Source organism: Bacillus sp. FJAT-42315 (assembly GCF_002797375.1).
Lineage (GTDB): Bacteria > Bacillota > Bacilli > Bacillales > Domibacillaceae > Bacillus_CE.
This window is the reverse complement of record NZ_KZ454941.1, coordinates 355,135-398,505: the sequence shown is the minus strand read 5'-3', so window position 1 is coordinate 398,505 and position 43,371 is coordinate 355,135. Positions and strand designations below refer to the sequence as shown.

Below are 43,371 nucleotides of genomic sequence, written 5' to 3'. Positions count from 1 at the left end.
CAATGACAATACAATTTGAGATACGACCTGTTAAAATTCCAAGATTTTTATGAGCAAAGCTAATTCGTTGACCATTTTCGTTAGTTATACCGAATTGAATTTCTTGTTCTGTCAAAGGTTGTAAGTGAAAAAGGCTTGTCCATCCTTTTAAAATTGGACGTTTCCCTGTGAGAGGCATGACAGTAAAGCCTCTGCGATGGTAAGCAAGTGCATGTTGAATCGTCTCATCGTGCATGCTAATTACGCTCCTTTTTTAACTTAACTTGTTCAATGGCTTGCATGATGCGCTGTTCGTCTTCTTTAGAAAGAGGTTTTCTAAGTAGTCTATATAAGGTGTTTTCGTGAACTTTCATCTGATCAGACACTTCATACGTAAATATATTTGCATCTTTAATCAGTTGACGAAGTTTTGTATTATTCATTTATTCACCTCCTTTAGGTTCACACAACTTCGTTGACTTTGTTGTGTGAACAAAATCAACAACCACTATTACATCATACATGATTTTTTTTTGTTCATCAACTATCTAATAAAGTGAGGCGTATTTTTTTTGCAAAGGTATCATGAAATTCTAAAGAAATACATTAGAGAAAGTGGCTTGAGTTTAGATGAAATATCCAAAAGATTAGAGCATAGCGGCTTTTCAACCAAAAAAGCTTACTTAAGCCGACTTCAAAACGGGAAAATTCCCCCTGCTGGGGATGAACTAAATAGGGCATTAGCTTCTATTTTAGATAGAGATGAATATGAGCTAATACTAACTAGTTATCTGGAAAAGGCTCCTCCTGAATTTAAAAAGTTAATAAACGAAAACGAAAATTTAGAAACCTCTCTCGAAAATACCTTAAATACACTATTTCAAAATGCACCTCCACACCTATGGCTATCTGAAGAGGATACTAACGCTTTAATCGAAGAAGGATTTAACCCTTACGATAAAGACACCTTCATGAAGCAAATAAAAAGTGACTTAGGTTTACTGGACAAATGGAATTTATATACAAAAACAACCAAATATGCGAAAGTATACCAGGAAATTACCGACGATGAATCAATAAACCTTCTTGTAGATTTGCCAAATTCACTGGAATCTACCCGAAATTCTTCTAAGGCTAACAGCAAAATTAATGATTTCTTTGAAAACATTAAATGTAAAGAAAAAAAGGTTGTTAACATTCCTTATTTAAAAAACATTTATGCTAGCCATACCTACGTTGAAGAAGATGTTTTAGGGTTTGAAACTATCCCAAAAGATATATTGCCTAATAACAAAGGATTTATATTATCTGTACCTGATGAAAGTATGAATGTTGATGGCATAAACATCGGTGACAAAGTTTTAATTAACTTTGAAAGTGAGGCACCTTCCACTGATATTGTAATAATCGCCGTGGAGGATCAACCAGCAATTATCAGTAGAGTCCACTTTCACGACGATATTTGTATTATTCGTCCTAGTAATCCTTCTGTTCCTTTAACGGTTGTCAATTCAAATAAAGTTAGTATATTAGGAAAAGTAATCGAAGTATGGAAACGAATAATAATAAGATAAACTAATCGAAACTTTGGATTTAATGTATTTATTTTATATGACATATTTGCGTTAAACTTTGGTGCCTTATACTATTCTAAAGTGTCATTTTCTATAAAATCCGGTGACACTTCATCTTCTCAAAAACTTTGATTTAACGCACTTTGTGACACCTGTGACGATTGTGACGCTATTTGTCGCCTACTCTTTATATATACATATATATGTATATATTGTTAACAATAAAGATGTCATATTGTCACAAAACTTGCAATACCAACGTTTCTTTGGAAATCAATCGTCACATATACTGTCATTAGTCGTCACAACTGTCACAAACTCTTTAATTCTTTACAAGTTCAATGCTCTATCGTATACTAGCGTTAGATTTACTTACTTTTTTCTTTTTTTAACCAAACTAACAACACCAACAAGCCCCTCGGGTGATTTGAAACAACGCTTTGTTTTGCGTTGCTTAAAAAATCCATTCGAGGGGCTTTTTTGTGTTCATTAACAATCCAATATGCGAAAGGTCAGGACAGAACGTACAAAAGCTGAGTACACTGTCCTTTTTCATGTCAGCTTTTATATATAGTGTTTTCTCCACCTGAGTACCATACAGGAGAAACGAGTCGGAAATGCTGTTGCACGCCGACTGAAAAGAACCAGAATGCAGGCTGCTGAAAAAAGCCGATCGCCAGGGCCAGCGGTTTAGAAATAGCTCAAGTGTAAACTATGACAATTGGAAAATCGGTTTAATTGTTGAAGCTAGAAGCAGAGAGGGAAGTAGTGCGCCCCTCTGCAAAAGGATTTGTACGCACGGCGCCGTATAAGCGGCATCAGTAAAACTGATACGTGTTCGCTGAAGCGCTAAATACGCTACCCAAATTGGGAATCAGCTACTATTTCTTAACGAATCATTTATTCTATCTTCTCCCTTGGAAGAGTGAGACACTTCACTTTATCCTTAGTACTATCAGCTTGGAGAAGAGTTTATATAGTGTAATAGGTGTGAAACCATACTTAGTGCTATTGGGCGAACTATGTCCACTTCACTTATACGCTTGAAAGGAGGTGAAAGATCATTGACGAAACGAAGAGACTGGATACTGACTGAAAAAGAGGAGAAAGTGTACGAGAACCTAAAAAAACAAGCAGAACGATTGCTCCATTTTAAGAAACACCATCAATCTAAAAGAGGAACGGCGAGGTACCGTGCGGGGATTTACGAATTCTGTAAACATTTAGCGATTCATTATAAATCTCAAAATTTCCGTAACATATCAGACAAGCATCTTGAATCTTTTGTGATAGAATCCGTGAAAACAGGAATATCAAGTGCTGCGATTAAAACTGACCTAGCCGCTATTCGCAAACTGCACTCACTTGTATCAAACAGCCGTTACATGCTGACTAGTGATAATTCTAAATTCAACCTTAAAAAAAGAAAAACACGAGGAGTTGATCGAGCATGGACATCTGAAGAAATAGCTAGAGCCAAGCAGCTAGCTAAAGAAATGGACCGAGTCCATATCCTTTGGTCCATTACCATTACCGAATTTTTAGGAACACGAATTGAAGAAGTGACAGCACTGCGCCGTAGCCAACTGAAAAAAGCTGTAAACACCGAGTCACTCCATCTTGTAAACACAAAAGGCGGTATACCAAGGGATGTTCTACTAAATGATGGCGCACGATCCGTTTTCCAAACGATTTTAGCCACTCCATCAATAACCGATACAATCTTTTTTGGTTGGCATGGTCGAACACATGATCAAGCGATGAAATCGATTCAAAACTGGATTGCAAACCATCGAAACAGCTTTATGGAGAACGTTTTAACAAACGATAAGCCCTATCAACAATCATTTGACATTGATGAAATACGACCACGGATTACATTCCATGGCTTGCGTCATACCTTTGCTAGAAGAGAATACGAAAAGCGAATCAAACAAGGGCTTTCATCCCAGACCGCTCGCTTACAAACAGCCGCATTACTTGGACATGGTCGTGATGAAATAACTACAATCTATCTTGGAAAAAAGGAGGACCACTCATGAACGTTTGGCAAGATACACTCGAAGCACTGAAAGCAGAAAACAACATTTTGAACACAGAACTACAAGAATTGAAAGAACAGCTTCTTCTAGCCGAAGAGGACAAAAAACGCCTTCGTGAAGCTGTTGGTGCCTGGCGAAGAAAAGCTCTCGGTAAACATCCAATTAAAAAAATTCGAATGAACGAACGTCACTTCAATGGTCTACACACATTTGAGCTACGACTTAGCCATCTGCCGCGAGACCTCAGCATGGCAGAAGTCATGACCGAACTGAAAGAGCATTATCTAGCTGGTGTCTATCCCTATCAATACTATGGACTATATTTCCACCATAAAGAAGGTTGGATCGTCCGCCTATGCAGCCCACTACACATCGATCTATCTGTTAGACTTGATACAAAAGAAGAAGAATTCCTAAAAATAGAGTCTTATAACGCACAGTATCGACATTTACTTCCCATTGTTAGATGAGGTTGCCGGCTTTATGCCGGCAACTATAGCAAGTTTTAATAAATCTCCTTCAAAGATGAAGCACCTACCGATATAAAAGATGTGCATATTTCTTCCGTAACTCTTCCAAGGTTTTTTCAATTTCTTTTTGTTTATTTTCGACGAGAATAGCTTGTGGAAGTGATGGTTGAACATCACCAGATTTCGATTTACGAACTTGAGAACGAGCATTGGCAATTAATTTTAATCGGAAGTCTTGTTCAAAAGTAGACATGTAAAAATCCCATCCTTTCTCAACATAAATAAGCTCATTTCTGCTTAAACCAACTCAATATTTTCGCCTTTGTCGGATCTTTCGGTCGCTTTCTCAAAGTCCTCAATCTGCTTCTCATACTTTTTCATATTCCTTTTTACACGCTCTTCAATCTCCTGCAAACGAACCGTCACCATCGCGAAATCGATCCAATCGCTCACACATCCTTTTCTATCCTAAGCCATTTCCCTATCTTCTTTCTTCCATCTGGATATTCCTTCACCATATTCCCTTGCTTATCTTGATAGACAATATATGTTCCGTGCTTCCTTGCCTCTTTCATCGCTTCCTCACCTGTCCGCTTCACTAACTCCCGTATCTCCAGCAACGTTTCTCGATCAATTCCTGTCAAATGACTTCATTCCCTTTTTAACTTATTGTAACAAATGACCGAAAAAATAGAGAGCCGAAGTCCTCGACCTTTTGCTTTATCACTTTAATGCAGTCGAGGTCTGACCCTAATTACTATTTTTGCAATCCAATACCACCATTTGAAGGATCTAAAAATTTAAACACGGCAGTTCTACTGTTGTTTAACGGTCAACTGAGCATCATCTTATGCTAACTTTCGGCTGATAAACTCATAGTAATTTAAAGCAATGAGTACAGACCACCTACGCAACAATAGCCATTGCTCAATCAAAAAAAAGAAAACAGCGAGTCGAATTCTCGACTCGCTGTCTGCATTATTTGAATGATTACTGAGACGAGGTACCTATCCCCTCATCCCTAATGTTCTCATACCTTGTATAACAAAACAGCCAACCATCCTTTCAGACAGTTGGCTATTTTGTTCAAAGGAAGAGAGCCGGAGCCCTCGACCTTTTACTTTATCACTTCAATGCAGTGGGGTCTGACCCTAATTACTTGCATTATTTAATTGATTATTAGAACGAGGGAGCTGTCCCTATTACTTTGTAAAAGTAAATGTAACTGAATCAATCGGTGTCAAGCTATCAAATTCACTAGTTGTGTACTGAGTGTCTTTATCTTTACGCACTGGTGCATATAGTTTAACGGTTAACTTGTAATCTCCAGCCATAGCATCTGGTTTAATTGTTTGATTGATGCCAATTTGTCCTGTGTCTCCAACATTAAAGTTCGTACCGTAAATTTCAGAATGCAGACCGTAGAATAAGATAGAACCCGCTCTCGGATCATTTAATGTTTTTAAACTTTGACTACCATTAAAGAATTTTGTTCCTGAATTCGTGATACCTTCAACGCCAGCATCTGCCTGGCTTCTTTGTGACGAACTTCCACCGATAAAATCATGAACATTTGGGCTACCTTGTAATTGTAAGTTAAAGGCACTAAATACATCCGCAAATTTCACAGCTGTCCCATCTGCTTTAGTCAATTCCAATGTATAGAAAGCTCCGTCAGTTGTGTAAGTAAAGGCACTTGTTGGCCAATCCTTCTTTACAAAATCCGTGTTCTCCACACCATTAGAACCGATTTTTTTATTTGCCTTTACCGTGAATGTACTTGCAACGCCAGATGTTAATGCTGGATTCTCTGTTGTTAAGCTAGCGAATTTTGGAACTGTTACATCAACCCCATTACCAGGCGTAACTTGATCCGGTACTATACCAGTAATTTCAGTATTTGCATTAGCTTGTACCTCTTCGATTGTTCCAGCATTATTAATTGTTGTATCTGCTGCATCAACCTTTAGAGTACCAATCTGTGCCCCATCTGCCACTTCTAATTGTGCCTTTTTAGAAACAGTCAAGTTTGGAATATTTCCACCTAGAGTGATTGGAGCCGTTGGGTTCTCGGCATTAATAGTTACATTTCCAATATTATTGCTATTGTTGATAAAACGTGTACCATTAGCGTCTGTAATGTTAATATTCCCTAAAGTACCGTTATTTGTGAATGTTGCGCCAGCCACATCATCAATATTTGTTGTACCTTGAACAGTTACTGTTTGGTCAACGATTACAGAAGCTCCAGGTGTGTTCACTGTCAAATCGCCTGTAATTGTTAAGTTTCTAAGTGTGATCGTTCCAGTTGCATTCCCATTAATCGTAACATTACCATCAATCGTTCTAGTTCCTGTTGCAGGTCCGTAATTAATGGCTGATGCTCCTGTTGCATTTAAAACAATGTTACCTTTATATGTTCCTGATGAAGCATTAATTAATTCTTCTGTGCTATTCCCGTCTTATACCAATCTATCCATTGGCTTTCGGTTCGGGCCTACACCGCACGAGCGGCTTTCACCGCATACGGCGTGCTGTCAGTATTAGTTCAATTATACTAGAATACTTGCAAAAAAAGGAGCAATCACTTTTCAATGATTGCTCCTGATGAAGTTTTCAGTTTAGAAACGAATTTTGGGGAAATAAGTTTCTTCGAGAACTACTACAGACTGGGTTCCTTCGCTCCTACATGTTTTGTCCTTCTCGTATGTTACCATACAAGTCCAAACGGCATGTGATCGTCACTACTATGAACCCGCGGCCATCCTTTCAGCTTCACTGGTGCTGATCCACCTCTTCCGAAAAGACTTCAAACGTTCCGTTATGTCCATCCCTTCTTTTGACAGCCTTAGGTCTCCACTATTCAGGTGTGAGAACGGCTAGTTTAACAGCCAATTACTAACCGCCATTCCATCATTACGGATGGAAGGATGAATGCTGAACTCCTAGCAATCTCGCAACACTCACTACCTCACCCTGCCTGCATGGATTCGTCTACCTGACCATAGCTGCCTTTTAAGGAGCCCCGCCTCAATTTCATGAGTACGTCTTCACCTGACTTAGTCCCTTCCGTGTATCAGCACATCACTGGACCCAGGAGGATTAGGCTCTTACTAAGCGGCTGTTTAGTAAGGATCGGAAATTCTCCTACCAATTGGCACACAACAGTTAGAAAAGAACCTCATGAAAACTGCTAAAATTTCTATGAGAATTCTAGATGTTATTCATGAGGTGTCTTTTCCGCTTACTTCGCTAGTTCATAACTAACTTATAAAGCAACGTTTCGTTTAGTTTTATTAAGGAGTAACTACTTTGAATTTAACAGTTACAGTTTGACCATCTAAAATATAAGTAGCTGTAAATGTGTCATCAGCGCCTGCATTTTGAATATCAACTGTGTCAGTACCATTCTTAGCAACTGTCAAGTTAGTAGTTGGATCTGTATTATCTTTCAAGTTTGTAACAGTAATTTTAGGTGTAGGAGAAGAAACTGCCACTCCGTACTGATCAGTTACTTTCAGAACTGCTTTTAATGCCGCAGAATCATCATCTGTACCTAAAGCAGTAGTAGCAACTGTAGCTGCACCGTTTTTCACAGCATCTGTGAATTCAATTTTATCAGCTTTTGGCGTCACTTTAGAGATTTTAACATCTTGTGTAAGAGTTACTGGTGTTTCAGCACCATCCACTACTACCGTTACTTTTGATGTTACTTCATTTTTGTCTTTAAAGATATCGTTGTCAGTAGCATCATACTTTGCGTTAAGCTTTCCAGCAGCATGATTAACAGCATTTGTATCAGTAATTACTGTGTAGTAGTTAGACGGTAATTGAACTTTAGAGCCATCTGCTTTTACACCATAAACTTTAAGATCGCGTTGGTGTGTTGTTTCAGCACCATCTGCATATAAAACATCTACTGTGCCAAGCTCATAAGATTCGAATGCAGCTTTTTCTACTGTAGAGAAAGCTACTTTCAATGGGCTAGTAGCAACATCTTTGAACGCATAGCTATTATCATCTTGTTTTTTAGACTCTTGCAAAGTAAATGTTACATCTTCTGAACCTTTAGCAAGTCCAGTAATAGTGATTTTAGCGTCATCAGCATCAATTTTACCAGCTACGCTTACTGCTCCACCATTACCATCTTGTGCAACAATTTGGTACTTGCCTTCAGCAGCTGTTCCTGCTAGTTTTCCTTTAAGATCTACTGTACGTCCATACTCATCTTTAACGACGATGTTTTTCAAACCAATAGTTACTTCACCATCTTTAGCTACAGATGTTGTTACATCTTTTAATGGCTCAATTGTAACAGGAGCTGCAGCTTCTACAACATTAAGGTTAAGTTGAGATACTTTTCCGTTGAATGAAGCAATAATAATTTTTGTACCTTTTGCATCTGGTTTGTACTCAAGATAAGCATCACCATTTGCATCAGCTTTGATTTCAGGCTTATTAGCACCGTATGTTCCAGAGAACTCAACAACACCTGTTAGGTCTTTAGCTTTTGTAATAGCTTTGCCATATTGGTCAGCAGCTGTGAAAGGAATTTTCACTGTATCACCAGCAGCCACTACTTCAGCAGGAGCTGTCATAGAGAATGTCTCTAGTTTTGGTGCTGCTTTCACTCCCACTTCGTATTGGGATACTTTTCCAGTAGACTTGGAAATAGCTGTGATAATTGCTTTTCCGCCGTTTACAGCATTGTCACCAAATTGTAAAGTCAAACCAACTTGATTTTTGTCTTTTCCTTGATTATCTGAAGCAGTTGTAACTTTAATTAATGATTCATTTGATGATGTGAATAAGATATCCTCATTTACATCAGTTGCTTTTACAACATTACCGTATTGGTCTTTTGCTTCGATAAGAAGTTTATAATCAGAAACTGTTGAGTTACCAACTAATTCTTTTCCATCAGCATGATAAATTTCTTTGAAAGCAACAGTATCTGTAACTGCTTCGTTAGTAACTGTTACAGTACCAGTTACTACTGTATTAGTAGTTGCATTAATACCTGTTACAACTACTTTGTCTCCTACCTTTAACTCAGAACCTTTAGTGATAGTTAAAACACCATCATTATTATCAGCTGCTGTAAAGCCTGTAGGAGCATTCCAATCAATGTTTACTGCTAACGGAGATTTCGTAATATCTTCACCATATTGGTTTAGTACACGATATCCAGCTGTTGCTGTTGAAGCAGCAGTTTTTGGAGCGTTCTCGCTTAATAATTCAATTTTTGCTACTTTTTCATTTTCAACTTTAACTGATCCTGAAAGTTTTTCTTCAGTTAAACCTGTTACATTAACTGTATATTCACCTTCAAATAATTTGCTAGCTAGTTCAAGTTGAACAGATTTGTTGTCAGCTGATACTGTTGCTTTAGCAACATTCACAACTGCAGAGCCTTTTTTAACTTCGAATTTAGCTTTAGAAGAATCAAATTCTTTATTGAAAGTTACTTCAATAGTTTTAGCATTAACCGCTTTTACACTCTCAACTGAAGGAGCTGCTTCAAGCTTAGCGATTTTTTCAACTAAAGCGTCAACTTTTGCTTGTAATTCTGTTACGTCAGCGCCAGCTTCTTTAGCTGCTGCAACTTTAGCTACTGCTGCTTCAACTGCTGCTTTGTCTTCAACTTTTACTTCTTCAACAGTTGGAAGAGCTGCTACTGCTTCTTCAGCTGCTTTAAGTAATTCTTCTGCTGGAGCTGCTACTTTATCACCAGCTGAGATTGTTCCGTCTTCGCCAATTGCTGCTTCATAAAGCTCTACATCTTGTGCAGCGCCTTCTGTGTCAGCAAGAACTTTAAGAACATCTTCTTGAGTTGGGTTTGAACCCGCTAATGATGCTTTTGCTGCAGTGAAGTCAGCAAGTGTGTATACAACATCGTTTGCTTTAACGAACTTAACAGCAGATCCTTCGATTTTGCCAGCTGCTTTCATTTCTACGAAATCTGCAGCTGAGATTTGTACTGCTTTACCATCGATTTCAACAACATAGTGAGAGATCTCAAGTGTAGCTTCTGCAGGTGTTTCAGCTGAAGCGACTGCTGCTGGAACGATTGCAGATGTCGTGAATGCTGCTGCTAAAGCTGCTGTTGACAATGCTTTTAATGATTTCTTTGCCATGGTTAATCGCACCTCTTTAGTTTAATTTTATATTTAGAACATGAGAGGTAACTTGTATCTCTCATGTTTTTCATCTAGGAATCTTTACGTATTATTTCTTTACAATAACACCTTTTGCTACTTGCTCTTTTGTATGCTCAACACTTGATACTTGACCGCTAAATACGTTGGCATTGAATTTGTTCTTTGTTAGCTCATATTCTTTGCCATCGATTGTGATCGCGTAGCTTGTGCCACCTTGTAGGTTAGCTGGAAGTTGGTCGTGCTTTAATACAACGCCCCAAGTGTCAGTTACTGTATTGTCTTGGATTTCCCAAGCTGCTGCTGGAAGTGTATCTAAGACAGTTTCTTCTACAGGTGCTTTTTCTACTACGTCTACTACGCCAGCTTCAACTTCAGCTTTTGTATGCTCAACGCTTGATACTTGAACGCTGTATACATTTGAATTGAATTTGTTCTTTGTCAATTCATATGTTTTTTCTCCGATTGTGATCGTGTACTTTTCAGCATTTTGCATATCAGTTGGAAGCTTGTCATGTTGTAATACAACACCCCAAGTGTCAGTTACTGTATTGTCTTGTACTTCCCAAGCACCTTCTGGAAGGTCTTGTAATTCAATACCGCCAACTTCACCTAAGAAATCTTTCGCACGGAACATGAATAAAGCAAACTCACCACGAGTTACGTCTAGATCAGGCTCGAATGTTGTTTCTGTTTTACCCATTGTGATTTCGTTCGCAACAAGAGCGTCAACGTAGCCATCCCAGCTGCTGTTTACATCTGTGAATTCGTTTTTCGTGTCGCCAGCTTCTAATTGGTAAGCATTTGTTAAGATTTTTGCCATTTCAGCGCGAGTGATGTTCGCTTCTGGAAGGTAAGTTGTTTCTGTTTTACCGCTGATAATTTCTTCTGCGTAAAGAGCGTTAACTGCACCTTTCACACGAGAGTTAACATCCTCGAAAGGAGCGTCTTCATACGCATCAACATCTAATTGTAATGCATTAGCAATCATTACCGCTGCATCACCGCGAGTGATTGAATTCTCTGTACCGAAAGTAGTTTCAGTCGTACCTTTGGCAATATCGTTTTCTACTAGGTAATCAACAGCATCCTTGTAGTTTTTGTTTACATCAGTGAACTCTGCTGCAAATGCTGGAGTAACAGCTGTTGCTACTAGTGTAGCTGTTGCTGCAGTAGCAATGAATTTACGATAAGACTTTGGTTGGTAAGCCATGTAATAGTTCCTCCTGTTTTGTAATATGTTCTTTTAAACTATGAAATCAATCGGCAATAAAACCGATTGTTCCTTAAAAGGTGACAAGAGTTTCCCTGCTAAAACAAGAAATCCATGGGGTTCTATGTAACTTTAGGACAAATTAACAGATTTAAACTCAGTTACTATTCTATCAAAGTGCTATTTTTTTTCAACTATTTTTTCAGTCTTTTACGTTTCTCAACTAAACTGTAACATTTGTAAGAGTTTAGTAATGGTGAAATAACCACTCCCAAACAATTGGATAAATCTTACTGAAAAAATAATAGCCTTCTCATTATAAACTATTAGTCTAGGAAATTAAAGGATTAATTTAATAAATGTTGGATTAAATACTACTTTTTTAATAAAAAATTGGGGTTTTTGTAGAAATGATGTCGTTCGTTATGCACAAAAACCCCGAGAAGCAAGTTCTCGGGGCGACGTGTTCTTTCCTATATATTTGTTATTTTTGTGTACAATTGGCGATGGTCTTCGGCGAGCTGCTGAAGCGAGAAGCGCGCGGAGGCGAAGTTATAGAGCTGATCGCCCATTTCCGGTAATTGATCTTTGTGAGCGATCGCTTCCCGCAATGCTTGTTCGTATGCTTGCGCGTCTTTCGTTGGGACGATCCAGCCGGTTTGTTCATGGTCGATTAGTTCACCAACGCCGCCGACATCCGTCGTGATGATCGGCACGTGCTGATTAGCCGCTTCTAATAAAGCGAGCGGAAAGCTTTCGCTATAAGAAGCTAAGAGAGCCAAGTCGGAGGCGGCATAAATATGGTCGACGTCTGAGCGAAAGCCTAAGAAATGAACGTGGCGCTCAAGCTTGCGACGAGTTACTTCATTAATAAGTTCGTCTTCAATCGGACCGTCACCGACGAGCAGCAAGTGCGGCCGCTCTTCTTCCGAAAAGGCGGCCATCGCTTCAAACACGATCGTATGTCCTTTAATCGGATGAAGGCGAGCGACCATCGCCATCACAAAGTCGTCCTTCGTTAAGCCCCATTCACTGCGGGCAATCGCATTCGCTGTTTCATTCGTAAATTGGATGCCGTTGTAGACGGTTTGGATTTTGTCACTGTTAATGCCCAGTGTGATCAAGTTTTGCTTAAAGCGTTCCGACACAGCGAAGTAACCATCCATTTGTTTCACCGCATACATACTTAATGAAGTGAAGATTTTTCCTTTGATCCCTGATTTCACGAAATCAAGCGATGGATCGCTATGGACGGTCGTGACCCAGCGGATGCCGGTTTTCTTTTTAATGTAGATGCCAAAGAGATTGGCGCGCGGGCCGTGGGTATGTAAGATGTCGAAGCCTTCTTGTTGAATGAAGCTTGCGAGCTTGTTCAATACGGACAGGTCGTAGCGTGAGCTTTGCGAAAAGCATTCAGTGCGGATGCCGCTCTCCCTCGCTTCTTGTGACAGTTGCCCTTCTTGGAAGACAGCGAGCGTCACTTCTTCTGGTCGGAATTGTTCAAGCAGCGTGATGACGTGCTTACGCGAGCCGCCCTTTTCCCCGCCACTAATTAAATGAAGCACTTTCATGTTTTGCACCTCCAATATGCAAGAAGAGCTTTAAAGCGCATAGCGATTTAAAGCCCTTCAAGGTTATTTGCTTACAAGTATTTTGAGTAAGAATTTCGGTAAAGCCAGTTGGCGTTTGATCCGCTTCGGTTCTTTCATGAGGCGATACAGCCATTCTAAGCCAAATTTGCGGTAAAAGGCTGGCGCTCGCTTCACTTTTCCAGAATAGACATCGAAGCTACCGCCGACGCCTTGGAACACTTTCACATTTGGAAGCTTCGGCATACTTTCACGAATCCATAGCTCTTGGCGCGGGCTGCCGAGTGCCACGAACAGGAGGCCTGCTTTCGATTCGTTAATCTTTTGCACGAGCGCTTCTTGGTCTTGGACATAGCCGTTTTCATAACCTGCTACATGCAGATTCGGAATCGAGGCTTCAAGCTTTTCCTTCGCGGTACGCACGACTTCTTCCTTGGCACCGTAGAAAAAGACGCCATGCCCTTCTTGTGCGGCAAATTGGAGCAAGCGGCCCATCATATCGACACCAGTGACACGCTCGCGAATATCACCATTTTTCAGCTTGGAAGCAATGATCATCCCGATGCCATCAGGAATTTGGTATGTCGAATCGTTAATTAATTCTTTGACGAGCGGATCACGACCAGCGGTGATCACTTTTTCCGGGTTAACAGCAATGACGGTGGATTGCAGGTCATCTGCCATACGTATCTTAATGTCATCAATGATTTCATCGTACGTATACGGCGAGACCGATACACCTAAATATTGTTCTTTCTCCATGTGGAACCCCTAATTATTTATTGGTTTATTCGCTTGGATCGCTTGAAGATTCGTTAAGTCGCCGATGCGATGCACGGTAAGAGCGGCTTCTTTTTCAAGGTGCGAACAGTTCTTCGTATCAAAGATGACTGGTGTGTCCATCTTGGCGATCAGCTCTTGCGGATCTAACGCTTTAAATTCATTATGGTCCGTTAAAATGACGACAACGTTCGCCTCTGTGATCGCTTCTTCAAAGGAAGAAAGCTGGAAAGGTACTTGCTCGTCGCGAACGTGCGGATCATGAACGCGCACATCAAAGCGCGGGTTCGCTAGTACTTTCTCAACGATTTCAATCGCCGGGCTTTCGCGAACATCATCAATATTTCCTTTGTATGTGAGGCCGAAGAGCGCAATTTTTGGCGTTGGTAACTCGGCCGTTAATTTTATGATTTGCTCGATCACAAAGTCCGGCATCGAGTTGTTAATGTCGCGTGATAGCTGAATCATTAATGCTTCTTCCGGTGCTTTTTCGACGATGAAATACGGGTCAACCGCTAAGCAGTGACCGCCAACTCCTGGTCCTGGCTGATGAATGTTGACGCGCGGATGGCGATTCGCAAGCTCGATCACTTTGTGTGCATCAACGCCGAGGCGAGCAGCAATTTTCGTTAGTTCATTCGCTAATGCAATGTTAACGTCACGGAATGTATTTTCCATCAGCTTCGACATTTCCGCGGTGACTGCTTCTGTTTCTAGCACCTCACCTGTGACCACTTGACGGTAGACATCCGCCGCTTTTGTCGTCGCTTCCTTCGTTAAGCCACCGACGATGCGTGTGTTTTCCACAAGCTCGATTAAAATGCGACCAGGTAGCACGCGCTCTGGACAATGCGCAAGGTACACATCTTGTTCCGGGTCAAAGCCCGCTTCGCGAACGATCGGCGCAACGACATCGTCCATCGTCCGCGGTGGGATCGTCGATTCTACGATGATGATGTTTCCTTTTTGCAAATGAGGTACGACTGCTTTTGTCGCGCTTCTGACATACTCGACATTAGCGGTGCAATCTTCATGAATCGGTGTCGGTACAGAAATGATAAACACATCTGCTGCTTCTGGCTCTAATGACGCGCGCAGCTTGCCGGCATCAACAACTTGTTTGACGACTTCCGGAAGACCTACCTCCTCGATAATGATTTCACCTTTATTTAATCTTTCAACGACTTGTTTATTTACATCTACTCCAACGATATCAAAGCCAGCGCGAGCGAAAACAGCCGCAGTTGGCAATCCAATATATCCTAAACCAACAACACAAATCTTCTGCATGGCAAAAAATCCTTTCTAATTACAACTAGTGTGGATTGAATTTAATAACTTAACATAGTATAGCAAATTCGCTTTCACCTTGCACTAATTTCGTTGAATGTGGGTGGGTGAAATGATAAAATGAAGTTTAGCTTTTTAAGCGTATTTGACTGATGAGGAGGCTAACTTTTTGAAAGTTGTCATTTCAGGATTTTATGGATTAGGCAATACTGGGGATGAAGCGATCCTAGAAGCAATTGTAGATAATTTACGAAATGAAATCGATGATGTAGATATTACGGTGTTTTCCCTATCACCAGAACAGACGGCAAAGGAGCACAACGTCGACACCGTCTACCGCGGCTGGCGTCATGAGAATAAGGAGAAAGTGAAGGCTCTCCGCCAAGCAGATGTTTTAATTAGCGGCGGTGGTGGACTGCTTCAAGATACATATCCGACGAAGTTCTTGTTCGGCCCTCTTCCTTATTACTTATTGATTGCCTTTTTAGCAAAGTTGTGCGGAGCAAGGGTGATGTTTTTCTCTCAAGGAATTGGTCCAGTCACTTCGACTTGGGGTAAGATATTAATGAAGGTTTTCGCTAACCGAGCTGATTTTGTGACGGTGCGTGACCAATATTCAAAGGATTATTTACACAAGCTAGGCGTCACTCGCCCGCAAACGGTCGTGACCGCTGATATCGTGTTCGCTTTTCAGAAGAAGGAAGACGATTCGTGCATGAAGAGCTTGTCGTTGACTGGCGATGAGAAGCTAGTCGCTGTCTCGGTGCGCCCGTGGTTTGAGCATGATGATTATTACGAAAAGCTAGCGGATGCGCTCGATGAATTGATTGTGACTGATAGCATTACGCCGGTGTTTGTTCCGATGGAAGGCCATCATGATGTCGATGCATCGAAACGGGTGATGAAGTTAATGAAGAAAGCTGATGCTTGCCATTTGCTTGCTGGCGATTTCACACCGAATCAGTATTTGAATTTTATCGGGGAGTGCGACATGACGATCGGCTTACGATTGCATTCGTTAATTTTCTCCGCTTTAACGGCTGTGCCTCATGTCGGCATTAGCTATGATAAAAAGGTCGAAAGTTTATTGAAGCGTTCCGGCATGTGGGATTATTCGTTCCGCTTGGAGGAGTTCGATGCGGAGAAGCTGAAGGTGAACGCTCGCGAAGTGCTGTCTCGCCGCGCGGAATTGAGTGAAATGGTGGCTGTGAATGCCGCTTCGATGCGCCGTGACGCCTTAGAAAATATTGAACTACTAAAGAAAAAATTTATGTAAGGGGAGGGTTTTTCGAATGAAGATTTTGCTTGCGACCGTGTACCATTATCCACATACAGGTGGGTTGTCTACTCATGTGGCGACTTTGAAAGCTGGATTGGAAGCGCGCGGTCATGAAGTGGATATTTTATCATTTAGTGACATTCCTGAATTACAGCAAAACATGAAAGTGCGTGGCCCTGGCTTTTTAATGAATAAATTGTCTAAAGGGAAAGGCTTCGTGTTCGGCTTGCAGACGCGAAAGAAAATGCTACAAAAGCTAATGGAAGCAGTCAAGCATAAAAACTATGATGTCGTGAATGCGCAGGAAGTGTACGCAACATTTGCCGCTCTTGATGCCGGGCTGCCAGTTGTATCTACGGTGCATGGCTACTTAACATATGAGGCGTTGAGTGCTGGAAACATTTTAAAGGATAGCCCTGAAGAGAAGTTTTTGATGGGTGAAGAAGTGAAGGCGTACCGCAGCACACGCGCGATTATTACGGTGGACACGCGTATTAAAGAATATGTGCAACGTGAAGCGGGCATTACCGGTACGGCGATTCGCAACTTTATCAACGTCGATGACTTCCGTCCGGAGAAAGAGAAAAAAGCGGAATTTCGTCAAAAGCACGGCGTCGATGTCGATGTGCCTGTGTTCTTCGTCCCACGTCGCTTAACGAAGAAAAACGGCGTGATTTATCCGATTTTATCCATGCCAGCGGTGTTAGAGAAGTATCCGAACGCTCAGTTGATTTATGCGGGTACGGGAGAAGCGATGGATGAGATGAAACGATTGATCGCCGAGCATAAGCTGGAGAAAAGTGTTCGTTTGTTAGGTGCGATTCCGCATGACGTCATTAAAGAGTTTTACGCATTAGCTGATGTTGTGTTAGTGCCGAGCGTTCACTCTGCCGGCGTAGAAGAAGCCACTTCGATTTCCGCATTGGAAGCGATGGGCTCTGGTTCTCCACTGATCGCTTGTGCGGTTGGCGGACTGAAAGAAATCGTCGATCACAACGTCGATGGACTATTGACCGAAGAAAAAAACGTGGAAGAATTGTCCGCTGCGATGATCGAGTTATTGGATGACCCAGCGAAAGCTCAAGCATTTGCCGATCGTGCGCGGAAGAAAATTGAAGACGAATACTCTCACATGGCCGCAGCTGAGAAATATGAAGAAATTTATATGCAGGCTGTGAAGTGAGTGGTGGGCCACCTCGCCTTGGGCGGGGTGGTTTTTTCGTGGGTGCTGATGTGGTGCGATGCCGGTGCCGATGCCTAATTCGACATATTTCTCGCCCGATTCGACAGTCCGGGCGCCCAATTCCAGCGCCCGGGCGACTAATTCGACGCACCTCACAACCAATACGACAAAAAACAAGCCCAATCGCACAGGATTGGGCTTATTTCGGTAACGGCAAATAGTATCTTCGACTTCTTCGATTGCCACTCTGTGTTAGATTCATCGCGCCGAGCAGTTGTTTCGCAACGTTATTCGATTGCAGATGAAAGTAATGGCGAAATTGTTTGTTCGTGATGGCGGGGCTATGCAGGAGAGCGTAGTCTGCGAGCGCTGAAATGTGGGCATCTACTGATTGATGGTGACAACGCTGGCAACGCCATGTGCCGACTGCTCGTTTCATCGGTTGATGATGGCACTTTTCACATTTAGCACCTGTTAATAGTTCATCTTCTGAAATTTGCAGTTGACTGAGTACGTCGGGGCGATACGGTTGGTCATGTTTGAGTAATAACTGGGACAGTTTGCTCATTTCTGATCGGGTGAGCCGTTCGTTTGGATAACTCTTATGAAGGTGATCGAATTTAAATGGAATGGCGCTGGCGTGGGTGACGATTTGGAGTACCGTTTTGTGGGTGTGATTATTTTTGATCATTGTGGTTGGATTGCTGATGACGACGAATGGAACGATGGGCATAGCGGGGATTTTGTGCGAAGCAAGCCATGATTCGAGCTGCCTTTGTTGTCGCCGCACTTGTAAAATCGGGTCGGCGAAAGCTTCTTCTTTTTCCTCGGTGGTGCGAATCAGTTGATGGAACGTTTCGTCAAAGAACAGTTTGCCGGCGATGTTTTTCACTTCGAGGATGACAATGACGTTCGGACAAATAATGAGCGTGTCGATTTGGAAAAAATAATCGCCGCTCGAAAGCCGCATGTTGTGGAGGATGAGATAGTCATCGGGAAGAAACGATAAGTGGTAGTCAATTGATTGCTCGCCGCGGTATCCGGCTCGGCTTCTAGCCAATTCGTCTTCGATTACGGAATGTTTCATGTGGTGCTCGGGTAGGTTACGCTTCAATGCCTCTAACATCGAGATCTTTAAAGGGATCGTTCTTGCTTTTACTAACACATTTTCACTCCTTTCTATAAGGAAATATTTCTACAACGTCTGACAATATTCCTTCGCGACATTTGTCCCGCATTAACGGGCTGTAAGATCCCCACCTCAACGTGGCAAGAAGTACCAACTGGCAGATGGGGGATCAACAGCCCGTAGATGCCCGATTAGTTCAACTAACAATCAGTGGGGGATAAAGAAAACCCCCACTGATTGAAGTTTCACTTTATGTTATTATTAGTTAGATTGATATTTTGAATGAGGTGGAGTTCGTGTCGTTAAAGAAAACGGCTCTTTGGCTTGTTGTGCTTTCGCTTGTCGTGAAGCTTTCGGGCTTTTTACGGGAAAGTATTATTGCGCGCGAGTTTGGAGCGACTAGTTATACAGATGGATATTTATTGGCGTTTTCATTTATTACGTTAGTGATTGCTATTATTTCGGGCGGGTTTAACAATGTGTTTTTACCGCTGTATGTCAAAAAGAAGAAAGAAGCTCCAGAAGCAACCGAGCGAAATGCGAACGGGGTCATGAACGCAACGGTCGTCATCTTTTTGGTGATTTCCGTATTAGGATGGCTACTTAGTCCATCGTTTGTCCCGCTCATTTATCCGAAAAGCACCGGATTAACGGCGGAAGTAACGATTGAAATTACGCAATTTTTCTTCTTATTTATGAGTGCGATTGCGTTGAATGGGATTTTGGATTCTTATTTACAGGCGCAACGAATTTTTGTCCCGTCACAAATGTCCAAGTTGTCGGCTACGTTGATGGGAGCCGTATTTGCGCTGTTGTTCTCTGATCAATGGGGCATTAACAGCTTAGCGTACGGATTCATTTTCGGAACGATTGTTGGGATCGGGATTCAATTATTTTTCCTACTGAGAAAAGGGTATCAGTGGCAACCAACGCTTAAAGTAGAAGAAGAATTTCGACGCTCCTTTCTTGTGTTACTCGTGCCTTCGCTATTAAATGCTGGGGTTGGACAAATTAATATGTTTGTCAATAAAGCCTTTGCGGTGAGTACGATTCCGGGAGCGGTCACTTATTTGAACAATGCGAGCTTGATTACGAGCATTCCGCATACGATTTATGGGACGACGATTGCGGTCGTTATTTTTACCCTGTTGTCTGAACAAGTGAATAATCAAAAAAAGTTTCAAAATACGTTTTTCATGGGGATACAAATTTCGTTAGTGACGCTCGCTCCGATTGCGGCCGGCTTGTTCCTAGTTGGAGAAGAAGCGATTTCCTTTATTTTTGAGCGCGGGAAATTCGGTGCGGATGATACGCATAACACGTATTTGGCGCTAGTGTATTATTTGCCGATCGTTGTCGCGCAAGGCTTGCAGTACATCGTCTCGAAATCGATGTATGCTCAAGGAAAAACAAATATTATTTTCCGCATCAGTGTCACGACGATTGCGCTAAATTTCTTTTTGAACTGGTTGTTTGTCGAGCCATTTGGCTACCCTGGTCTGGCGCTGACAAGCTCGTTCATTTCCGTTTATTATTTAGTCGTAAGTACGATTTTTGTTTATAAAGATTTCGAGAAAAAAGAAGCGACACGTTTGTTTGGCTTAATCGGTCGAGTGACAGTCGTTACCGCCGTAATGGTCGGACCGCTTTATTTGTTAAAAGCGTTCACCCCAATTTCTGAGCTGTATTCGCTTTGGCAGCTGATGATCATCGTGCCGCTTGGAGTTGTGCTGTATGTCTTTGGCCTGTTTGTATTTTATAAAGAAGGCTTCCGCCAGCTGTTATCGATGGTGAAGCGGAAAGTGAAATAGTGGTGGGCCGTGCTAGGTCGTATGACTAATTCGACATCGTTTTCGCCCGATTCGACATGATTTATGCCCAATTTAGCTCGCATTACGCCCAAAAAAGCCTTTAAAGCGACCGCTTTAAAGGCTTTTTGACTTACTTTGCAATTGGTAATGTCGTTAAGTAGCGGGAACTGACGTAGCCCTCGTTGTATCTCAAGTCGTCTGAGACGATTTTTTGCCAAGTGCTTGATTGACCAAGGTAAGCGACTGGCATCCCTTTTAATTTGTATTGGTATTGAATCGTGCCGTTTGGTGTCGCGCGAACATTAAGTTCTGCGGCATTGGTCACACCTAGTTGATATTGGCCGAAGTCTTTACGTCCGAGTGCTTTGTCGATGCGGTACATATGTCCGCCGACTTTGGCACCCCACCATGCATCAGAAGCGTATTTCACGTTGATGCCGTTCGCTTTTGTTCCAGGTGCACTGCCGTAAGCGCGCCACGTATTTGGCATTAAGTAGCCACCCCGCCAGTCGATGTTGGCATTCAGATATTGATCAGCCAATGCATACACGCTTTCTGCTGGCGATTTAAATTTCGCCCCTTGATCTGGTGCGCTATCATACACAGCGATGCCAAATAAGTTGTTGATAGTTTGTGCGTGTTTACTCATGCCATAATCACTTTCATGGTTGGCCATTCCCAGAATCATCAGCGCATTGACACGTTTAGCCGCCTCTACTTTTTTCAATGTCGCGCCGAGGCCGATCAGCTTACTTTTCTTCGTCGCATCTTTGTATTTGGCCAAACCTGTTGCTTCTTTTTCGGCTAGAACTTTCTTAATATAGCTATCTAGTTGAGCTGCTGTGTAGCTTGTTTTCGTTCTAGCTGATAGGAATTGGAAATATTGATAGGCAGTACCTACTTTTTTTCCTGCTCCGTTGTAAAAAATTGCACCATCGAAGCTATAGTATTTCTGATTTTTGCTCATAAATGAAGGAGCGGCGCCTGCATGATAGGAAGTATATCTATCGTAATCATAAAGATAATGATACAGCTCACCATTCACATTTTTGTAGTAGCTGCGACCTTTTGCCCCTTCAAATGGAACAAGCAAAGCGTCGCTTAGTTTCATATAGAAGTTTTCCCCACCGATATATATTTGGACAAATTGATCTGTCGATGTCACGTACTTTAACTCGGTCGTTCCGTATTTAGCAGAGCTAGGTACAGACGCTTTAATCGTTTTAAATTTTGGGTCCGTATATAAATTGACCGTCGCTGCTGATTTTGACTTGGCGTACACTAATCCGCTGTGTGCTTTCATGTAAATGATCTTTTTATTGAGCGTGACGACTTCTTGCTTTTGGCTTGTCATCGCTTGTTTTGCTTCTTCAAACGAGTTATAAGAGGCGGACGCGTAAGTCAATGTTCCGCTCTTATCAATATTGGCTACTTGGTAAGGCTTTGCTGGTTCTGGCTTGATGTCCTCTCCTGCTGCCACTAACAAACGATAAATAAACGCCGCTGCGTGAGCACGAGTTGTTCGTTCATCTGGACGAAACGTATGTTTGTCATAGCCTGAAATGATATTCATTGCTACATTTTTATGAATCGCTTTTTTCTCATCCGAGCTTAAATGATTAATGTCGGAAAAAGGAGATTCTGTGTATGTAACCTCTACTTTTAAATAATCTAAAGAGTTGCTAATCATGACAGCGGCATCTTTTCTTGTAACGAATGCTCCCGGATTGAATTTTCCAGTCGAATCTCCGTTCACAATGTTCGCTGCAGCCGCCGCGTTTACTCCATAAGCTAGTGACGAGCTGGCTGGCACATCAGAAAAGGCTGGTTTTCCTGCTGGAAGTTTCAGTGCTCTAGCGATAAAAGTCACAAATTCCCCCCGTGTCACTTTTTTCTCCGGCTTATACACGCCATTGCCATAGCCGTGCATAATCCCCGCTTTAACCATCGTCCGAATTTCTTTTTCCAACGTGATTCCTGTAATATCATCTGCCTTCGCCGTTAAAGGAGATAAGAATGGAACTAGCAACACTAGCGACATCATCATGGTGAAAAATTTCCTTAACATAAAAAATGATACTCCTTTCTATTTTTTCATACTCTTTTATTCTATCGTATTACAAATAGTAAATTAAGGGTTAAATAGAATTTTAGGGAAGATGATAAAAAACCCATGCCTAATTCGACATAACTCTCGCCCAATCCGACACGATTCACACCCAATTTAGCCTTCACTACGCCCAAAAAACCTTTAAAGCGGCCGCTTTAAAGGTTTTTTGACTTATTTTGCAATTGGCAATGTCGTTAAGTAACGGAAACTAACGTAGCCTTCTTGGTATTGCAAGTCGTCCGAGATGATTTTCTGCCAAGTCGTTCCTGCACTTGCTGTTGTGCTACCAAGGTAAGCGACTGGCATCCCTTTTAGTTTGTATTGATACTGAATGTCGCCGTTTGGTGTCACGCGAACATTAAGTCCTTCAGTATTTGTTTGACCTAGTTGGTATTTGTTAAAGTCTTTGCTTCCAAGCGCTTTGTCAATACGATACATATGACCGCCTACTTTAGAGCCCCACCATGCGTCGGAAGCATACTTCACATTGATACCATTCGCTTTTGTTCCTGGTGCGCTACCGTATGAGCGCCATGTGTTCGGCACTAAGTAGCCGCCTCTCCAGTCAGTGTTAGCATTCAAGAATAAATCAGCTAATGCATAGACACTTTCAGCTGGTGATGCGAAAGTTGCGCCTTGGTCTGGTGTGCTATCGTAGACAGCAATTCCGAATAAGTTATTATTCGTTTGCGCATGTTGACTCATGCCATAGTTACTTTCGTGGTTCGCCATCGCTAAAATCATAAGCGCATTGATTCGTTTTTCTGCCTCTACTTTTTTCAATGTCGCGCCGAGGCCGATCAGCTTACTTTTCTTCGTGGCCTCTTTGTAACTCGCTGAACCTGTTGCTTCTTTTTCAGCTAGAACCTTCAAAATATAGTTATCTAGTTCAGCTGCTGTGTAGTTCGATGTTGTTCTTGCAGATAGGAATTGGAAATATTGATAGGCTGTTCCTACTTTATTTCCTTGTTCATTGTAAAAGTTTCCATTATCAAAGCTGTAGTATTTCTCGTTACTGCTCATAAATGAAGGAGCGACTCCTGCATTATAGGAAGCATATTTAGTTGTATCATAATTATAGAGGTAATGATAAAGCTCGCCATTGACATTTTTGTAGTAGCTACGACCTTTTGCCCCTTCAAATGGAACAAGCAAAGCATCGCTCGGCTTCATATAATAGTCTTCCCCACCGAGGTTCACTTGAACGTACTGATCGGTAGACGTCACATATTTTAATTCGGTGGTGCCGTATGTAGCAGAACTAGATACATAGGTTTTCGCTGTTTTGAACAACGAATCGGTGTATAAGTTAACCGTTGCCGCAGATTTTGGCTTGGCATACACTAACCCACTGTTCTCTTTCATGTAGATGATTTTTTGATTGAACGTAACCAGTTCATTCCCTTGACTTGTCATCGCACGCTTTGCTTCTTCAAAAGAATCATAGGAAGTCAGAGCGTAAGTTAACGTTCCAGCCGAATCGATATTTGCTACTTGATAAGGTTTGACTGGTTCTGGTTTTGGCTCGGGTGGTGGTGTTCCTCCCCCATCTAAATTCTCTACAGCTTGTAGCATGCGGTAAATAAATGCGGCTGCATGTGCACGTGTTGCTTGATCATTTGGGCCAAAAGTGTGTTCGTTATATCCTGAAATGATTTTCAGAGTCACACTTTTATTAATCGCATTTTTATGAGCTGTGCTTAACCCAGTGATATCTGAAAAGCTAGATTCATTATATGTAACATCTACTTTTAAATAATCTAAGGCGTTGCTGATCATTAAAGCCATATCTTTTCTTGTAATCGATAGTTGCGGATTAAACTTTCCATCTGAATATCCGTTAACAATCTTCGCTGCGGCCGCTGCATTCACCCCGTAAGCAAGCGAAGAGCTAGACGGCACATCAGGAAAAGTGGGCGCCCCTTCTGGAAGCTTCAATGCTCGAGCGATAAAGGTAGCGAATTCTCCGCGTGTCACTTTTTCGTTTGGTTTATAAATTCCATCACCATAACCTTGGATAACCCCTGCTTCTACCATAGCTCGAAGCTCTTTCTCTAACGTTATTCCTGAAATATCATCCGCTTTGGCGTTTAAAGGCGATAAAAACGGGAATAACAAAACTAGCGACATAACAACAGCAAAAAACTTTTTTTGCATAAAAGGTGGAACTCCTTTCGATACCCATTTTTCCATACTCTCTTATTCTATCTGATCTATATAAATAAATTAAGAGGTGCTTATATTTTTTTTCTAAAAAAAACCTTGGAAAAATCCCAAGGCTATTATCGAGCATTCATTGAATTGTAAAGTGCGGCTGAGAAAGTCGCGCGCGTTGCACGGCTTGGACCGTTATAATTAGCTGTATTGAATACGCCTGTTTGATCAATTAGTTTCATCGCAGTAATTGCTTCGTATGCCCAGCTATCAGATCTCACATCGCTGTAGCTATTCCCAGCAGCTGTCGCATTACCTAAGTTTAATTCATAAGCTTTTTTCAAAATAGCAGCCATTTCTGTTCGTGTAATATAAGAGTACGGTCTATACGTTTGATCGGCGAAACCGTTGATGATTCCTGCCTCACGAATCGCTGCAATATCTTTGGCAAACGGGTTAGATGGATCTACATCTGTAAACTGTGAAAGGTTCATCGCTTCCAAATTCAATTCACGATTAAGGAATGCAGCCGCTTGTCCACGCGTCACAGGTTCATTAGGTTTAAATGTATAGTCGCTATATCCGTTGATGATTTTTTTGTCTGTTAAATCTTCAATCGCGTCAAATGCTAAATGGCTAGATGACACATCTTTAAATTTTCCATCCAATATACGTTTTGCTCCTGCATATTTCGGACCCCAGTAAGAGTTACTTAAAGAGACAAGAGCAATTCCCTTGCTAGTCGTTGCATTTAAAACCATGTTGTCGCCCGCATAAATCCCAACATGTGAAATTCCAGGCTTATATGTATTAGCAAAGAATACTAGGTCACCTATTTGTAATTGACTTTTAGAAACCGAAGTCCCAATATTGTATTGCTGTCCAGTCGTTCTCGGGATCGAGATACCTTGATTCTTATACACATATTGAGTAAATCCTGAGCAATCAAAACCACTCGGCGTCGTACCACCAAACACATAACGTACACCCATAAACTTTTTTCCGTAATTAATAAGTGACTCTCCGATCGATGCTGCTTGCGTATGAGACATTGGTAAGAACAGCGTCAACATCAGCAAAAAAGCCATTGCAGGAGCCATAATCTTCCTGTACCTATTCACTTCCTAACCTCCTAAAATATTTTCTTCGTATGTTATTAATTTCATTTTATCAAAAATATGCCCATCTTTCGTTTACGGTTGCATTACATTACTATTTCGTCACGTAAACAACAAAAAACCCTATAAAATCAAGCTTTTTCAACAATATATCTTTATTTATTATCCATAATTAACTAGGTTCTTTTGTTATTAGTATTTTTTATTACAAATAACGCGTAACACTGAAATATTTCAGTTATTTAATGGTAGATACTAAATATAGTAGGTGTTCGACTAATCCACACGAAAGAAGCTGACCACACATGGTAGTCAGCTTCACTCAGTTTGTTATCTTAAGTCTTTGTTTTCTGCTCTTGCTAGGAAGACGGAGAAACTCGCTCGGTCAATATTTCCATAAGGTCGGAAAGTGCCGTCTAGATAACCGCCTACAATTTTTTGAGCAGCTAAGGCGTTAATGAATTGGTTGCCTGTGACGTTTGAACTGACGTCTTTGAAGGTGCCGCCTGTTTGCGGAGCCACCTCGTATGCTTTAGCGATTAGGATCGCCATTTGTGCGCGTGTCACTTGTTCGTTCGGACGGAATGTGCCATCTGAATAGCCAGAGACAATTTTTTTCTCAGCTAGCGCTTCTACGTATGGGGCGCTCACTGTCGATTGAACGTCTGTAAATCGAGGCGTTCGGCTAGATGTGTCGACACCAATCGCTCGACCGACTAATATGGCTGCATCGCCGCGAGTGAGCGGCTTGCTTGGTTGGATCGTTCCATCTGGATATCCTTGCAAAATTTTTTGGTGGTGTAAATACGTCATGTGGCGATTGTACCAATGAGAAAGCGATAAGTCCTTGAAGGCTGGGCCAGGATTATTCACTTCTAAATTAACAAAGTTTAAGTCTCCCGATTGATCAGCTGAAGGATAAAAATGATACTCAATCGTTCCTTTCGATGCATAATCGACCACTTCAGTAGCTGTTACATTGCTAGCAATGAGCTTGCCGGCGCGATACATGTTAAAGCTATTGTATTTATTGATCAGTTGGCTAGTGTCAAACGTGATCTTTCCTTGACCATCCGTTGTGTATGGAACTGCGATATCTCCATTCACTGATTGTTTGTCTATTTGAGCTAAGCCGTAACCATAATAGATGTCACGACCTTTAGCACCAAGATCCATGGCGTTTTTCTGTAGTAACATTCGAATTTGACGATTTGTCATTTCGGGATATTTCTCTTTATACAATGCAATAAGGCCCGTCACATAAGGGGCGGCCATCGAAGTCCCTGACATCATGTCATAGCCGCTCACATATAGTGAAGTCGGGACGGTGCTGTAAATATTTTCACCTGGCGCCGCCAATTCTACTTCGCTACCGATGGAAGATAGGTCTCCAATTTGTTTCTTATTATCGATTGATGAGACGGCGATCACTTCATTGAATTTAGCTGGATACTGAACGGAGGATTGGTCTCCTGCCCATGGTGGACCTTCATTTCCAGCCGCTGCAACAATGATTACACCGCTATCATAGGCTTGTTTCACCATTCGTTCTAATGCTTCATCATAGTCAGACGATGTAATACTAATATTGAGCACATTGATGTCGTGCTTGATCGCCCACTCAATACCTGCCATAACAGTTGAAATTGTACCTATTCCATTCTTATCTAACACTTTAATGGAATAGAGCTGGGCTTGTGGTGCGATGCCAACTACGCCAATGCCGTTATTTTTTGCTCCGATAACGCCAGCTACATGAGTGCCATGCCCAGCATCATCATTATAAGAATTTTTACAGCCTCGCACGTCAACGATCGTCATGAAGCAAGCTCCCCCTGCAACTTGCAAATCAGGATGCTTCGTATCGACACCTGAATCAATGATAGCGATTTTGACTCCCTTGCCGCTTAGGGTAGATGGAACTCGCTTATCAGCTCCGACCATTTTATAGCCATAAGGAATGACCTGACCGCTTTTTTCTATCGGTTGGTCATATTGAATCATTTGAATGTCTGGATGGCTCGCAAGCAATTCTTTCTGGTCTTCTGTCACATTCACTGCTGCGGCAGGTAATTCATCAAAAATAAAATTAATCTCTTCCGTGTTTTCTTCTAATAACGCACGATTCACTTCATCGTGAAAAAACACGATCGCTCTTTTCCCTTCAATCGTGTTTGCTTTGGAAATTGATGGGGTAATAGAAAAGCAGAGTAACGCAACGAAGAATAGAAGATGGTATTTGATGTTTTTCACAACATTCACCTCTCTTTTTGTAAAAAATAAAAGGAAGGCTATTAAAGCCTCCCTTTCATTCTAACGTGAATGCGATTATTATTCTATTTTATTTTCTTTACTATTTTGCGACAGAATATAACGAGTCTACGTTGTATCCTTTTGCTTTATAGTAATCTAACACTCCATAATAAATAGCTTTCGCCGCTGCTTGTTGCCAGTAAGCTGATGTCAGCTTAGCGTTGTCGTTCTTGTTGTCAATGAAGCCTAACTCTAATAAAGTCGCTGGCATCGTATTTTCACGAAGCACGTGTAGACTCTTTGATTTGACGCCGCGGTCCTGTAAGTTCCACGCAGCGATTAGACGTTTTTGAATCTTCGTTGCTAGCAATTTACTATCTGCTGTATGTGGATTGGTTCTAGAAGAATAATAGTATGTTTCTGTTCCATTTGCTGATCCATTAAACGCATTGGCATGGATGCTGACAAATATGTTCCCTTTTACCGCTTGCGCATAGCTTACTCGATTACTTAGAGACACGTATTTATCTGTTGAACGAGTCATTTTCACTTGAAAAGGTGATTTCTTGAAAATGTCGTTCACCTTGAGACTAGTTGCTAGAAGAACTTCTTTTTCGCTAACGCCAAACCCGCTCGAACCTGGGTCATGTCCGCCGTGACCAGGGTCTAACACGATCACTTGGTCTTTAATTCGCGGATCGTAATTACCTGTTGGTGGTTCTGGTTTCGGATCTGGGTTCGTTGCCCCTCCCGAGTCCCCTTTTCCATCTAAATAATTGCCATGTACAAAACCTTTAATAGAACCTGCTTTTATGTAATACCATGCTCCTACTGAATAAGCACCTTGTACAGCTAATCCTTTGTTCAATGAGCTAACTTTTGTATAAGCTACATTCGGACCTGTTCTAACATTGAGGTTATCTGTGTTTACAGTCAAATTTTGAGAAAAGTCGATTGCACTCGGATTTACTCGAAAATCTACATTAATCGCTCTTGCTAAAAAGACCGAGAAATCAGCACGAATAATCTGTTTAGACACACCAAAAGACCCGTCAGCTAAGCCTTGAGCAATGCCTCTAGACATAAGAGCCTGAGCTGCTCCACCACTAGTACCATTAAACGAGTATCCAAATGCCTTACTGATCATGATCGCCATTTCGCCACGATTGACTACTCGATTTGGTTCAAATTTACCATTACCATATCCTGAAACGATGCCTTTATCGACAGCTGATTGGATATAACCAGATGCAAACATACTTGAACCAACGTCGTTAAAGCTTGTTGCCCTTTGTGTACCGTTTAATTGCAACGCGCGGCCAATGAAGGTTACTGCTTCTGCCCGAGTAACGGTTTGATTCGGATTAAATTTACTACTAGCGCCTTGTGCAATGCCCCCTTGAGCTAAATAATTAATCTCTTTCGCTGCTCTGTATGAGCTTGGTACATCTACGAAAGTACTAGCAAATGCTGTGGTTTTTACACCTAACATAGGAATGACTAAAAGAAACGACAAAAATACTAAAAAAGCCCTTCTCTTCACACTCCTACCTCCCTTCTTATTTGCCTTCATTCTAACATATCTGCTTTAAAAGCAAATCCCTTTCTATGAAGCTATTATTAACATTACATGGAGCAATATGATCAAACCAATAGTTTATGGGTTGTATTACCAAAGAAATTTAATAATTGTAACGGTAGTGAAATGTTTAGAAATAACTGAAATTTCGAAGCTATTCTCGCTTTTATGCGATTCACATTTTTTATTTAAATGATTTGTTCTATAATGAGGGGATACGAGTAAATACGAACGGAGGCCTATCTATGCATGCAAACAGTGAAGCACTGAAGGAACAATTGGATGCTTTCGGTTCAGAATTGAAATTAGAACTTAGTCCAGCACTGCCCAAGGATCGAGCAGTCGTAAACAAAAGCTTGGAGTTACTGGAAAATGAGAATGCCCAGGTGAAAACAGTTAATGAAACGCTAATATCTGGTTCTGTTTGGACATATACAGAAACGTATGAAGTAGGAATTGATCTTGATTTTCCCTCCTTTAGTACTTGTTCTTGCTCTCAGGAATCTTGGTGTTCTCATCAAATTGCCCTTTTCTTTCAAACATATCAAGATCCAAATGTAGCGGAAAAATGGTTGGAGGATTGGCTCTCTTCAAAGGCCGAGTTAACGGATATTCCTGGGGTCATGCGGGCGAGCGATCTATTAAGTCAACGAGTAACAGCGGAAGATGGGCCAAAAGCTTGGATGACAACCGTCCATCGAACAGCTCAAAAACAGCTGGCATTTGATGTGATTCAAGCTAATCCTTATGCGCTCGAGTTTGAAGGAAGACAAGTGCTTGAAACGCTGTTAAAGCAAAAGCCGTCGAAGCGAGAATGGCAGCCACTATACGAGTTATATGTTAATGTTGGTCTGTTGACTTACATGATGAAGCTATTTAATGATTCAACTATCTCTCCAGAAGTATGGCAACGGTCGGGGTCCTCCTTTTTATACTATTTAGTGGAGGAAGCTGCGGATGCTGCCGCAAGCATGAGTGTCCACGCCCTCCCTTTTGAATTTGACGATTATATTCATTATTTACAGCAAGAAACAACCAACATCATTTCACCCAAGTGGCATGTATTTGAGGAGCAACGAATCGACCTTTATCGCTATTTATGGAATGATTTGTTCAAACGAGAGGCGTGGCGGAAAGAGGAACGGTTACGGCTGGAGCAATTGCCTAGACAACCGAAAGATGTAGCTCTTTCGATCGCTTATTTACACCAACTGTTGCTAGCAAATCAGCTTGAATTATTTGTAAAAGTAGCGAATGAGCTTGAGAAAGATGCACTTGAATATTATATGTTTTGGTTACATGATGTTTTTTCTGTCAAGCAGTATGAAAAAGCGCGTGTAGTGTTAACATTGCTCGAGCAAAAACTAGAACCTTATTTACAACAACTCGGAGATAGCTTTCATTGCCGACGGTTTGTCAATTGGCTACTCACTTATTGTGACCGAGAATGGCTAATGACAAAAGAACCTCTACTTTATCGAAGCTTACTGGAGCGAATGCTTCCATATAGTTATTCTGATTTAAGTATGTATTTATTAACTATGGACCAAATTCAAGAATGGGTCGAGCTGCAATCATGGGTCGGTTACGATTTAATTGAGCTAGATCGTGTAGGTTTAAAAGAGGCGCAAAAATCATCTCCACAAGAAGTGCTTCCACTATATCATCATGGAATTGATTTATTAGTGAGCCAACGCAACCGAGATAGCTATAAAAAAGCGGTCCGCTATTTAAAAAGACTGCGCACACTATACAAAAAGTTAAAGCGCACCGACCGCTGGGAACAATATGTAACGGCACTACTAGAAGAAACGAAGCGTTTGCGAGCGTTTCAAGAAGAGTGCAGAAAGGGTAAGCTGATCGATGTTTAAAACAAGAACAATGATGATCCATATGACCTTGACAGAAAATAAACAGTTCTTTCTCTATGCAGAAAATGAATCCAGTCAGAACATCCCCCCTGAACGATGGGTAAAGCAGCTATTTTTGCGACATGATGAAAGCTTCTACGGCTCGCGTTTGCCTCACGCTGTCTATGAAGGTAAGCATGGTGTATTACTTTCACCTTGGCACTGGGTTACTTTATTTCAAAGCGAACAATTTAATCGCTTCATTCATTGGGAGTGGAACGAGCTTGGTCATTTTAGCTTAGCCGCTGCCCCTGTCTTATATGAAACGATCATCGACGGGGAATTTTTCCCTGAATTTAAAGAAGAAGAGATCACTTGGCAAGTGCCCGATGCCGTTTGGGATGAATTCTCCGCTACCTTTTGGGATGAGCATGTGTTAGATGTGAGCAACCGTGAGCTGGTGACGACGCTATTCCAACACTGTGCCGAAGAGGTATTCGAAAGTATGACGAATCGGCAACTCCTTCATCAACTGGCAACGACTGCGTTAACGGCTGATGAATTGAATCGCTATTTTGACAAAGCTCGATTTCGTGAGTGGATCGGCAAGGAAGAAAGCGACACTCCTTTCCATATCGGTCTTCGATTAACAGAACCTGCAGAGGATGGAGAGGATTGGACGCTTGAAACGGTGCTCATTCATAAAAAGAAAGAGCAGAAAATCTACCCTCTCAAAGGGAGAATACCGAAAACGTGGACGCCTTTTTTAACAGAAGTGGATGAAGAGACAGCTCGCTGGCTACGAGTCTTTCCTTGGCTTGAAGAACATGGAGAGCTACGAACACGGCTATCGGAGGAAGTGGCTTTTTTATTTCTGACGGAAGCAAGTGAAAAATTAATGCAGCTTGGTGTTCATATATTGCTACCTTCTTGGTGGGAATCAATTCGTAAAGCCTCGCTGTCGTTATCTGCAAAGGTGTCGGCGCAAAGCGCAAGCCATCGCCCTTCCTTCGTTGGATTGCAAGCTATTGTCGATTTCAACTGGCGCTTATCAATGAATGGCGCAGAATTATCTGAAGATGAATTTGCAAAGCTCACAGAAGAGAATCGTCGGTTGGTGAAAGTGAACGGCGAATGGATTCAGCTTGACCCAGAAATGGTACGGAAGATTCAAGGACTAATGCGGAAGGCGAAGAAGGAAGGCTTGCGCTTACAAGATTTACTTGAGCAAGAGTTAGTACCTGAGGAAGAAACACCAACGGACGATTTCGTTGATCCACGTCTCTTCGCGCAAATTCAAATCGATTTAAATCGTTCGTTCAAAAAGATGATCGCCCAGTTAAAGGACGTATCAACGATTCCGCTTGAATCAGCCCCAGTCAAGCTCAACGCTGAGCTTCGTCCGTATCAACAATTAGGGATGAGCTGGCTACTGTTTCTCCGCTCCTGTGGCTTCGGCGCTTGCTTAGCAGACGATATGGGACTCGGTAAAACAATTCAGCTGATTTCATACTTGCTTCATGTTAAGGATCAAGAACAAGCGGAGGCACCCGCTTTAATCATTTGTCCTACATCCGTACTCGGCAACTGGCAAAAGGAATTAGAACGATTTGCTCCTGACTTGCGTGTGATGTTGCATTACGGAGGCAATCGCGAGCAAGAAGAGGCGTTTCAAGCGGCCGCTCACGATGTTGACGTCGTGTTAACCTCTTATGGGCTGTCTCATCTTGATTTTGACACCCTCTCGTCGATTGAATGGAGCACCGTCGCCTTAGACGAAGCACAAAATATCAAAAATGCCCATACAAAACAGTCGAAAGCGATTCGGAAGTTGAAAGGGAAGCACCATATCGCCTTAACAGGAACACCGATGGAAAATCGCTTATCAGAACTGTGGACAATCTTTGACTTTACGAATCACGGCTACTTGAACAGCTTACAGCAATTTCAGAAAAACTATATTGTGCCAATTGAAAAGGATAGCAACAAAGAAAAAGTAAGTATGTTGCAATCGAAAATCCGCCCATTTTTACTGCGCCGGACGAAAACGGACCCAGAGGTGGAACTAAATTTACCGGATAAGCTAGAACAGAAGGAATATTGTCCATTAACAGTGGAACAAGCGGTGCTGTATGAGCAGCTCGTCAATGAAACGATGGAGCAAATTAGCAAGCTATCGGCCTTTGAACGGCGCGGGTTGATCTTGCAAATGTTAAATAAAATTAAACAGCTATGTAATCATCCGGCATTATACTTAAAAGAGGAAGTGCCGAATCATATCGTTGAACGTTCAGAGAAAATGAATAAGCTGATGGAGCTGATCGAAAACATTATCGAACGGAAAGAAGCATGTTTAATCTTCACTCAATATATTGGAATGGGAGAAATGATTCAGCAAGAAATTGAAAAGCGCTTCGGTTTCTCTGTCCCATTTTTAAATGGAAGTACTTCTAAGGATCAACGTGATCAGCTAGTGAGGAAATTTCAAGAAGGCGAGTTCCCTATCTTTTTACTTTCGTTAAAAGCAGGAGGCACCGGGTTGAATTTAACGGCGGCAAATCATGTCATTCATTATGATCGTTGGTGGAACCCTGCCGTGGAAAATCAAGCGACGGACCGTGCCTATCGAATTGGACAAAATCGCTTTGTTCATGTGCATAAAATGATTACAACAGGAACGCTAGAGGAAAAAATCGATGGTATGCTTGAAAAGAAGCAGGCGTTAAACGACGAAATCATTAGCAGCGATCAATGGATTACCGAATTATCCGATCAAGATTTACAAGCTCTATTAACATTAACATAATAGATAGCCGGTTCTTGAGGAGAAGAACCGGCTATTATATTTGAGGCGGCAATGGAGGTTCTGTTTTGTTGCGCAGAGCTTTTCAGCTTTATATGAGGAGATTCGTAATCGTTTATTAACATAGAATGGATCGATTTTGTGGCTGTTCTTCGAGGTCTAGTTGTTCTAATTTAGCAACTCTTTCTTCTAATTCGCGGATTTTTACTAGAGCTTTACCGAGGCAATATGTCATTTCTTCCAAGCTTCTCTCATAGGTCCGTTCAGATTGCGGCATCTTCTTTTCTCCCTTTATGGTATCGTCAAAATCGGTAACATATCAGACTCTGTTGAATCATTTCGCTTTTTGTCTAAGAAACGGATCGTGTTCACTATCACTTCTGTCACATATGTTCGCTTGCCATCTTTATCGTCATATGTGCGCGTTTGAATCATACCAAGCACGCCAACGAGCGAACCTTTCCGACAATACTTAGCCGTATTCTCAGCGGATTTATTCCAAACAGTGCAGTAAATAAAATCAGTCTGGGATAGCCCCTCTTGATTTCGGTATGGACGATTAACGGCCACCGTCATGTTTAACAAAGTTCTACCATCTGCCGTAAAGCGTACCTCGGGATCCTTTGTCAATCGACCAACAAGTGTTACCTGATTAATAATGGTTGCTCCCTCCCTTCTCCTAAGATGGCTTTATCATACTCTGAAGTCTCATATGAAGTAAACTTGGGATATTAGCTATTTACCACCGTATTTCCAGCACCTAAACGCTCTTTCGACTCATAAACTAACTGTTTCTCTATAGTAAACGTAGGAAATCATTGATTTTTCATTTTTTAGAAATCTTCTCGTTTGTTTGGTTATGGATAGGAACATGATATAATTTGATTAAAAATGGAAAGGAGCTACACCTTTCATGAAAACCTTTAAAATAGCAGGATTTTTTGTAAATGATTGTACGCAGTTACACGAAATTAAGCTCATCGACGGCTTAATCATCAACAAAGAAGATGAAAAACGTACATGGTTAATTGAATTATTTGTGAGTAAAGACTATGAAGAAGTATTCTCCGATTATCAAAAACGAGAAGATGAACTGAACGTACAAGTACTAATTTCCCATCCGAACAACGACCCAGCGATCTTTACAGCCGAAATGAGAGACATGAAAATACTCGAAAATGGCATCAATATCCTCCTTGAAGGAAAACTCCAAAAAATGCGAAATGAATATGCGAAACAAGTATTAGGAAAATTAGTAAAAGAGGGGCTAGAGGGCGATGTTTTAATCGAAGCTTTCAACCACTCGATTCAGCGTCGGCGCAACACCCCTGCTGTGAAAGAATAGAACTAAAAATAAGAGCCACTCCGATTAATGGAGCGGCTCTTTAATGTATATTGGAGGAGATAAGTTCATCTCTTCCAGTTTCAATAGTTTGTTGAAGCTTTTGGATAATATATTCAATATCCTGCTTACTATAAGATCGATTAGGTAGTTCCTCGTCATAAACATGATAGTAAAGAAGAGAGGCAATCGTTAATTCTTTTTCGTCAGCTAGACTTAATTGTTCTTTTTTTTTAACTGATTAGTCAACAAGTCGATGTAGAATTTCGCTTCCGCTTTGAAAGAATAATTGTAATCTGTTCCGAGTTCTTTTTGCAGTTGGTCTAGTGTATCAATTTGTTCAGGCGTTGGCGCTTCTGATAATATCTTTTTGACCACTTCATTAATCTTCACTGCTAACTCTTCATGAAATTCAGGGCTAGATTTGATTTCATCGCTCACTTTGCTGTACCACGAAGAATTGGTGCTAATATATTTTTGCCATTCATGCATAAAGTCTTCAAATTTATAGGCATCCTCATCCCATAATATTTTCGCCATATAATGCTCAAAGGCTGTCGTAATTGAACGTGTGATACTTATTTTAATTCCTTGTGATAAGTCGCTTAACATTTATAATAAGTACCTCCTAGAATGTCCTAGCTGAACTTCAATAAATTGATAATATATTATACTTTATCACACTGTCAAAGAGTTGACAAAGTTTTTTTCGCAAAACAAAAACAGGGTATCGTACCCCTGTTTTTTATTCATCTTTATTATCCGCATCCTGCATATCGTTTTTGTCTTCGATCGGATCTTCTACTGGTGTATTGTTATCTTTTGTCATATCACCATCACCTGGTACATTCTTGTCCTCTGATTCTGGATAATGCTCATTGTGCATTTCCTCGTTAATATCTTCTTTAATATTGTTATTGTCTTGTTGCTCGATATTTTCTTCGACGTTATCTTCGTCATTCACCGGGTTGTCATTATTAGGAGGAGTATTATCATTGCCGCATCCAACGAGCAACACAGCGATTAAAGCCGTTCCTCCTAGCCACTGCAAAAGTTTCTTGTACATCATCAAAGCCCCTTTCTTCATTTTTCAATATCTGTACATATCCTCTCCACCTTCTTGAAAAATATTCAAAAAAAACAAGCAGCCATAAGCTACTTGTTCTTTACTTCAATGCAAATGTAATTTCTGCTTCACAAGCTAGTTCACCATTGACAGTCGCAACGGCTTTTCCTTTGCCGATTACTCCACGGAAACGAAGCATTTCCACTTCTAATCGAAGCTGATCGCCTGGGCGAACTTGACGCTTAAAGCGACATTGATCAATACCGGCAAAAAAGGCAAGCTTGCCGCGATTTTCTTCTTTGATTAACATCGCCACTGCCCCTACCTGAGCCAAAGCCTCCACGATTAGCACTCCAGGCATCACTGGGTAATCAGGAAAGTGACCGTTAAAAAACTCTTCATTTGCTGTTACATTTTTAATACCGACCGCGCGTTTTCCTTCTTCGACTTCAAGAATTTGATCAATCAGTAAAAATGGATAGCGATGCGGAATAATTTCTTTAATTTGTTGAATATCTAACATATAATTTCCCACCTTAAAAAAAGCTATTATATAAAACTTCTACTAAATGGATCCATATTTGGGGATCAAACACTTCAAGCGGATTCCCCCCACCAATCACACTGTAGCCAATTATTGCCCCAATTGTGGCAATGACCCACAAAAAAAACATAGTCACGATGAAACGTCCAAAAGGCGTTAACTGTGTTTTTGTTTGCGTTCTTTTCCTTTGTTCAGCCAATACATCCAATCCCCTCTAGCGTACGCCGTTGATAAGCCCCAGCATTTGATCAGCTAGCGAAATAGAGCGAGATTGGAACTGGTAAGCACGTTGGACGTTTGTCAAGTCGACCATTTCCTTCCCCATATCAACATTTGATTTTTCTAATGTGCTTTGCTGTAAGGAAATAACTCCTCGATCGGCATTTGTTAAGTTTTGCAAAATTTGATCTTCCGGAACAGCTGGGTTATCGGGAAGCGTTAATAAATTCGATCCAGTTTGTTCTAAGAACTGTGGCTTGTTGATCGTCACCACACCTAGATTAAACGTTTGACCGCCCGCACGAATGCGCCCATTCGCTTCTAACGTGACAGATCCATTGTTCGGGTTAAAAGTGATGGTTTCGTTGTTTTCATCTAATACAGGTCGCCCCTCACTCGTCACGAGCATCACTTCATTGTCATTGACAGGCGTAAGTGAAAAGGCCCCATCACGTGTATAATGAACTTTACCTTGTCCATTTTCTTGTACAAGCACTTTAAAAAATTGCTTTTCTTTAGCAAATGCAAAGTCTAGTACACGTCCTGTCGGTTGTAAATTCCCTTGCGCTCCAACCATTTGAGACTGAGCAAGCTTAGCCCCTGTCCCAACTCGAATGCCTCTTGGCGTTAAGCGACCAATATCGTTTTGACGCATATTATTGACATTTTGATTAATTAATTCAGTAAAAGTCGCTTCACGTCTCTTATAGCCAGTCGTATCAAGATTGCTAATATTATGGCTAATAATGTCTAGTTTTTTCTGTAATTGACTTAACGTATTAGCAGATGTAATCATCGTCTGATTCATACGAGTTTCCTCCTGGGTTAATTCACTCGGCCCACTTCATTAGCAGCCTTTTCCATGCTACGGTCGTAGGCAGTTAATACTTTTTGATTCGCTTCAAACGAACGGTATGCGGACATCATATCCGTCATTGCACGAGCAGCATCCGTGTTTGATGCCTCGATAAATCCTTGCTTGAAGCGGAATTGAATATTGTTTTGTGTATACGCATTAGGAAGTGCCCCATTCTCTAAACGAAACAGTCCATCTCCTTGTTTAATCAATAAGTTAGGATTTTCTGCGTATCCAAGTCCGATTTGACCAGCTGCCTGCCCATTTTCTATAATTTGTCCATCTTCTGAAATAACAAACTCATCAGAAGTAAGCTGGATGCGATTGCCTTGAGAGTCAAGAACGTATAAGCCACTTGCTGTTGTTAAATATCCGTCAGCATCTTGCGTGAAATTTCCATTACGGGTATAGCGTACTTGTCCATCCGCCCCTTGGATCGTATAAAAAACCATGCCTGTTTGACCTGTTTCTTCATTGACTGGCATATTCACATCTAGCAGGGCGACATCTGTCTTCAATCCTGTTTCCCTTAAATCTCCCTGAATAAACAACGGCTTTGTTTCTTGCATGTACACGCCTGTGCCAAGAGCTCCAATCGGTTGGGCAGAAGTAAAGTTCAACTTGTTTTTTGTTGGTACAGATGATTGATCGATCCGCTGCAATAACATTTCCGGAAATGCCCGCAGAGATGATTGATCCGCCTTATAACCGGGTGTATTCGCATTAGACATATTATTTGTTAACATTTCCGTGCGACGCTGTTGAGCGATCATTCCAGAAGCAGCTGTATAAAAACCACGAAACATTTTTCCACCTCAATTATCTTTACATGATTCATTTATTATATCATCATTCAAACGAAACGATAAAAATAATCCACGAGAAAATCAGTTAAATTTTTACAGACAAAAGCGAGATGCATAGGACATCTCGCTTTTATCAATTAAGTTATATTAATTTCTTTTTGGAGATTCTGTCCATATTCTCAAGCATTAAGCCCGTACCGATCGCCACACAGTCCATTGGATTATCTGCAACTAATACAGGTACCTTTAGCTCCTCCGCAAGAAGAGTGTCAAGGCCATGAAGAAGAGCCCCTCCACCGGTTAAAATGACACCACGGTCGATAATATCCGCTGATAATTCAGGAGGCGTTTGCTCTAATACGTCTTTCGCTGCTTGTACAATGACGGCAATCGATTCTCTTAATGCCAATTCAATCTCTTTTGAATTAACTGTTAACACGCGCGGAAGTCCAGAAACCATATCACGGCCACGGATTTCCATCTCTTCATTACGACTACCTTCATAAACAGTAGCAATATTCTTTTTAATATCTTCCGATGTTCTTTCCCCGATCAACAACTTATATTCTTTCTTAATATAATTAAGAATTTCCATATCGAAATTGTCGCCCGCCATTTTAATAGAAGCCGATGTCACGATCGATCCCATCGATAATACGGCGACATCTGTCGTTCCTCCACCGATATCTACCACCATGTTTCCACTTGGTTGAAAAATATCCATACCAGCTCCAATTGCTGCTATTTTTGGTTCTTCTTCTAAATAAACGGTTTTACCACCACTTTTTTCCGCCGCTTCACGAATGGCTTTTTGCTCAACACTCGTAATGTTTGTCGGACAGCAAATTAAAATGCGTGGCTTGGACATAAGCCCTTTTACATTTAATTTATTCATAAAGTGCTTAAGCATCGCTTCGGTAATATCAAAATCCGCAATAACCCCATCCTTTAATGGACGAATAGCAATAATGTTTCCTGGTGTTCTTCCAACCATGCGATGCGCTTCTTCCCCAACGGCAAGCACTTTATTTGTTGATTTATCAATCGCTACGACTGACGGCTCATTTAATACAATTCCTTGACCCTTCACATGAATCAAAACATTCGCTGTTCCTAAGTCAATGCCAACATCTTTTGAAATCATTCAGGTAGTCCCCTTTTCATCAAAACTTTTTATTTATTTTGTTACATGGATATGTCAATTTTCACACGATACGAATTTTAGTTTCCCAATGTTCTATTTTAGCACATTTTGACTGAAATTGAGGGGGATTTGTAAATTTTTTATGTCATGAACCTCCCCAACCTATCATTTCACTTAAGGAAGGGGACTTCTCTCGAATTACATTAAAAAATCCGCCAGTAGTGGCAGATTTATCTTTCTACAAATATACGAGCGCTCCTCTCATTGAACCGCTTCTTCTTTGGCATACTTCCTTTTCGTTGCTTCCCCGCCGCGAAGGTGCCGAATCGACTTGTGATATTCAAGAATAGATTTCACGCGCTGAGCCAACTCTGGATGAACTTCTGGCAATCGCTCGGTTAAGTCTTTATGAACTGTACTTTTCGACACACCAAACTCTTTGGCAATCACTCTTACTGTTTTTTTCGTCTCCACGATATACTCTCCGATCTTGATTGTCCTCTCCTTGATGTAATCGTGCACACCGCTCGCCTCCCTCATTGGATGTGAGACATGTGAAATGAGACTCGCTTTCGCTTGAATGTAATCATATTGATCCGTATGTGGCACCTCACACGGAGCTTTGTTCGGCAACTAGTCTGCTCTGATTGCTAATAGGTATTTTTTCGTCTAACGATCCCTCACCTCAAACAATCCCTTTTTCTTTGTACAGGTATTATTAACACTATATGATATGTTTGCCAAAATATTCTTAGTAAAATGATTTAGATTTTGGCGTGAACGGTTGCAGCGCCAAGATGAGCGATTCGGGGACGAACGTGAACAATTCCATCAGTTTACCAACCGATTCCGCTTGGGAACGGTGGATTAAACTTTACACACAAAAAAAGCAGCCCATTATGAGCTGCTTTTGTCTTCTAATGATTGTTTTTGTTCGTCTCCGTTATCTGGCGTTTCTGCATTTTCTGCATCGCTTGTTTCATCTGTGGCTTCTGTATTGTCCGTTTCCGACGTTGTTTCTTCATTTGGCATATCTGCTTCTTCGATGGCTGACAGTGGTTTACCGAAGAAGTGGTCTGGATTTAAAGCCATTTGGTCTTTTCGCACTTCGAAGTGGACGTGGATGCCTGCCTGTTCGTTGAATAGGCTTTTACCTGCTTTAGCGATGACGTCGCCTTGAGAAACCGTGTCACCTTCTGCTACTTTTATATCCTTCACAGATTGATACGTTGTAACAATTCCATCGGCATGCTCAATTTCAATGACATTACCAAGCAAGGAATCTTCCATTACTTTTGTTACTTTTCCGCTGAGAGCTGCAACGACATGGAATGTTTTGTCTTCTTTCATCCCAAACGCGATGCCTGTATTCGGCTGATACGTATTATTGTAGATCACTAAAGAAGCTTCTTGTTCTTTTTCAGATGCACTTTCTTCGTAAAAGCCCGTCTTAACAACTACTTCATCTGCATTCTTTACTGGCTTAATCATTTCTTCTACAGTAGAATTAACTTCTTCCGCCGGCTCATCAAATGCTCCTTCATTGAACATACCTTCTTGTGGCTCAAACCCTTGCTCCTTGTCTACCCCAGCCATTTGGTACCAGATAATCCCTGAAATTAATAGTGCGGCACTCATTAAGTAGACAGCTGGAAATACCCAACGTTTCTTGAAAAATTGCTGAATTTTTTGGGGGATTGGTTTCTTTTCTCCCTTTCTCATGTTCATCACCTCAGCAACCAGTGTGAACAGATTCCTACAAAACTATACATCGCCATTTGGAAATTTTTTATTTTTCCTCAAAACGTAGAAAAAATGCCACAAAACTCAAAAAAGTTGAAAATAAAACATGATAAAATTGTTAAAAAAGGGGGGTGATACGTATGAGAATAATCGCAAGAGGCTTGTCCACGATAGCCCCTTTCGTTTATATAGTCGCTATTTGGATCCTGTCTAGTTTACCTCATGATGCTATCCTTTCGCTTCCACAAAACCAAATAGACCTGTTGTTTAAAGAATCTCTGCATTTAATTGAATTTGCCGTGTTGTATGGATTGATCGTCAACGCCTTGTTAGCGAACGGTCGGTTTTCAAGTGCGACAAATTTAGCAGCTGCTCTCATCGCTTGCTTTTACGGATTCATTGATGAAATTCACCAAGCCTTTATTCCTTATCGCTCCGCTTCTATCATCGATGCGATTAAAGATGTAACTGGAGTATTTATTTGCTACTTGCTCGTCAACTATAAATATTTTCAGCGACCCTCTAGCCGAATTCATCAATGGATGCACAAATTCAGCCATTGGGTTAGCTCTTAACACTCCTTGTTGTTAGCTAGGCAATAAGGAGTTATTTTTTGGCGGTCATCATTTCGTCCACATATCGGTCCGCTTTGTCGATCTTTATTTGCTGATAGTAATGATGAATAATTTGTTGGTGATCCTTTCCTTCTTTCGCCATCCCATTGGCTCCATACTGACTCATGCCCACACCATGGCCGTACCCTTTCGTTGAAACAATCACCTCATCACCTTTCACGACCCAACTAAAGTCAGAGGAAGGTAATTGAAGCTTTTCCCGCACTTCTCGTCCAGAAAACTCCTTATTGCCAATTTTCACTTTCGCAATTCGCTGCCCTGGCGTTCGTTTCGTAATCATCCCTGCTTCCTGCCCTCCGTCAATAGAGACACCTAGCTTCCGTTCAAACTCGCTAAGAGGCAATCGCAGTTGGGCGCGATATTTAGGTGATTGCTCATCCCACGGACTTGCCACACTTTTTAAATAAGGAAGTGGCTGACCCCAATAGTCTTCCGAGTTCTCAGTGTAGCCGTTGCTCGTCGAAAAAAAAGAAGCGGTAATAGGAGTACCATCGTACGTGATAATTTCCCCCTTTGTTTCCTGCACAGCTTCATTGATCTTTTTCCATTTCCATGAGAAATCATTACCCCACGTCTTTTCTAGCTCACTTTTCGTTTGAAACACTTGATGATTCACTGTGTCGGTAACGTGCGCTTGACCGTTGCTCACGGT

The 43,371-nt window shown here is 41.3% G+C and carries 39 protein-coding genes; 10 read left to right on the top strand and 29 right to left on the bottom strand.

Features of this window, described 5'->3' with window-relative positions:
- Window positions 1-235: bifunctional DNA primase/polymerase (locus CEF22_RS01930; RefSeq protein ID WP_198508003.1), on the bottom strand; the 235-nt coding region annotated here is incomplete at its 3' end.
- Window position 236: 1 nt separating this feature from the next.
- On the bottom strand, window positions 237-422 hold the full coding sequence (locus CEF22_RS01925) for a hypothetical protein (protein WP_100401519.1): 186 nt from the start codon (window positions 420-422) through the stop codon (window positions 237-239).
- 129 nt (window positions 423-551) lie between these two features.
- Between CEF22_RS01925 and CEF22_RS18395 the strand changes: the two genes are divergently transcribed.
- The 3 genes from CEF22_RS18395 (at window position 552) to CEF22_RS01910 (ending at window position 4,065) form a co-directional block, all read left to right on the top strand.
- Window positions 552-1,553 carry a LexA family transcriptional regulator gene (locus CEF22_RS18395; protein WP_157843132.1) on the top strand — a complete coding sequence of 334 codons (1,002 nt, stop codon included), beginning with the start codon at window positions 552-554 and terminating at the stop codon, window positions 1,551-1,553.
- Between the two features lie 1,064 nt (window positions 1,554-2,617).
- On the top strand, window positions 2,618-3,595 hold the full coding sequence (locus CEF22_RS01915; protein WP_198508002.1) for a tyrosine-type recombinase/integrase: 978 nt from the start codon (window positions 2,618-2,620) through the stop codon (window positions 3,593-3,595).
- Entirely contained in the window at window positions 3,592-4,065 is a 474-nt protein-coding gene (locus tag CEF22_RS01910) for a hypothetical protein (protein WP_100401517.1), read from the top strand. The genes CEF22_RS01915 and CEF22_RS01910 overlap by 4 nt, the downstream gene beginning before the upstream one ends.
- Before the next feature lie 64 nt (window positions 4,066-4,129).
- On the opposite strand, the gene CEF22_RS01905 is transcribed toward CEF22_RS01910, so the two are convergent.
- From CEF22_RS01905 to CEF22_RS01870, 9 genes are all read right to left on the bottom strand, one after another.
- Entirely contained in the window at window positions 4,130-4,318 is a 189-nt protein-coding gene (locus CEF22_RS01905; RefSeq protein ID WP_100401516.1) for a hypothetical protein, read from the bottom strand.
- A 44-nt stretch (window positions 4,319-4,362) separates the two neighbouring features.
- Window positions 4,363-4,518, bottom strand: coding sequence for a hypothetical protein (locus CEF22_RS18390; RefSeq protein ID WP_157843131.1), 156 nt, complete (start codon window positions 4,516-4,518; stop codon window positions 4,363-4,365).
- Window positions 4,515-4,709, bottom strand: a complete 195-nt coding sequence (locus CEF22_RS01900; protein WP_100401515.1) for a hypothetical protein — start codon at window positions 4,707-4,709, stop codon at window positions 4,515-4,517. Before CEF22_RS01900 ends, CEF22_RS18390 begins: the two co-directional genes overlap by 4 nt.
- Before the next feature lie 558 nt (window positions 4,710-5,267).
- Window positions 5,268-6,326, bottom strand: a complete 1,059-nt coding sequence (locus tag CEF22_RS01895) for a hypothetical protein (RefSeq protein WP_100401514.1) — start codon at window positions 6,324-6,326, stop codon at window positions 5,268-5,270.
- 1,035 nt (window positions 6,327-7,361) lie between these two features.
- Window positions 7,362-10,202, bottom strand: a complete 2,841-nt coding sequence (locus CEF22_RS01890; protein ID WP_100401513.1) for a hypothetical protein — start codon at window positions 10,200-10,202, stop codon at window positions 7,362-7,364.
- Between the two features lie 91 nt (window positions 10,203-10,293).
- A complete protein-coding gene (locus tag CEF22_RS01885) occupies window positions 10,294-11,436 on the bottom strand; it encodes an S-layer homology domain-containing protein (RefSeq protein WP_100401512.1) in 1,143 nt (380 codons plus the stop codon).
- Between the two features lie 473 nt (window positions 11,437-11,909).
- Window positions 11,910-13,007 carry a glycosyltransferase family 4 protein gene (locus tag CEF22_RS01880; RefSeq protein ID WP_100401511.1) on the bottom strand — a complete coding sequence of 366 codons (1,098 nt, stop codon included), beginning with the start codon at window positions 13,005-13,007 and terminating at the stop codon, window positions 11,910-11,912.
- 63 nt (window positions 13,008-13,070) lie between these two features.
- The gene (locus tag CEF22_RS01875) at window positions 13,071-13,787 is read right to left on the bottom strand and encodes a WecB/TagA/CpsF family glycosyltransferase (RefSeq protein WP_100401510.1); all 717 of its coding nucleotides are present in this window, start codon (window positions 13,785-13,787) and stop codon (window positions 13,071-13,073) included.
- A 9-nt stretch (window positions 13,788-13,796) separates the two neighbouring features.
- Window positions 13,797-15,095, bottom strand: a complete 1,299-nt coding sequence (locus CEF22_RS01870; protein WP_100401509.1) for a nucleotide sugar dehydrogenase — start codon at window positions 15,093-15,095, stop codon at window positions 13,797-13,799.
- 169 nt (window positions 15,096-15,264) lie between these two features.
- Here CEF22_RS01870 and csaB point away from each other — a divergent pair, with 169 nt between their 5' ends.
- Both csaB and CEF22_RS01860 read left to right on the top strand, forming a co-directional pair.
- Complete coding sequence (gene csaB, locus CEF22_RS01865; protein WP_100401508.1) at window positions 15,265-16,371, top strand: polysaccharide pyruvyl transferase CsaB; 1,107 nt, start codon at window positions 15,265-15,267, stop codon at window positions 16,369-16,371.
- Between the two features lie 16 nt (window positions 16,372-16,387).
- Window positions 16,388-17,557 carry a glycosyltransferase family 4 protein gene (locus tag CEF22_RS01860; RefSeq protein WP_100401507.1) on the top strand — a complete coding sequence of 390 codons (1,170 nt, stop codon included), beginning with the start codon at window positions 16,388-16,390 and terminating at the stop codon, window positions 17,555-17,557.
- A gap of 199 nt (window positions 17,558-17,756) precedes the next feature.
- Here CEF22_RS01860 and CEF22_RS01855 read toward each other — a convergent pair whose 3' ends face one another.
- Window positions 17,757-18,722: a nuclease-related domain-containing protein gene (locus CEF22_RS01855; RefSeq protein ID WP_100401506.1), complete on the bottom strand. Its 966-nt coding sequence runs from the start codon at window positions 18,720-18,722 to the stop codon at window positions 17,757-17,759.
- Window positions 18,723-18,982: 260 nt separating this feature from the next.
- On the opposite strand from CEF22_RS01855, the gene murJ reads away from it, so the two are divergent.
- A complete protein-coding gene (gene murJ / locus CEF22_RS01850; protein WP_100401505.1) occupies window positions 18,983-20,497 on the top strand; it encodes a murein biosynthesis integral membrane protein MurJ in 1,515 nt (504 codons plus the stop codon).
- A gap of 130 nt (window positions 20,498-20,627) precedes the next feature.
- On the opposite strand, the gene CEF22_RS01845 is transcribed toward murJ, so the two are convergent.
- From CEF22_RS01845 to CEF22_RS01825, 5 genes are all read right to left on the bottom strand, one after another.
- On the bottom strand, window positions 20,628-22,565 hold the full coding sequence (locus tag CEF22_RS01845; protein ID WP_100401504.1) for an S-layer homology domain-containing protein: 1,938 nt from the start codon (window positions 22,563-22,565) through the stop codon (window positions 20,628-20,630).
- A 213-nt stretch (window positions 22,566-22,778) separates the two neighbouring features.
- Window positions 22,779-24,764 carry an S-layer homology domain-containing protein gene (locus tag CEF22_RS01840; protein WP_198508001.1) on the bottom strand — a complete coding sequence of 662 codons (1,986 nt, stop codon included), beginning with the start codon at window positions 24,762-24,764 and terminating at the stop codon, window positions 22,779-22,781.
- Window positions 24,765-24,889: 125 nt separating this feature from the next.
- A complete protein-coding gene (locus CEF22_RS01835) occupies window positions 24,890-25,882 on the bottom strand; it encodes a C40 family peptidase (RefSeq protein ID WP_100401502.1) in 993 nt (330 codons plus the stop codon).
- Between the two features lie 327 nt (window positions 25,883-26,209).
- Entirely contained in the window at window positions 26,210-28,132 is a 1,923-nt protein-coding gene (locus tag CEF22_RS01830; protein ID WP_100401501.1) for a S8 family peptidase, read from the bottom strand.
- A 100-nt stretch (window positions 28,133-28,232) separates the two neighbouring features.
- Window positions 28,233-29,675, bottom strand: coding sequence for an N-acetylmuramoyl-L-alanine amidase (locus CEF22_RS01825; RefSeq protein WP_100401500.1), 1,443 nt, complete (start codon window positions 29,673-29,675; stop codon window positions 28,233-28,235).
- A gap of 281 nt (window positions 29,676-29,956) precedes the next feature.
- Between CEF22_RS01825 and CEF22_RS01820 the strand changes: the two genes are divergently transcribed.
- Entirely contained in the window at window positions 29,957-31,582 is a 1,626-nt protein-coding gene (locus CEF22_RS01820; RefSeq protein ID WP_100401499.1) for a hypothetical protein, read from the top strand.
- Window positions 31,575-34,367, top strand: coding sequence for a DEAD/DEAH box helicase (locus CEF22_RS01815; protein ID WP_100401498.1), 2,793 nt, complete (start codon window positions 31,575-31,577; stop codon window positions 34,365-34,367). Before CEF22_RS01820 ends, CEF22_RS01815 begins: the two co-directional genes overlap by 8 nt.
- A 115-nt stretch (window positions 34,368-34,482) precedes the next feature.
- Here CEF22_RS01815 and CEF22_RS18385 read toward each other — a convergent pair whose 3' ends face one another.
- Both CEF22_RS18385 and CEF22_RS01810 read right to left on the bottom strand, forming a co-directional pair.
- A complete protein-coding gene (locus tag CEF22_RS18385; protein ID WP_157843130.1) occupies window positions 34,483-34,641 on the bottom strand; it encodes a hypothetical protein in 159 nt (52 codons plus the stop codon).
- A 14-nt stretch (window positions 34,642-34,655) separates the two neighbouring features.
- Window positions 34,656-35,024, bottom strand: a complete 369-nt coding sequence (locus tag CEF22_RS01810; protein ID WP_100401497.1) for a single-stranded DNA-binding protein — start codon at window positions 35,022-35,024, stop codon at window positions 34,656-34,658.
- Between the two features lie 253 nt (window positions 35,025-35,277).
- Between CEF22_RS01810 and CEF22_RS01805 the strand changes: the two genes are divergently transcribed.
- Window positions 35,278-35,709 carry a YwpF family protein gene (locus CEF22_RS01805; protein ID WP_100401496.1) on the top strand — a complete coding sequence of 144 codons (432 nt, stop codon included), beginning with the start codon at window positions 35,278-35,280 and terminating at the stop codon, window positions 35,707-35,709.
- Between the two features lie 213 nt (window positions 35,710-35,922).
- On the opposite strand, the gene CEF22_RS01800 is transcribed toward CEF22_RS01805, so the two are convergent.
- The 9 genes from CEF22_RS01800 to CEF22_RS01760 all read right to left on the bottom strand — a co-directional run bounded on the left by CEF22_RS01800 (window position 35,923) and on the right by CEF22_RS01760 (window position 42,063).
- Window positions 35,923-36,318 (bottom strand): hypothetical protein, encoded by a 396-nt coding sequence (locus CEF22_RS01800; protein WP_100401495.1) that lies wholly within the window; start codon window positions 36,316-36,318, stop codon window positions 35,923-35,925.
- A gap of 133 nt (window positions 36,319-36,451) precedes the next feature.
- Window positions 36,452-36,775: a hypothetical protein gene (locus CEF22_RS01795; RefSeq protein ID WP_157843129.1), complete on the bottom strand. Its 324-nt coding sequence runs from the start codon at window positions 36,773-36,775 to the stop codon at window positions 36,452-36,454.
- A 97-nt stretch (window positions 36,776-36,872) separates the two neighbouring features.
- On the bottom strand, window positions 36,873-37,295 hold the full coding sequence (gene fabZ / locus CEF22_RS01790; RefSeq protein ID WP_095480873.1) for a 3-hydroxyacyl-ACP dehydratase FabZ: 423 nt from the start codon (window positions 37,293-37,295) through the stop codon (window positions 36,873-36,875).
- Between the two features lie 13 nt (window positions 37,296-37,308).
- Window positions 37,309-37,515 carry a DNA-directed RNA polymerase subunit beta gene (locus CEF22_RS01785; RefSeq protein WP_100401493.1) on the bottom strand — a complete coding sequence of 69 codons (207 nt, stop codon included), beginning with the start codon at window positions 37,513-37,515 and terminating at the stop codon, window positions 37,309-37,311.
- A 15-nt stretch (window positions 37,516-37,530) separates the two neighbouring features.
- Window positions 37,531-38,343, bottom strand: a complete 813-nt coding sequence (locus CEF22_RS01780) for a flagellar hook-basal body protein (RefSeq protein ID WP_100401492.1) — start codon at window positions 38,341-38,343, stop codon at window positions 37,531-37,533.
- Between the two features lie 17 nt (window positions 38,344-38,360).
- Window positions 38,361-39,197, bottom strand: a complete 837-nt coding sequence (locus CEF22_RS01775; RefSeq protein WP_100401491.1) for a flagellar hook-basal body protein — start codon at window positions 39,195-39,197, stop codon at window positions 38,361-38,363.
- Window positions 39,198-39,339: 142 nt separating this feature from the next.
- On the bottom strand, window positions 39,340-40,341 hold the full coding sequence (locus CEF22_RS01770; protein WP_100401490.1) for a rod shape-determining protein: 1,002 nt from the start codon (window positions 40,339-40,341) through the stop codon (window positions 39,340-39,342).
- A gap of 261 nt (window positions 40,342-40,602) precedes the next feature.
- Window positions 40,603-40,863, bottom strand: a complete 261-nt coding sequence (gene spoIIID / locus CEF22_RS01765; protein ID WP_141212772.1) for a sporulation transcriptional regulator SpoIIID — start codon at window positions 40,861-40,863, stop codon at window positions 40,603-40,605.
- Between the two features lie 375 nt (window positions 40,864-41,238).
- On the bottom strand, window positions 41,239-42,063 hold the full coding sequence (locus CEF22_RS01760) for a M23 family metallopeptidase (RefSeq protein WP_095480878.1): 825 nt from the start codon (window positions 42,061-42,063) through the stop codon (window positions 41,239-41,241).
- A gap of 161 nt (window positions 42,064-42,224) precedes the next feature.
- On the opposite strand from CEF22_RS01760, the gene CEF22_RS01755 reads away from it, so the two are divergent.
- The gene (locus CEF22_RS01755) at window positions 42,225-42,659 is read left to right on the top strand and encodes a VanZ family protein (RefSeq protein ID WP_100401489.1); all 435 of its coding nucleotides are present in this window, start codon (window positions 42,225-42,227) and stop codon (window positions 42,657-42,659) included.
- Between the two features lie 31 nt (window positions 42,660-42,690).
- Here CEF22_RS01755 and spoIID read toward each other — a convergent pair.
- The coding region (gene spoIID / locus CEF22_RS01750; RefSeq protein ID WP_100403875.1) for a stage II sporulation protein D at window positions 42,691-43,371 on the bottom strand (681 nt) is incomplete at its 5' end.

Bases quoted from the DNA above. Each gene is read 5' to 3' on its own strand.
- CEF22_RS01925 (WP_100401519.1), bottom strand. From the start codon at position 422: ATGAATAATACAAAACTTCGTCAACTGATTAAAGATGCAAATATATTT.
- CEF22_RS01910 (WP_100401517.1), top strand. From the start codon at position 3,592: ATGAACGTTTGGCAAGATACACTCGAAGCACTGAAAGCAGAAAACAAC.
- CEF22_RS01905 (WP_100401516.1), bottom strand. From the start codon at position 4,318: ATGTCTACTTTTGAACAAGACTTCCGATTAAAATTAATTGCCAATGCT.
- CEF22_RS01890 (WP_100401513.1), bottom strand. From the start codon at position 10,202: ATGGCAAAGAAATCATTAAAAGCATTGTCAACAGCAGCTTTAGCAGCA.
- CEF22_RS01885 (WP_100401512.1), bottom strand. From the start codon at position 11,436: ATGGCTTACCAACCAAAGTCTTATCGTAAATTCATTGCTACTGCAGCA.
- CEF22_RS01880 (WP_100401511.1), bottom strand. From the start codon at position 13,007: ATGAAAGTGCTTCATTTAATTAGTGGCGGGGAAAAGGGCGGCTCGCGT.
- CEF22_RS01875 (WP_100401510.1), bottom strand. From the start codon at position 13,787: ATGGAGAAAGAACAATATTTAGGTGTATCGGTCTCGCCGTATACGTAC.
- CEF22_RS01870 (WP_100401509.1), bottom strand. From the start codon at position 15,095: ATGCAGAAGATTTGTGTTGTTGGTTTAGGATATATTGGATTGCCAACT.
- CEF22_RS01860 (WP_100401507.1), top strand. From the start codon at position 16,388: ATGAAGATTTTGCTTGCGACCGTGTACCATTATCCACATACAGGTGGG.
- CEF22_RS01845 (WP_100401504.1), bottom strand. From the start codon at position 22,565: ATGTTAAGGAAATTTTTCACCATGATGATGTCGCTAGTGTTGCTAGTT.
- CEF22_RS01840 (WP_198508001.1), bottom strand. From the start codon at position 24,764: ATGCAAAAAAAGTTTTTTGCTGTTGTTATGTCGCTAGTTTTGTTATTC.
- CEF22_RS01820 (WP_100401499.1), top strand. From the start codon at position 29,957: ATGCATGCAAACAGTGAAGCACTGAAGGAACAATTGGATGCTTTCGGT.
- CEF22_RS01815 (WP_100401498.1), top strand. From the start codon at position 31,575: ATGTTTAAAACAAGAACAATGATGATCCATATGACCTTGACAGAAAAT.
- CEF22_RS18385 (WP_157843130.1), bottom strand. From the start codon at position 34,641: ATGCCGCAATCTGAACGGACCTATGAGAGAAGCTTGGAAGAAATGACA.
- CEF22_RS01805 (WP_100401496.1), top strand. From the start codon at position 35,278: ATGAAAACCTTTAAAATAGCAGGATTTTTTGTAAATGATTGTACGCAG.
- CEF22_RS01800 (WP_100401495.1), bottom strand. From the start codon at position 36,318: ATGTTAAGCGACTTATCACAAGGAATTAAAATAAGTATCACACGTTCA.
- CEF22_RS01795 (WP_157843129.1), bottom strand. From the start codon at position 36,775: ATGATGTACAAGAAACTTTTGCAGTGGCTAGGAGGAACGGCTTTAATC.
- fabZ (WP_095480873.1), bottom strand. From the start codon at position 37,295: ATGTTAGATATTCAACAAATTAAAGAAATTATTCCGCATCGCTATCCA.
- CEF22_RS01780 (WP_100401492.1), bottom strand. From the start codon at position 38,343: ATGAATCAGACGATGATTACATCTGCTAATACGTTAAGTCAATTACAG.
- CEF22_RS01775 (WP_100401491.1), bottom strand. From the start codon at position 39,197: ATGTTTCGTGGTTTTTATACAGCTGCTTCTGGAATGATCGCTCAACAG.
- CEF22_RS01770 (WP_100401490.1), bottom strand. From the start codon at position 40,341: ATGATTTCAAAAGATGTTGGCATTGACTTAGGAACAGCGAATGTTTTG.
- CEF22_RS01760 (WP_095480878.1), bottom strand. From the start codon at position 42,063: ATGAGAAAGGGAGAAAAGAAACCAATCCCCCAAAAAATTCAGCAATTT.
- CEF22_RS01755 (WP_100401489.1), top strand. From the start codon at position 42,225: ATGAGAATAATCGCAAGAGGCTTGTCCACGATAGCCCCTTTCGTTTAT.